The sequence below is a fragment of the Dyadobacter sp. 3J3 genome, assembly GCF_009801115.1.
GTDB lineage: Bacteria > Bacteroidota > Bacteroidia > Cytophagales > Spirosomataceae > Dyadobacter.
Map to the genome: position 1 here is coordinate 173014 of NZ_VTOL01000012.1, position 57671 is coordinate 230684.

Annotated in this window: 43 protein-coding genes (2 of these 43 only partly in view); 25 read left to right on the forward strand and 18 right to left on the reverse strand. The window is 39.0% G+C overall.

Translation table 11 applies throughout. From position 1 onward, the window contains the following. The 4 genes from FZF08_RS23970 to ahcY form a co-directional block, all read left to right on the forward strand. Nucleotides 1–427, forward strand: the 3' portion of a protein-coding gene (locus FZF08_RS23970) for a carboxymuconolactone decarboxylase family protein (protein ID WP_159474595.1). The gene continues 164 nt to the left of window position 1, outside the view; the window shows 427 of its 591 coding nt (coding positions 165–591); the start codon falls outside the window, past its left edge; the stop codon is at nucleotides 425–427. A 196-nt stretch (nucleotides 428–623) separates the two neighbouring features. Further along, nucleotides 624–1568, forward strand: a complete 945-nt coding sequence (locus FZF08_RS23975; RefSeq protein WP_159474598.1) for a hypothetical protein — start codon at nucleotides 624–626, stop codon at nucleotides 1566–1568. 26 nt (nucleotides 1569–1594) lie between these two features. Then, nucleotides 1595–3058, forward strand: a complete 1464-nt coding sequence (locus tag FZF08_RS23980) for an MBOAT family protein (RefSeq protein ID WP_159474602.1) — start codon at nucleotides 1595–1597, stop codon at nucleotides 3056–3058. Between the two features lie 265 nt (nucleotides 3059–3323). Continuing rightward, nucleotides 3324–4643: an adenosylhomocysteinase gene (gene ahcY, locus FZF08_RS23985; protein WP_159474606.1), complete on the forward strand. Its 1320-nt coding sequence runs from the start codon at nucleotides 3324–3326 to the stop codon at nucleotides 4641–4643. 396 nt (nucleotides 4644–5039) lie between these two features. Here the strand turns inward: ahcY and FZF08_RS23990 are convergent, their stop codons facing one another. From FZF08_RS23990 to FZF08_RS24040, 11 genes are all read right to left on the reverse strand, one after another. Next, nucleotides 5040–5873 (reverse strand): mechanosensitive ion channel family protein, encoded by an 834-nt coding sequence (locus FZF08_RS23990; protein WP_229216667.1) that lies wholly within the window; start codon nucleotides 5871–5873, stop codon nucleotides 5040–5042. 239 nt (nucleotides 5874–6112) lie between these two features. Further along, the gene (locus FZF08_RS23995; RefSeq protein ID WP_159474612.1) at nucleotides 6113–6763 is read right to left on the reverse strand and encodes an outer membrane lipoprotein carrier protein LolA; all 651 of its coding nucleotides are present in this window, start codon (nucleotides 6761–6763) and stop codon (nucleotides 6113–6115) included. Nucleotides 6764–6937: 174 nt separating this feature from the next. After that, complete coding sequence (locus FZF08_RS24000; RefSeq protein WP_159474615.1) at nucleotides 6938–7837, reverse strand: ROK family protein; 900 nt, start codon at nucleotides 7835–7837, stop codon at nucleotides 6938–6940. A 6-nt stretch (nucleotides 7838–7843) separates the two neighbouring features. After that, a complete protein-coding gene (gene fucP / locus FZF08_RS24005; protein ID WP_159474618.1) occupies nucleotides 7844–9094 on the reverse strand; it encodes an L-fucose:H+ symporter permease in 1251 nt (416 codons plus the stop codon). 35 nt (nucleotides 9095–9129) lie between these two features. Further along, nucleotides 9130–10374 carry a S9 family peptidase gene (locus tag FZF08_RS24010; RefSeq protein ID WP_159474621.1) on the reverse strand — a complete coding sequence of 415 codons (1245 nt, stop codon included), beginning with the start codon at nucleotides 10372–10374 and terminating at the stop codon, nucleotides 9130–9132. A 192-nt stretch (nucleotides 10375–10566) separates the two neighbouring features. Then, entirely contained in the window at nucleotides 10567–13143 is a 2577-nt protein-coding gene (locus tag FZF08_RS24015) for a DNA translocase FtsK (protein WP_159474624.1), read from the reverse strand. A gap of 65 nt (nucleotides 13144–13208) precedes the next feature. Further along, the gene (locus FZF08_RS24020) at nucleotides 13209–14240 is read right to left on the reverse strand and encodes a quinone-dependent dihydroorotate dehydrogenase (RefSeq protein ID WP_159474627.1); all 1032 of its coding nucleotides are present in this window, start codon (nucleotides 14238–14240) and stop codon (nucleotides 13209–13211) included. Nucleotides 14241–14334: 94 nt separating this feature from the next. Continuing rightward, nucleotides 14335–14535 (reverse strand): hypothetical protein, encoded by a 201-nt coding sequence (locus tag FZF08_RS24025; protein ID WP_159474630.1) that lies wholly within the window; start codon nucleotides 14533–14535, stop codon nucleotides 14335–14337. 241 nt (nucleotides 14536–14776) lie between these two features. Next, nucleotides 14777–15259, reverse strand: a complete 483-nt coding sequence (locus FZF08_RS24030) for a DUF6036 family nucleotidyltransferase (RefSeq protein WP_159474633.1) — start codon at nucleotides 15257–15259, stop codon at nucleotides 14777–14779. Continuing rightward, nucleotides 15250–15453, reverse strand: coding sequence for a hypothetical protein (locus FZF08_RS24035; RefSeq protein ID WP_229216668.1), 204 nt, complete (start codon nucleotides 15451–15453; stop codon nucleotides 15250–15252). The genes FZF08_RS24030 and FZF08_RS24035 overlap by 10 nt, the downstream gene beginning before the upstream one ends. Before the next feature lie 87 nt (nucleotides 15454–15540). Next, nucleotides 15541–17169, reverse strand: a complete 1629-nt coding sequence (locus FZF08_RS24040; RefSeq protein ID WP_159474638.1) for a beta-N-acetylhexosaminidase — start codon at nucleotides 17167–17169, stop codon at nucleotides 15541–15543. 239 nt (nucleotides 17170–17408) lie between these two features. Here FZF08_RS24040 and FZF08_RS24045 point away from each other — a divergent pair, with 239 nt between their 5' ends. The 4 genes from FZF08_RS24045 to FZF08_RS24060 all read left to right on the forward strand — a co-directional run bounded on the left by FZF08_RS24045 (nucleotide 17409) and on the right by FZF08_RS24060 (nucleotide 28410). Then, the gene (locus FZF08_RS24045; RefSeq protein ID WP_229216669.1) at nucleotides 17409–19835 is read left to right on the forward strand and encodes an outer membrane beta-barrel family protein; all 2427 of its coding nucleotides are present in this window, start codon (nucleotides 17409–17411) and stop codon (nucleotides 19833–19835) included. A 340-nt stretch (nucleotides 19836–20175) separates the two neighbouring features. Continuing rightward, nucleotides 20176–20892: a hypothetical protein gene (locus tag FZF08_RS24050; protein WP_159474641.1), complete on the forward strand. Its 717-nt coding sequence runs from the start codon at nucleotides 20176–20178 to the stop codon at nucleotides 20890–20892. A gap of 149 nt (nucleotides 20893–21041) precedes the next feature. Beyond that, complete coding sequence (locus FZF08_RS24055; RefSeq protein ID WP_159474644.1) at nucleotides 21042–25973, forward strand: translocation/assembly module TamB; 4932 nt, start codon at nucleotides 21042–21044, stop codon at nucleotides 25971–25973. Then, nucleotides 25963–28410: a BamA/TamA family outer membrane protein gene (locus FZF08_RS24060; RefSeq protein WP_159474647.1), complete on the forward strand. Its 2448-nt coding sequence runs from the start codon at nucleotides 25963–25965 to the stop codon at nucleotides 28408–28410. The genes FZF08_RS24055 and FZF08_RS24060 overlap by 11 nt, the downstream gene beginning before the upstream one ends. 36 nt (nucleotides 28411–28446) lie before the next feature. Here the strand turns inward: FZF08_RS24060 and mce are convergent, their stop codons facing one another. Beyond that, the gene (mce, locus tag FZF08_RS24065; protein WP_159474651.1) at nucleotides 28447–28860 is read right to left on the reverse strand and encodes a methylmalonyl-CoA epimerase; all 414 of its coding nucleotides are present in this window, start codon (nucleotides 28858–28860) and stop codon (nucleotides 28447–28449) included. Between the two features lie 19 nt (nucleotides 28861–28879). Continuing rightward, on the reverse strand, nucleotides 28880–29815 hold the full coding sequence (gene rsgA, locus FZF08_RS24070) for a ribosome small subunit-dependent GTPase A (protein WP_159474654.1): 936 nt from the start codon (nucleotides 29813–29815) through the stop codon (nucleotides 28880–28882). Nucleotides 29816–30105: 290 nt separating this feature from the next. Here rsgA and FZF08_RS24075 point away from each other — a divergent pair, with 290 nt between their 5' ends. Then, entirely contained in the window at nucleotides 30106–31329 is a 1224-nt protein-coding gene (locus tag FZF08_RS24075; RefSeq protein ID WP_159474657.1) for an ROK family transcriptional regulator, read from the forward strand. Between the two features lie 57 nt (nucleotides 31330–31386). Here the strand turns inward: FZF08_RS24075 and FZF08_RS24080 are convergent, their stop codons facing one another. Further along, nucleotides 31387–32634, reverse strand: coding sequence for a 3-deoxy-D-manno-octulosonic acid transferase (locus FZF08_RS24080; RefSeq protein WP_200837159.1), 1248 nt, complete (start codon nucleotides 32632–32634; stop codon nucleotides 31387–31389). Nucleotides 32635–32900: 266 nt separating this feature from the next. On the opposite strand from FZF08_RS24080, the gene FZF08_RS24085 reads away from it, so the two are divergent. The 6 genes from FZF08_RS24085 (at nucleotide 32901) to FZF08_RS24110 (ending at nucleotide 38144) form a co-directional block, all read left to right on the forward strand. Continuing rightward, complete coding sequence (locus tag FZF08_RS24085) at nucleotides 32901–33665, forward strand: hypothetical protein (RefSeq protein ID WP_159474663.1); 765 nt, start codon at nucleotides 32901–32903, stop codon at nucleotides 33663–33665. Nucleotides 33666–33737: 72 nt separating this feature from the next. Then, nucleotides 33738–34616: a lipoyl synthase gene (lipA, locus tag FZF08_RS24090; RefSeq protein WP_159474666.1), complete on the forward strand. Its 879-nt coding sequence runs from the start codon at nucleotides 33738–33740 to the stop codon at nucleotides 34614–34616. 237 nt (nucleotides 34617–34853) lie between these two features. Then, entirely contained in the window at nucleotides 34854–36134 is a 1281-nt protein-coding gene (gene metK, locus FZF08_RS24095) for a methionine adenosyltransferase (RefSeq protein WP_159474669.1), read from the forward strand. Nucleotides 36135–36362: 228 nt separating this feature from the next. Continuing rightward, the gene (locus tag FZF08_RS24100; RefSeq protein WP_159474672.1) at nucleotides 36363–37466 is read left to right on the forward strand and encodes an acyl-CoA desaturase; all 1104 of its coding nucleotides are present in this window, start codon (nucleotides 36363–36365) and stop codon (nucleotides 37464–37466) included. Nucleotides 37467–37515: 49 nt separating this feature from the next. Continuing rightward, entirely contained in the window at nucleotides 37516–37749 is a 234-nt protein-coding gene (locus tag FZF08_RS24105) for a hypothetical protein (RefSeq protein WP_159474675.1), read from the forward strand. 8 nt (nucleotides 37750–37757) lie between these two features. Beyond that, nucleotides 37758–38144 (forward strand): putative toxin-antitoxin system toxin component, PIN family, encoded by a 387-nt coding sequence (locus tag FZF08_RS24110; RefSeq protein WP_229216677.1) that lies wholly within the window; start codon nucleotides 37758–37760, stop codon nucleotides 38142–38144. Nucleotides 38145–38151: 7 nt separating this feature from the next. Here the strand turns inward: FZF08_RS24110 and FZF08_RS24115 are convergent, their stop codons facing one another. Both FZF08_RS24115 and FZF08_RS24120 read right to left on the reverse strand, forming a co-directional pair. Then, complete coding sequence (locus FZF08_RS24115) at nucleotides 38152–41265, reverse strand: efflux RND transporter permease subunit (protein WP_159474681.1); 3114 nt, start codon at nucleotides 41263–41265, stop codon at nucleotides 38152–38154. Between the two features lie 55 nt (nucleotides 41266–41320). Next, a complete protein-coding gene (locus FZF08_RS24120) occupies nucleotides 41321–42391 on the reverse strand; it encodes an efflux RND transporter periplasmic adaptor subunit (RefSeq protein ID WP_159474684.1) in 1071 nt (356 codons plus the stop codon). A gap of 273 nt (nucleotides 42392–42664) precedes the next feature. On the opposite strand from FZF08_RS24120, the gene FZF08_RS24125 reads away from it, so the two are divergent. From FZF08_RS24125 to FZF08_RS24135, 3 genes are read left to right on the forward strand one after another with little or no spacing between them, the layout of a single operon-like run. Beyond that, nucleotides 42665–48712 (forward strand): alpha-2-macroglobulin, encoded by a 6048-nt coding sequence (locus FZF08_RS24125; RefSeq protein ID WP_159474687.1) that lies wholly within the window; start codon nucleotides 42665–42667, stop codon nucleotides 48710–48712. A 40-nt stretch (nucleotides 48713–48752) separates the two neighbouring features. Continuing rightward, nucleotides 48753–49550: a hypothetical protein gene (locus FZF08_RS24130; RefSeq protein ID WP_229216670.1), complete on the forward strand. Its 798-nt coding sequence runs from the start codon at nucleotides 48753–48755 to the stop codon at nucleotides 49548–49550. Continuing rightward, nucleotides 49540–50022 carry a PIN domain-containing protein gene (locus tag FZF08_RS24135; RefSeq protein ID WP_229216671.1) on the forward strand — a complete coding sequence of 161 codons (483 nt, stop codon included), beginning with the start codon at nucleotides 49540–49542 and terminating at the stop codon, nucleotides 50020–50022. The genes FZF08_RS24130 and FZF08_RS24135 overlap by 11 nt, the downstream gene beginning before the upstream one ends. A gap of 8 nt (nucleotides 50023–50030) precedes the next feature. Here the strand turns inward: FZF08_RS24135 and FZF08_RS24140 are convergent, their stop codons facing one another. Beyond that, nucleotides 50031–51245 (reverse strand): DegT/DnrJ/EryC1/StrS aminotransferase family protein, encoded by a 1215-nt coding sequence (locus FZF08_RS24140; protein WP_159474690.1) that lies wholly within the window; start codon nucleotides 51243–51245, stop codon nucleotides 50031–50033. Nucleotides 51246–51400: 155 nt separating this feature from the next. On the opposite strand from FZF08_RS24140, the gene FZF08_RS24145 reads away from it, so the two are divergent. From FZF08_RS24145 to FZF08_RS24175, 7 genes are all read left to right on the forward strand, one after another. Next, complete coding sequence (locus tag FZF08_RS24145; RefSeq protein WP_159474693.1) at nucleotides 51401–52687, forward strand: hypothetical protein; 1287 nt, start codon at nucleotides 51401–51403, stop codon at nucleotides 52685–52687. A gap of 130 nt (nucleotides 52688–52817) precedes the next feature. Continuing rightward, a complete protein-coding gene (locus tag FZF08_RS24150; RefSeq protein WP_159474696.1) occupies nucleotides 52818–53264 on the forward strand; it encodes a hypothetical protein in 447 nt (148 codons plus the stop codon). A 12-nt stretch (nucleotides 53265–53276) separates the two neighbouring features. Then, nucleotides 53277–53723, forward strand: a complete 447-nt coding sequence (locus FZF08_RS24155; protein ID WP_159474699.1) for a GNAT family N-acetyltransferase — start codon at nucleotides 53277–53279, stop codon at nucleotides 53721–53723. 126 nt (nucleotides 53724–53849) lie between these two features. Beyond that, complete coding sequence (locus tag FZF08_RS24160) at nucleotides 53850–54077, forward strand: hypothetical protein (protein WP_159474702.1); 228 nt, start codon at nucleotides 53850–53852, stop codon at nucleotides 54075–54077. Then, on the forward strand, nucleotides 54062–54451 hold the full coding sequence (locus tag FZF08_RS24165) for a type II toxin-antitoxin system VapC family toxin (protein WP_159474705.1): 390 nt from the start codon (nucleotides 54062–54064) through the stop codon (nucleotides 54449–54451). The genes FZF08_RS24160 and FZF08_RS24165 overlap by 16 nt, the downstream gene beginning before the upstream one ends. Before the next feature lie 97 nt (nucleotides 54452–54548). Then, nucleotides 54549–55109: an isoprenylcysteine carboxylmethyltransferase family protein gene (locus FZF08_RS24170; RefSeq protein WP_159474708.1), complete on the forward strand. Its 561-nt coding sequence runs from the start codon at nucleotides 54549–54551 to the stop codon at nucleotides 55107–55109. A 45-nt stretch (nucleotides 55110–55154) separates the two neighbouring features. Continuing rightward, on the forward strand, nucleotides 55155–55943 hold the full coding sequence (locus FZF08_RS24175; protein ID WP_159474711.1) for a peptidase: 789 nt from the start codon (nucleotides 55155–55157) through the stop codon (nucleotides 55941–55943). A 14-nt stretch (nucleotides 55944–55957) separates the two neighbouring features. On the opposite strand, the gene FZF08_RS24180 is transcribed toward FZF08_RS24175, so the two are convergent. After that, on the reverse strand, nucleotides 55958–57671 hold the 3' portion of the coding sequence (locus tag FZF08_RS24180) for a metallophosphoesterase family protein (RefSeq protein WP_159474714.1). Its footprint extends 74 nt past the window's final position; only the last 1714 of its 1788 coding nucleotides appear in the window; its start codon lies off the right edge, out of view — the gene reads right to left on this strand; the stop codon is at nucleotides 55958–55960.

The following is a 57671-nucleotide window of genomic DNA, read 5'->3' on the forward strand; positions in this document are numbered from 1 at the left end:
TATCAATCGTAAAGAAGCTTTATTGATCGCTCTTTCCGTTGCTATTAACGAGAAAAACACAGCACTTATTTCTGCTATTGAAGAACTTGCGATTGCAGAAAACGCTGACGAAAAAGAACTTGCGGAAGTTACAGCCTGTGTGTCTTTGATGAATGCAAATAATGTATTCTATCGTTTCAGACATTTTATGGATAAAGAATTTTACAACAACGCTCCTGCCGGAATCAAAATGAGCATTATGGTAAATCCTGTGCTTGGCAAAGAGTTTTTTGAGTTGTTAAGCCTTGTTGTTTCAGCACTTAATGGTTGCGAAATGTGTGTAACGTCTCACGAACAATCTGTACTAAACCACGGCGGTACACAGGCCCGTATTTTTGACGCAGTTCGTATCGGAGCGATTTTCAAAAGTTTTTCGGTTTTAATTTAAATATAAAGTTGCCTGATTTACCCTTAAAGGCTGTTTAGGTAATACTGCTTGTAATTTGAAAAAAGAAAGCGCGGTCGTTTCGGCTGTGCTTTTTATTTTTGCATCCATTCGAAAAAAATACGCTACTCAATAGAATAAATACTACCAAGCCATTGTTTCCGTTTTCGAATTTAAAACATGCACTTTCTAAGTTCAAATGAAATTAAGCAACACACAAAATTTCGTATTCAAAATAATTCTGTTAATTCTGCTTGTCTTTGGCTTTATCGAAGTCGTTTATAGAGTCATTACGACCAGATATGCTAAAAACGCATTTACTGCCGCCCTGGTTGACAAACATGCTTACGCGAAATCAATCTCATCTCCTAAAATTATTTTGATTGGCGGCTCGAATGTTGCTTTTGGCTTAAACTCAGAAATTCTCAGTACAAAAACGAATCTTCCTGTTGTCAACATGGCGTTGCTTGCTCCTCTCGGAATTCGCTTTATTTTATCGGACGCCGCTAATTATATCAACAAAGGAGATATCGTTATTATGTCATTTGAATATGATATTTCGACTGAAGGCGATATTGAATCTCAGTTATCCGTCGTCGATTTCATTCCGGAAGACAGACCCTTTGTTACTGACACCTCAACTCTGATGGAAAACTGGAAAGCCAGTCTTTTACACCGGTTGCAGGCACCTTCCAAGATTGAAAATATTTTCGAAAAACCGACGGTTGAAGATCCCTACTCTATTTATTTCAGAAAGGCATTCTCCAAACAGGGTGATATAAAAAGCCATCTCAACAACTATGTTCATGAGGTTCACTATGATGGCGGTATTATGGAATCATTTTTTAATCAAAAACAAATCGAATGTCTGAATACATTTATTGACTTATTTAGAAAAAAAGGTGCCAAAGTTTATTTTCAATACCCAACGGCTGCGGAAAGTTTTTACCAAAATTCAAGGAGTGCAATTGCTGACTTAGACAGAAATTTAAAAATGAATCTGCATGCACCTCTATTATCAACTCCCGAACAATCCGTATACCCCGACAGTTTATTTTTCGATACCGTGTTTCATTTAAAAGGACCAGCAAGAGATATCCGTACCGAAAAAGTTGCAAACGCCCTGGTAAATGCTGGAATTTAATTCGTTAACTCATTTTCTTCTCAGTTATGTTATTTAATTCAATTGAATTCCTGATTTTTTTCCCTGTCGTAACGGTATTGTATTTTTTATTAAACCATAAGTATCGCTGGATGCTGCTTTTGGCTGCGAGCTGTTATTTCTACATGGCATTCATGCCGATCTATATACTAATCCTGGCGTTCACAATCGTCATCGATTATTATGCAGGTATACTCATAGAACAGGCAGAATTTAAACAAAAAAAGCCGTTTCTAATCATGAGTATTTTTGCCAATATTGGCGTATTGGCTGTTTTTAAATATTATAACTTTTTCGCGACGACCCTTAATACACATTTTGATACCCACTCACCGCTATTGAATATTTTGCTTCCCGTCGGACTTTCATTTCACACTTTCCAGGCGATGAGTTATACGTTTGAGGTGTACCGTGGAAACCAAAAAGCAGAACGACATTTTGGTATTTATGCACTTTATGTGATGTTTTATCCGCAACTAGTGGCCGGCCCGATTGAAAGACCTCAGAACATTCTGCATCAGTTTTATATCAAACACGATTTTAATTATCAAAACGCAAAAAGTGGTCTTTTGCTGATGGCCTGGGGTATGTTCAAAAAAGTCGTTATTGCGGACCGGCTTGCCTTGTTCGTCAATGAAGTTTTTGATCATCCGTCCGTTTACTCGGGTCCGTCCGTAATCACCGCTGCCGTATTTTTCTCCTTTCAAATCTTCTGTGACTTTTCAGGTTATTCTGATATTGCTATCGGTTCTGCACGGGTTATGGGTTTTGATTTGATGAAAAATTTTGACCGGCCATATGCGTCCACCAGTATTTCAGAATTTTGGAGAAGATGGCATATTTCACTTTCAACCTGGTTTCGGGATTATTTATATATTCCACTAGGCGGAAACCGGGTTGGTAAATCCCGTGCTTATTTAAACCTTTTTATCGTTTTTCTTGTCAGCGGTTTATGGCATGGAGCCAATTGGAATTATATAATCTGGGGCGCGTTGCACGGTTTTTTCCTGATATTCGCATTGTTCACAGCCAAACCTCGCGCATCTCTTCAATCATTTAGCCGTATTTCGATTTTCCCAAAAATCAATACTTTCATACAAACCCTTTTGACATTCGCATTAGTCACATTTGCCTGGATATTTTTCCGAGCCGATTATCACAATACAGATGTAATGTGGAGTGTCGTAAAAAGTCTGGGTAACGGCTGGCCGACGGTTCATGAATTTTTCAGTACCGAATATTTCATGAAAAATATTTGTCTGGGTCAAAGAAGAAGAGTTTTTTTTACGGCAATAGGTCTGATCGTATTCATGGAAAGTATTCATTATTTGCAAAAAAACGGAGCAATCACAAGAATATTTTCGCAAGGACCTTTTTGGGTTAGATGGAGCTTATATACTGCCTTTATAGCAAGTATTTTGTATTTGGGTATTTTCAACAACACACCTCAGTTTATTTATTTTCAATTTTAATAACGCTGATTTTCAATGTTTAGCTGAAACTTATCGGACTTATAATTATAAAGTTTGGGAATAACAAAAATTGCCAGTAGACAAAATATCTAGGCTTCATGTATCAAGAGGCTCCAATTGCTTGAAAATCGTCATTTATATTGGCAACATAGATAAAATATCCAAATTTTAAATCGAAACCCCAATAAACATCTACAAATATTAATCCTGATGGTTTTTCTACTTAATTTTGTATCATTCAAAAGATAACAAATCCAAATAGAAAATGGCTACGTCAACAGAAACAACGTACATTCCTTACAAGGTTAAAGACATAACGCTGGCCGAATGGGGTCGCAAAGAAATTACATTGGCAGAGGCAGAAATGCCAGGTCTTATGGCAATCCGCGCTGAATACGGTCTATCACAGCCTTTGAAAGGTGCACGTGTTGCTGGTTGTCTTCATATGACAATCCAGACTGCTGTTTTGATCGAAACACTTACAGCTTTGGGTGCAGATGTTACCTGGTCTTCATGTAACATTTTCTCAACGCAGGATCACGCAGCAGCGGCAATCGCAGCAGCGGGTATCCCTGTATATGCCTGGAAAGGTATGAACGAGGAAGAATTCAACTGGTGTATCGAACAAACTCTTTTCTTCGGTGAAGATCGTCAGCCATTGAATATGATCCTTGATGATGGTGGTGACCTTACCAACATGGTATTTGACCAATTCCCTGAATTGATCGAAGGCATCAAAGGTCTTTCAGAAGAAACTACAACGGGTGTTCTTCGTCTATACGACCGCCTTAAAAATGGTACGCTTCATTTGCCTGCAATCAACGTAAATGACTCAGTTACTAAATCTAAATTTGACAACAAATACGGTTGCCGAGAATCTCTTGTAGATTCAATCCGTCGTGCAACGGATTTGATGCTTGCGGGTAAAGTTGCCGTTGTAGCAGGTTATGGTGATGTTGGAAAAGGTTCTGCTGAATCTCTTCGTGGTGCTGGATGCCGTGTTTTAGTTACTGAAATCGATCCGATTTGTGCGCTTCAGGCTGCAATGGATGGTTTCGAAGTGGTAACTATGGACGAAGCTGTTACACGTGCTAACATTATTGTTACCGCAACTGGAAACTTCCGTATCATCACTGAAAAGCATTTCCTTAATATGCGTGATAAAGCAGTAGTTTGTAACATCGGTCACTTCGATAATGAAATCGATATGGCTTGGTTGAACGCTGCTTATGGTTCTACAAAATCTCAGATTAAACCACAGGTTGATATCTATTCAGTAGAAGGAAAAGATATTATCATTCTTGCAGAAGGCCGTTTGGTTAACCTGGGTTGTGCAATGGGTCACCCATCTTTCGTGATGTCATGCTCGTTCTCTAACCAGACTTTGGCTCAGATCGAACTTTGGACTAACACAGCTGCTTACGAGAAAAAAGTTTACGTTCTTCCAAAATGTCTGGATGAAAAAGTAGCTGCTTTCCACCTGGCTCACGTTGGTGCAAAACTTGAAATTCTTTCTGACGAACAGGCTGCTTACATCGGCGTTCCAACGGAAGGTCCTTTCAAAGCAGATACTTACCGTTATTAGTAATTAGCTTTTAGCCATTTGCTTTTAGCTTTAAATCCCGGCCCGGAAAATTTCCGGGCCGGGATTTTTGATTTTTTGGAACCTTGGTGGTTAATCTGGCCAATGACGCCCTTTCAGGGCTAAGACGTAATGCATTAGATCCTTTTTGCTATAATAATATCATCCCGTCGGGATTTTAGTCAGAAGGAATTATTAGAGGAAAATAAAGACTCTGATAGCAATTATTTTGTAACCCACTAATCACGAAGGGAAGGGATCAGCGTTGAAAGAAATTCAAAAATCTGCCCAAATTAATCCCGAAGGGATGTTATTATTATAGAAAATTGGCTTAGGGAAATGTTTTAACCCCGAAGGGGTGACAGAGGAAATATTCACAAAACTCTAATTAAACAACCACTACTCTTTCTTCACTTCACCCACAACTTCCGCCGCACGTACAGGAATTGAAATCCCGTGAATATCAAAAGCAGTTTTCAACGCCTTAATCGCCTCACTTTTCGCTGATCCCGGGCCTATTTTCACCTGATCAATCCAGAATTGTACCTGAAAATCAATCGTGCTTGTTCCAAATTTGGTATAACTAAAATCAACCTGACGCGTGGAGCTTAGGAAACCTAAGGATTGAATCGCCTGTAGACTTATTTTTTCAATCAGACCAAGATCTTCGGTAAATGAAATCCCGCATTCAATTTGCACTCTTCTTTCACCGGAATAGGTAAAATTTGTGATTGGTTTTTGGAAGATATCCTTGCTCGGAATTTCTATTTGCTGCCCGGCTAGATTATCTATGATCACGGAACGGAGGTTAATAGACTTTACTTTTCCGGTAAAACCATTGGTCTCAATAATATCACCTACCTTAATCGGCCGTTGAATTGCTATAAATGCACCTGATATAAAATTGGTTGTCAAATCCTGAAAGGCAAAGCCAATCGCCAACGCCAAAACACCTGCACCAGCCACAAGTGACGTGACTGTTTTATCCAGTCCCAGTATTCCCAAGGCAAAAAACAGACCTGTTGTGAAGATAATAATGCGCGTCAAAGAGGAAACAAGGCTTACCAAAGCTTCATTATGTGAAGCCCGGCTTAAACCTTTTGACATAATCCGGCCTCCATATCCGGCCATATACCGGAATATTACCAACAATAAAATAGCAATGATTATGTTCGGCACGAATCCTATACCGAGGTCAAACCATTTGTCCAATTTTGAAAAAATCGGGTTCACTATTTTCGAAATTTGAAGAAACAACATGTACTGTACTCAAAAATTTATGGATTCAAAGGAAAATTTCCCGTCATCCGCACTACTAACTTAAAACAAAGTTAGGCTGTAAATGTTGCATGATTTTTTCTGAATCTGATAAATTAATTAATTGTATCCTTCACTAAAGGCACAAAAAAAGAGAATAGAACTATTCGGTTCTATTCTCTTTTTAAAATCTATCTGATATTCTCAGCCAGGAATTATCTTAAATCTACTACTTCAACTCCCGGGAATTGTTTTGAATTAAAAATAAAATAAGCATCAGCAACCGTTACATCCGGTTGAAACTGCTCTACTTTGTACGTTACTTTTTGTCCGTTCTTTTGGAATATTTTCCAGCTGTTAATTGAGTTATCAGCTTTACTTACCTCAATCTGAACTTTATCAACCTGACTATTTTTACCGGTCGACGTCAATTCAACCACATCGAAAGTCTTGGAACCTTCTTTTTTCTCCTGCAAATAGGCATATTTGAAACCCTTTTTATATGCAGAATAAATTCGGGTAGGATCAAGATCACCACCCGCAGATGGATCGAAGTCCTGAAGGTTCACCTCATTCGTTTCCTTGATGTAAGTCGCCATCAACTTCCCGTCATTGAAAATTTCCTGTCCGGCCATTTTCAAACGAAACTTCGTTCCTTTTACCGTCGCATCACCTTTCAATGGTTTTCCACCGTCTGGCGTGTAAGTAAAAACCGCTTTGAAAGATTTTATTTTCTGATATTTATTACTCATCGCATCCAAAATCGCAGTTGATTTTTTATCTCCCTGAGCTTGTGCAGAAGTTAACAACGCACCTGAAAATAAAATAACTGAAAGTACAAATGAGACGATTCTTAATCTTTTCATAATTAATAATTTAATTCTAAACTAGTTCTTTAAAAAGTATGCCAGGTTTTTACGATACGCAAATTTAGACAAAGATGTGGGAGAATGGTTTAAAATAACAAGCAAAATCCTGACTGTATTGTTTGGCCTCGCGGCTTTCAACAATACAGTCAGGACTTTTATTCCTACAAATATTTACAACAAGGCAGCGCCAAAAACGCCGGCACTATCTCCCAGACTTGGTTTCAGGATAGGCGTTGTGATTACACCGTTGTTAAAAATGTATTTTTTGATTCTTTCGTAACCTTCGTTATAAAGCAGATCAATGTTTCCAACGCCACCGCCAATCACGATCAGACCTGGATCCAGAACGTTGACTAATGTAGAAATCGCACGGCCATAATATTCCAGCAAACGATCAATAGTCGCTGCGGCATGAACGTCTGTACCTGCCTGGTATCTTTCCAGAATCGTTTTCAAAGATAATTTTTCGCCGCTTTGCTGCTGGTAAAATCTTTCAAGGGCCGGGCCAGAAATAACCTGTTCAACACATCCTTTTTTTCCACAATAACAATCATTACCATTTTCTTCCAGAATGTTATGCCCCCATTCACCGCCGATGCCGTGATGACCACCAATGATCTTTTTATTGACAACCAATCCTCCGCCTACACCTGTTCCCATGATCACTCCAAAAACAACTTCTGCTTCCGGGTAGTCTTTTCCAGCACCCATCAAAGTTTCTGCAAGCGCAAAAGAGTTGGCATCGTTGGCAAGTTTTACAGGAATTCCAAGAATTTCTTCCAGGTCTTTCTGCATCGGTTTTCCATTCAGACAGGTTGTGTTTGAATTTTTCATCAGATTAGTATCCGGTTCAGAAACACCCGGAGTTGCAAAACCGATTTTGGTCGGGCGCTCTCCTATTTCTTCGGCTACTAAATCGATCAGTTTTTTTATTTGGGACAGAATATGCTCATATCCCTTATCCGATTCTGTTGGCAGCCTTTTACGGATAACAACCGCTAAATCATTTTCTGAATCCAATACGGCACATTCAATCTTTGTGCCACCTAAATCTATTCCCCAGAGTTTCATTAAATACTATTGAACTTTGTAAAACTTATAACCAAACAAAAATATCACGAAATAGCAGATTATCGGCAAATAATATGCCGCAGCGACGTCATGTTCAGCTACTGCACCCATTGCAAATGGAAACAGCGCTCCACCTACAACACCCATTGAAATGAATGATGAAGCTTGTTGTGTGTGCGCTCCCAGGTTTTTTAACCCCAAACTGAAAATCGTTGGAAACATGATACTGAAAAAGAAGTTCAGCATCAGTAACGCGATAAATGAAGGCCAGCCAAAGCTTTGGCTGATCACCAAACACATTACGATGTTGCAGGCTGCAAAAATTGCCAGCAATTTAGGCGGGGCAATGAATTTCATCAGGAAAGTACCTACAAAACGACCAGTGAGCATCAGCACAAAAAAGAGTATCATCCATTTACTTGCAACCGCATCCGTGAATCCCATTTTCTCGTGACCATAATTGATGAAAAATGCCCAGGTTCCGGCCTGCGCCGCCACATTAAAAAATTGTGCAACCACGGCCCATTTAAAATGCCTGTGCTGAAAAAGGCCCTTTTCAGGATGCGTGTCCACATTAGTGCCATCAGGGTTTGCCACTGCCCCGTGCGGATCGATCAATGCCGGTACTTTTACGAAAGAAAACAGCACAGCAATTGTAGCAATAACAGTTCCGATAGCGATATATAACATCTTAACCGAAGTAAGATCTGTGCTCCCCTGAACATGGTTTCCAAAAAGAAAATAAGACCCCATCCACGGTCCGATGATTGTACCCAGAGCGTTGAAAGCCTGTGCAAAATTGATACGCATATCACTGGTACGCTGGTCGCCCAAAGACGCAACAAACGGATGTGCCACCGTTTCCAGCGTTGAAATTCCGCAACCCAATACAAACAAGGCAATGCCGAAAAACGGGAATGAAGCAGCCGCAGCGGCAGGAACAAATAAGAACGCACCACCAGCAAAAAGTGAAAGCCCGAAAAGAACGCCGTTTTTATAACCAAAGCGCTTCATAAAGAGTCCGGCAGGAATACCCATTACACCATAGGCACCAAAAATCGCAAATTGTACAAAAGCCGACTGTGTTTTGGTAAGACTTAATACTGTCTGAAAATGTTTATTTAAGATATCACCCATCGTAATGGCAATACCCCAGAACATGAAAAGGGAGGTGACAAAAATGAGAGTGACCAGGTACCTGTCTTCTGTAAATCGGGCCTTGGTAATTTCCTTACCAGACGAGGAAGTTGTTTGCATTGAGATATATTGTAAGATTAGTTGTTTAGATGTTTTTATTTTTGGAGACGTAAGTTAGAGAAAATTAGAAACTGATGCCAATCAAAACTTGTAACATCATGCCCGCCGGACCGGATATGATAACCTATTTGTCCCATAACAGACTTATTTAACGCAGGAATTTCCTTCACAGGCAGGCCATCTGTTTTCAGGAAACGATAGATCTTATCCGCCTCCAGTGTTGATGCAAATTCTCCTTCCGGATCAGAACCTTTGTCTCCTTCTGCACTGGCGATGTATACGGGACGAGGCGCTACTAAATCAATGATAAGATGCTGATCGAACGGCAGTAAGGTATCCTTATCCATGTATTTTCTAAAACTTTTCGCATACCAATGTGGAAAGACGGTATTCAATCTTCTAATATTTTCACCTATGCCGCGATGGAATAATTTCGCTCCGCCAGCACCGGATTCGTTACTGATTACCATGGCAAAACGGGTATCATTTGCTCCCGCCCACAACGCCGCTTTTCCTAATCTTGAAAAACCAAAAACCGCAACTTTTTTTGCATTAATTTCTTTATCGGTTTCAAGATAATCCATTCCCCGGCTCAAAGCCCAGGCCCAGGCAGCGACCGTTCCGAAATTATCTTCCCGATTTTGAAGTTCCGGATATAAAACATGGACACCTGTTTGAAAAGATTCTTCTTTCCGATCCGAAGCAATTTCTTCCCTGTAAATCGTGGCCAGCGCAAATCCGGCATCCAGAATACTATCAACAGGCCATTGACTTGCATTTTTGCCACGGCATGCGTCCGTAGCTTTTCCATTCACTGCACACGGTGAATTTTTACTACTTTCTACCCAGGCTTCGCTCAATTTTATTTTAGGATCCGAAATGACTGCTTGGTTTCCTATAAAATTAATTCCAATGATCGCAGGAACCGGATGTTTGGCTTTGTTTGGAATGTAAATGAGGATATCAAATTTGGCTTCTTTTCCATTTTCCCGAATATGGACCGTCACCTGTTTTCTGGTCGCTTTTCCTCCTAATGCATTTTTGTCATTATCAAAAACCTCAAAACGCATGTCTTTCGGCCGACCTGGAGAAGTGCCATACATTTCGTTGCGAAAAGTTTGAAGTAATTCTTCTCTTCTCGCATTCCACTGTTTCACAGAGGTAACTTTGGAGCCATTATTAAAAGTCAGGGCATCAGGGAGATTTGATTCTTTATTCTGACCGTAAGACAAAAAACTTATAGAAAATAAAAAAAGCGGCAACCAAAGTTTATTTTTCATTAAGTATTTATTGGTTTAAAATACGGTATGAAGCTACACGTAGAAAAGTGTACTATGAGGATTGTTTACTGATATTACACCATCGCCCTCTAAAATTTAATATTTACTGTTATTATAAACAAAAATGACTTTTGATATAAGCGTTTTTTACCTCCATATATCAAAAGCCATTTATCTATTTTGTAAATGAAATTATCCGCTGATACCCATGGATCTCATGTGATCATCGAGCTGACTTAAATCGTGGAACATGACGTCCCTGGCTTTACTGCCGGTAAACGGCCCAACAACACCGATCAACTCCAGCTGATCCATAATTCTGCCTGCACGGTTATAGCCCAGTTTCATTTTTCGCTGAATCAAGGACGTACTTCCTTGCTGGTGCGTAATAATCAGCCGTGCCGCTTCCGGGAGCAGTTGGTCAAAATCATCGGTATTTACTTCACTTCTGGATTCAGAGCTTTCGTCACCTTCATATTCTGGTAAGGCATAGGCCTCATCATAGCCGCGTTGTCCGCCAATAAATTCGCAGACATCTTCAATTTCTCTTGTATCAATAAACGGACATTGTAAACGGATCACCTCTGAATTAATCGCAAGAAGCATATCTCCTTGTCCAACCAATTGTTCGGCACCACCCATGTCAAGAATCGTTCTTGAATCGATACTGGACGTAACCCGGAAAGATAAACGCGCCGGAAAGTTGGCTTTTATCAAACCCGTAATAACCTTTACAGATGGCCTCTGCGTAGCCACAACCAGGTGAATTCCTACCGCACGGGCAAGCTGAGCCAGACGGGCAATCGGTGTTTCCACTTCTTTACCAGCCGTCATCATCAAATCCGCAAGCTCATCAATTACCAACACAATATATGGCAGGAATTTATGGCCCTTTTCAGGACTAAGCCGCCTCTGTGCAAACTTGGTATTATATTCTTTCAGGTTTCTTACCGATGCTTCTTTCAAAAGATCATAACGTGAATCCATTTCAATACACAATGAATTCAGGGTAAAAATTACCTTTTTCGTATCCGTAATAATCGCTTCGTCCGCGTTAGGTAATTTTGCCAAAAAGTGCCTTTCCAGTTTATTGAAAAGCGTTAATTCTACTTTTTTCGGATCGACAAGAACAAACTTTAATTCTGCCGGATGTTTTTTGTAGATTAAAGAAGCAAGGATAACATTTAACCCAACCGATTTTCCTTGTCCGGTGGCTCCGGCCATAAGCAAGTGGGGCATTTTGGCCAGATCTGCGATATGGATCTCATTAGAAATCGTTTTCCCTAAAACAATCGGCAAATCATAAGTCGACTTTTGAAAACGCTCGTTCATCAAAACCGAACGGATAAAAACGGTTTCACGATTTTTGTTCGGCACCTCAATACCAATTGTTCCACGGCCCGGCATAGGCGCAATAATACGAATTCCCAATGCTGCCAAACTTAGCGCGATATCACCTTCCAGATTTTTGATTTTGGAAATCCTGACACCCGCTTCCGGGATAATTTCATATAGCGTAACCGTTGGCCCGATCGTCGCCTTGATTTTTGAAATATTGATCCCGTAACTCCCAAGCGTTTCTACAATCTTGGTTTTGTTACTTTCAAGTTCTTCCTGTGTTACCTTTTCATGCTGATTGTCAATTACATCACTCAGCAAATTGTAAGTTGGGAATTGATAGGAAGGCAAATCCAGCATCGGATCATACTGACCGAATTCACGCAGAATAGATGCGTTAACATCTTCATCATCCACAACTTCACGTACTTCTTTCGGCAAAATTGTTTCACTCGAAACTTCCAGTTCCAGTTCAAGATCCGTCGCAACAGCAGCTCCTGGCGCCACTACCGGACTTAGAATTACATTGGGTTTTACAAACTCATCCTTATTCAAAACTTCCAGCACGTGAACCCCATTCTGTTGTTTTTCCTCTTTTTCAGGTTCTGCAACAAAGGGAGGAATTATGACATCATCATCATAAGTATCATTGACAACTGAAACATATTCAGGTTCTTTAACAGGTTGTTTTTCAACTTCCATTTCAACCTCCGGAATATCTGAATTGACCTGATTATTGAAAATTTCTGGTTCTTCAACAACCGTTTCCTCCTCTTTTTCAGGTTTCCGCTGCCAGTTTTCAATTAATGTTTTGGCATCATAGAAGTACACGGCAAAAACAAATAGTGCAAAGAAAATCGGGATGATACTCCCCCATTTGAGCCAGTCAAAAAGCCAGACATTGACCATATAGCCAAAACCGCCCGAAGCAAAACTCATCGTATTTTCCGTATTACTCATGAGCACAATATAGCCCATCAGCAAACTTACCCAAAGCGTGTAAAAAATAACCTCCTGTGTAGCACGTGTGAGTGGCAATAATTCTTTTCCAAAAGCAATTTTCCACCCGGCTAGAATTGGAACGAAAGGAAGCAATAATGCGCCCACTCCAAACCAGCGGTAAACAAAAATATGTGAAAATGTAGCGCCTAATACGCCTAAAAAATTACGTGTCTGGCGGCCCGCATCACGAATAGATTCCTGTCCAAGCGTATCCACAATACTTTGGTCGGCCAACCCGGTGACGATATAGGATATGAAAGATATTTCTAAGATTATTCCTGACAAAAGGAAAAAGATACCCCAGGCCAATGTACTCTTCGGGCTGGAAAATATACTATCCCAATCCAGCGATAATCTGAACCGGGGCCTTACACTTTCTTCTTCTGTCCTCGTTCGTTGTGTATTTCCTCTAAGCTTATTTACAGACATTTATCCCGGTGCTTATTTTTTATGAATGTATGAAGTGCTTTCTGTTTTTTCAATCAGGCAGGCTTTTATTTTGCCACCATAGCCTTGCAAATTTTCTTAACTACACCAGGACCTTCATAAATGAAGCTGGTGTAAATTTGCAGCAGACTTGCTCCGGCGTTCAGTTTTTCCAAAGCATCTGCGGGAGAAGCAATTCCTCCAACGCCGATAACCGGAAACGCATTTCCCGACCTGTCGCAAAGATAACGAATTACCTCAGTAGCCCGGTATTTCAATGGTTGTCCGCTTAATCCACCAGCGCCAATACTATCCAGCGTTTGTTTTGATGTTTTCAAATCTGCACGGCTTATCGTCGTATTTGTAGCAATAACGCCCGCAATTCCGGTTTCTTTCACAATATCGATAATATCATCCAACTGACTGAATGTCAAATCCGGAGCTATTTTTAAAAATATCGGTTTAGGATTTGGCCTTTGTTTATTACGAATTTGAAGTTCACGAAGAATTTCTGTCAACGGTCCTTTTTCCTGTAAATCACGCAATCCCGGCGTATTGGGTGAACTTACATTGACTACAAAATAATCTACAACTTCAAATAATTCATTGAAACAAATGATGTAATCACTAAGCGCCTGTTCGTTTGGAGTATCCTTATTTTTACCAATATTTCCTCCAACCAGGATTTTTGATTTGCGGTAACGCAATTTTGCTGCGGCAACAGCTGCACCTTTATTATTAAAACCCATCCGGTTAATAAGTCCTTTATCTTCTTTCACACGAAACAGACGAGGTTTGTCATTTCCCGGCTGAGGCCGCGGCGTAACCGTTCCAATTTCAATATAACCAAAACCCAAAGCTTCGAGCTGATCGACCATTTCTGCATTTTTATCAAAACCTGCGGCCAGACCAATCGGGTTACGAAAGCGCAAACCTGCTACTTCCTGCACCAGATCAGGATGTTCAAACGTGTACAAACTTCTCAACAAAGCCGGAACACCAGGGATTTTAAAGGCGAATTGCAGCATTTCACAAACGAAGTAATGAATACGCTCGGCATCGAACCGGAAGAAGATCGGTAAAAGAATATATTTATACATTCTGCAAAAATAGAATGTTTGGAGGGAAGGGAAGGAAGGTGTGGGTTTTTTATTTTTTGATTACTTATAACTAGGTAGGGGAGTCAGAATTTTCTTAAAGCTCATTTAAAAACTGTTGAAGAGTTTTTGCTTCGATTTCTCCATTTTCTATTTGCTCCATTTCTCTAAAACCAGCCTTTATATTTGCCGCCAAATTAAAAGCTTCAAGCTTTTTTTCAACCTCTTTCCAATCCTTTAATGGTAACTGAACCGCGGTAATTTTACCCTTGGAATTTGAAACAAACTGGACATTCATATTTTTCAAATTTAATTTAGATAACAATATTCAAAACCAATAAGCCTTTTTTATCACAATCGTCTTCTTAGCATTAGGGTCTTTCTTTATACCCATGAACTCATTAAACTTTCTTCTATTCTCGAAAAACTTTATGTAACGCTCCTCCGGAGTATCTATCTTCCCTTCTCGTAATGATTCAAAGTACGGGTCATTTTTATACTTATATATAATAATCTGTTTTCTCTTTTCCATAATCAGGTTAATTATCAGTATTTCCGGATAACCTTCTCAAAAGATCGTCTATCATCAAAATGTCATTCAAATCTTTTGGGCGCCTCGCCAATATTTTACTTTCCCTCAAATCATTAATGTGAAAAAAATAAATTTTAAATCCCGTTGTTGAAATAAATTCTCTTGCTCTTTCGCGGCATTCAGTATACTCCATCCTGAAATGAACCGATGTTAAAATATCAATCGGCCCCTCCAAACGAACTATCTGGGCTTGTGTAAAGTCTAAATCTTCAATCTCTTGAATTTCCTCCTCATCATACCCAAGAGAAACCAAAGTACTAATAAGTTTTCCCTTATTGTCGTTTGTTGGCTTAATCCAGAAATCTGCATCACGTGTGTAGCGATGAATTCCATGCATGGAAAGCGCTAACCCTCCGATAAGCAAATAATCCAGATCATTTTCACCTGCGGCTTTAACAAATTTCAAAAATTCATTGTCTTCTAAATCCATTCAGGTTTTGAAATTATGATGCGCTTTTTAGTTGAGTGTGTTTTTTCGGAAGGAAAAAGCTGTTGATGAAATATTATCATTTTTAGAAAAGTATCGAATCGCTCCTGAAGAGACATCTCAATATTAATCTGAAATTGATCATCTTCAAGCTCTTCAAAAGTTTTAAAAACTTTAATCTGTTTCTTCTTTTCCATAATTACCTTAACTGATTGACTACGTAAATATAACAAAAAAGGTATCCCGACAAGCAGGATACCTTTTTCAATATAAACCATCAAACCTTACTTTTTAACAGGCCAAACGTATTTGAATTTATCATTAATCGGAGCGCCGAAATAGTTAACGCCCAAATAATCAAGACGTTTTTTGTGCACTTCCAAACGCTTGCTAAAATCAGCAAAATCCTTTTTATCAGCCGGAGTCCAGCCTGTTTCAGCTAATGCAATTCCGCGTGGGAAAACCATATATTCAACATAATCCGATGTCGGCATATATTCCGTCCACACATTTCCCTGAACACCTAAAATATGTTTTGCCTGTTCAGCAGTCAGTTCTTTTGGCGTTGGATCGTAAGAATATGATTCTGCCAGATCCGTAAAGCCTCCGATTGCGATTGGCTGCGTTTTGGCATCCGCCTGGTAGTGATCCAGATATACAAAATTATTTGGTGTCATGATCACATCATGATCTTCTTTGGCAGCAGCAATTCCACCCTCGGTTCCTCTCCAGCTCATTACGGTTGCATTAGGCGAAAGTCCGCCTTCCAGAATTTCATCCCACCCAATGATACGACGGCCTTTTGAAGTCACAAACTTGTCGATGCGTTTGATCACATAACTTTGTAAACCATGTTCGTCTTTCAAATTTTCCTTTTCGATCAGATCCTGAGCAAAACGACTTTCTTTCCATTGCGTTTTCGGACATTCGTCCCCGCCAATGTGGATATATTTACTTGGAAAAAGATCAATAACTTCTGTCAAAACATCTTCCAAAAATTTAAAAGTTTCTTCACGAGGCATGAAAACATCGTCATAAACACCCCACTTCGTACCAACTTCATAGATTTTGTCCGGGTTATTTCCCAGTTTAGGATAAGCACTCAGCGCAGCCAAAGCATGACCAGGAAGCTCAATTTCAGGAATTACATTGACAAAGCGATCCTCGGCATATTTCAAAACATCCTTAATTTCTTCTTGTGTGTAAAAACCACCATAAGGCGTTCCGTCGTATTTCTGATCGGTATAATGACCTTTCATCGTTTCCTTACGTTTCGAGCCGATCGTAGTCAGTTCAGGATATTTTTTGATCTCAATTCTCCATCCCTGATCATCCGTTAAATGCCAATGAAATTGGTTTTGTTTGTGCAAAGCAATCATATCAATATACTTTTTTACAAATTCAGCCGGCATAAAATGACGACCCACATCCAGCATCAATCCGCGGTATGAATAACGCGGAACATCTTTGATCGTGACATAAGGGACAACCCATTTGACATTACCAACCACTTTTGGACTGAAAACTTCAACAGGTAAAAGCTGCAACAAAGACTGCATACCGTAAAAAGCTCCTTTGGCAGTTTGAGCCTGAATTGTCACACCCTTTGGTGTAGACAACAAACGATATCCTTCTTCACCCAAACTCGCATCCGATGAAAGAACCAATGAAATATCACCTTTTCCTTTTACTGTTTTCAAAGTATATCCGCTGGCCTTATTAATTTGTCCGGCAAGCATTTCCGCCACCTTTGTCCATTTGGCATCAGCCGGTGCACCGATTTTGGCTTTTGATCCAAGTACCCATTCTCCTTTTGCAACAAGCATCTGGGTTGGTTTTGGAATGATATTAGGCTGTGCCCAAGTAGTACAGAACCACAAGGAGCAGAGTACTGTCAAGAGAAAACGTTTCATTTTGTCAGATTTAAGAATTCTTTATTAAAATAATTTAAAAACTATGCAAGATAATTCAACTACCAATTAAAATACTAGTAATCTTACTTTTTTTATAATTTTGTACAATTAAAATCAAAAAAGTACCGTTCATAATTTTAGCCTGTCATTCACTTTAACGAGTATATTTCAGGCACTTAATGCCTTTTAACAATTTAGTATCCTAATAATTCCTACCCCTGATAACTTTAAAAAATATAATGTTTAAAAATTTATCCCCCACTCAACGACTTCCAGCCCTTTTATTCATGACGCTGGTTTTCACAAATATTTCCTTTCAAACCTTCGCTTCAAATCGGTTAAAATATGGGCCGGATGGTGGAAAACTTATTGGAAAAGTAGTTGAAGCTCCAAAACATGAAGTTGTAAGTTTTGCCACCGTCGCTGTTTTACTAGCCAAAGATTCCAGTGTGACCAGCGGAGCGATTACAGATGAAAAAGGTGTTTTTACCATCCCTGATGTAAAGCCAGGAAATTACATTCTTCGGATAACAAACATGGGTTACGAAACGCTTTTTGTCCCGAACATCAGCGTGGCGACAGAATCTAATATTACAGATTTGGGAACGCTTACCATTGTTGTTTCTTCTCAAAAACTGAATGAAGTTGTGATCATGGGCGAGAAGGCGATGATTGTTGAAGATATTGATAAAAAGATGATCACGATTGGAAAGGATATGCTTGCCAGCAGTAATAATGTGAGTGATCTTTTGACAAAATTACCTTCTGTATCCCTTGACGAAAATGGAAATCCGCAGGTACGGGGAAAAGGAAATGTGATTGTTTTGATCGATGGAAAACCGTCCACACTTTATGGCAGTGACCTTCCAACGGTTTTACAATCTTTCCCCGCGGAATTAATTGAACGTATCGACGTTTCTACCACACCTTCCGCAAAATATGAAGGCGACGGCGCTTCGGGAGTTATTGATATTATTACCAAAAAGAATAAAATACGCGGACTGAATGGCGGTGCGCGGACAAGTCTGGGTTTGAAAAACAATAATAATGCATCCGGAAATATTAATTACCGAGCAGGAAAATTAGGTTTAAATGCTTCACTTAACGCTCAAAACCGGAACATGTTCTGGAAGCGGAGATTAAACCGGGATAACTTTCTGGGTGATGAGCCGTCCCGACTGGAACAGCGCGGAACCGGAAATAACAAGAATAAAAATCTCTTCGGCCGTTTCGGTGCCAATTACGACATCAATGATAAAAACAGCGTTGAGCTTAGTGTAAATTATTCCCGCGACCAAAGCAATACCAAAAGTGATCTGGTTAATAATTCTACACTTCTAACCGGCCAGGTTCTGGATCATTTTGACAGAATTAATCAGAGTAAAGGCAACGGAAATAACCTGAGCACAAGCTTTGACTATCGTCGGAAATTCAATAAAAAAGATGAGCTCCTTACTTTTACAGCTAATTATTCAGAAGGAGAATCTAAAAATAATTCGATGTATGATCAGGTTGATGATGTAGACAGTTTATCAAAATATCAGCAAAACAGGAGGACGGGCAAAAGCAAATCACTTTTTCTGAATACAGACTTTACCTTACCTATCACCACCAAAGCTACATTTGAAGTCGGATTTCGTACCCGTTTCAACACCAACGATAACACCAATAATTTTTACCTGCTGAATGCTGAGTCGGGCAATTTTGAATTCGATAATAACATCAGTAACATCTTCGGATATAAAAATTCTGTTTACACTGGCTACATGAATTTTTCCCAAAAAACCGATCTCTGGGGTTTCCGCGCAGGTATGAGATTAACGGATTCGGATCAGGAAATAGATCAGATCAGTGCCGGAAGAGATTTTTCTGTTAATTTCCTCACACTTTCGCCATCATTGGCAATAAGCAGAAAACTGGATGATAATTCGTTGATTAAATTAAATTATAGCCGTCGCGTGCAGCGTCCGGAGGCGGATTGGCTCAACCCTTACACCGACGTTTCAGATCCGAGAAATATCCAGACCGGCAATCCAAATCTTCGTCCGGAATTCACGCACAAGGCAGAAATGACTTATTCTAATTATGAAGAAAATGGTGGATGGGGCCCTTCACTTTTTATGGATTATTCTAACAATGCCATCACACGTTTAAGAACAATCAATGCAGAAGGAATTTCGCTGACACAATATGATAATATTGGAAAAGAGCTCAATTATGGATTTGAAACTGACTTTTCTCAAAAATTTGGCGATATTTTAAAGATCAACGGAAGCGGCAGATTTTTTAGAAGTGAAGTTGTTTCAGCATTGGCTAATATTGATAACCGCACGTGGAGTTATTCAGGAAACCTGAACGCATTTGTGTCGCTGCCGCTTGATTTCAAGGCTTCGGCTTACGTTAATTATGAAGGCCCGAGAGCGATTGCACAGGGTACACGTCAAGGTGTTTTTGTGGCAAACATGGGACTACGAAAAGATTTACTGGAAAAAAAAGCAACACTTTCCTTCAACATTCAGGATATTTTTCTTTCCAGGGCATATAAAAGTCAGCTTGCAACCGATACCTATCTGCAAAATTCGTTGTGGCAGCAAACAAACCGTTTGGTTAACCTGACATTTCAATACAGGTTTGGAAAAATATCCGCGAGCGGAGACGAATCTTGATTTCTAAAACATAAGTATCTAAAAATAAGGGAGGAAAAAGAAAAATCTGTTTCCTCCCTTATTTTTATCCCTGCCTTACCTGTTAGATCTCAAATCCGTTTAAATCTTGTATTGCTAATGAAACGGGCTGGTAATTTAATTTCAGATAATGGGTTATGAAACAACGGCTACTGAGAAATTCAGAGCTGGAACAGTTTTTGCGGGTAGCTAGGATAAATGTGGTATTTTTACTTTTGACCGGTTAGACAAGATATACCAGAGTAAATAATAATAAAAATTTATGGTTACTTGTTTTAACAATGGTCGTATCATATTTGTACATTTAACACAACCCAATCACATGAAAAGATTCATCGGAATTTCGCTCGCTATACTTTTAGCTTCAGTATCGGTTTTTGCACAAACAAGAATTCCTGCTGATACTATTTTTAACAATTATTACAAGGCAACTGGCGGAAAATCACTTTGGCAAAATATAAAAACATATAGTCTTAAACGCAGTTATACTTCTGCTTCTTCAACACCATATACATCCAGTATAGCAGTTTCTATCCCGGACAATTCAGTTTACAAATCTAAAACCATCATGAACCGTGCTTTCGTTTACACCATGAAAGGTGCTGATGCATGGGTTAAAGTGCCACTTGGTAACAAAACAGATGTAAAAGACCTGAGCCAGGCAGAGAAGGATGCTATGAAATACGAAATGTATGATAATCTTGTTCCTTTTATTGACTACCAAAATCGTGGTTTTATCGCTTCTACCGTAGGAACAGAAACCATCAACGGAGTAGCGACAAATCAGGTTGAACTACAAGGAAAAGGAGTAAAATACAATTTGTATTTTGATGCAACAACAGGTTTGCTTACACGCCAAAGAGAAAATATCGGAGGTGTGGAAACAGTTACCGATTTTTCAAACTACACAAAATCTGCATCCGGACTACTATATCCGGCCAAACTTGTACAAGTTAACAGTATTGACAAAAAGCCTCTGAACGTTACATCTTCGATATCAATCAACGACGCTGTAAGTCCTGATTTATTCAAACGCTAGTTCAGATTTAAATCAAATATCTATTTGGTGAGTAGTATATGAGCCTGGATAATCCGGACGGTATGCTACTCACTCGGTTGTAAAATCAGTCACATTAAGAAAACTTCACCCGTCCGGCAAAAATGAAAAGGATGGAATAACTTTAAAGAATGAAGAAAGCACTAAAAGTACTGGCGATAATATTACTGACAGTTTTAATTCTGATTGGTGTGTTAATATGGGGTATACAAACTCCTGCCGGTCAAAACTTTCTGACCACACAAGCAAATGATTATTTGCGTAAGAAACTTAAAACCAAACTTAATGTAGAAAAAATACGATTTGATATTCCCGATTGGATTGTCTTGGAAGGGGTCTATTTTGCTGATCAACAAGGCGATACTTTGGTTTCCGGAAAAATGCTGCGTGTCGATTTGGACATGTATTCACTGATTAAAGGAAATGTTGGAATCAATCAAATTGAGCTGGATGGCGCCGTGGCCAACATTCACCGGACCTTGCCTGACACCGTTTTTAATTTTCAATTTATTGTTGATGCATTCGCCAGCACCGATCCCGCTACTTCGGTTGACACTACGTCAAAACCAATGGAAATGCGTCTGGATAAAATATTGTTGAAACAAGTAAGGCTTTCGTACAAAGATGCGGTTATAGGGACGGATGCTTATGCAAACATCGATTCTGCTTACGTTTCTTTTGATAAATTCAATCCCACACTTTCTCAATATCACCCGACCAAAATTGCACTTTACAACAGCGGAGCAAAACTTCGTATGTACAAAGCATTGGTAATTGATACACTGGACACACCATCAAATCCAGCTGATTCTCTGGATTTGAAATTAGGCGATATTGATATATCAAAGTTCAACTGGGTTTTCACGGATGAAACTTCCGGTTTGAATAATGGTATTACGGTTGGTTCTTTAAAAGGAAAAATCAACAGCATATACATGGGCAGCCAGCGCGTCAATGTAGAAAGTGTTCTTATTGAAAACATGACGGCTTATGCGGAGTTTGCCAAAAAGGCAACTTCTAAAACAAGTCCTCCCGATACTAAAACGGATACAACTACTACGCCCGGCTGGTTTGCAATTGTAAAAGATATTAAGGTAGTGAACACAGGTTTGCGCTATGATGATTTTAATTCAAAACCAATAGCAAAAGGCCTTGACTATGCACATTTAGATGTTAAGAAATTAAATGTTGATTTAAAGGATTTCCTTTTTTCAACGGATAACATCACCGGAAAATTAACAAAAAGTTCTTTTCAAGATAAAAGCGGATTTAAAGTACTGGCGTTACGAACGGATTTTGGCTATGGTGCCAAACAAACCTATCTGCGTAAACTTTACTTCCAAACACCTAATACACTTCTTCGCGATGAATTGACATTACGTTACAACAATATAGATGATCTTACCAAAAACTTAAACAAGGTAAAAATCCGCCTGAACCTGACGGATACGCATCTTGCCTTCTCGGATATTTTATTGCTGGCACCTGACCTGGCGAAAACTCCGCCTTTTGATAAAGAGCCAAACGGTGTGGTAAAAGTTGGTGGACTTATTACAGGATCAGTTGATGATATGTTGATCTCAAAAGCACGTTTCAGTATGCTTGATGGGACTGTGCTGAGTTTGGATGGACGAATTCGTGGATTACCTGATGCGGATAAATTGTCGGCAGATATGACGATTAATGAGTTGTCTTCTACAAAAGCTGACCTGATGAAAATGCTTCCGGATAGTGCACTACCTTCCAGTATTGAGCTTCCTGAAACAATCAAAATTACCGGAAAAGTGAACGGTTCAATGGCGAATCTAACGCTTTCGACCAATATAAATACTTCTTTTGGTAACGGTACTTTTACCGGAAATCTTCAAAATATTACAGACAGCATTAAAGCCAAATATGACGGAATGTTGAGTTTTACCGATTTTGATATGGGTAAAATGTTAAAACAGCCACCGGAGCAATTGGGTAAACTAACGCTATCAACACAGCTTGCTGGAATTGGCTATACACCATCAAGAATGCAGGCACGACTGAACGGAACAATCCAAAGTGCTGATATACAAGGCTACGTTTATAATAATCTTACGCTTAAAGGAGATGTAGATCATGGATTGGCCAATGTTGAAGCCAATATGAAGGATGAAAATATAGGTGTTGCCTTAAAAGGACAAGCTGATCTTTCGAAGGAATTTCCAAGTGTGAAAGGCGAAGCGCAAATTGACCATATGGATTTGACCGCACTACATCTTTACCAAGATTCTTTGCAGGTGAAGGGAAATATCAAAATCGATATGCCTTCAACAAATCCTGAAAATCCAATTGGCACGATTGCAGTTAATAATCTCTTATTGACCCATCATAAAAGACCTGTTAGCATTTCTGATATGACCGTTCAATTGGCTGATACTGCTGGCAATAAAAGAGCGACGATCAAATCACCCTTTTTAAATGCAAAACTGGAAGGAAAATTTGTTTATACTGAGATTGCAGATGCAATTTTAACAGAGACAAGCAAACATTTTGCAGTGCCGGGACTGACCTATAAACCTGTCACAAAACCAACCAATTTTACGATCGATGCAGCCGTAATGGATCATCCCCTCTTCAAAATATTTGCTACTCAATTAACAGAACTAAAACCAGTCGTTCTTCATGCGGAATTAAACAATCAGCAGGATTCGACAATCATAGCTAATCTTAGCATTCCTTTGGTTGAATATGATAGCATTCACACGGAAAAGGTTTTGGTGAATATGAGCAGTGTGAAAGAAAAAGCGGTTATGAATGCCTATCTGGGCAGTGTCCAAACGGGCAGTTTCAGAATGCAGAATGCATCCTTGAAAACGGATATAGCGAAGAATGACGTGAAGTTCAATTTTATGGTGAAGGATTCTGCAAATACGGATCGTCATGGAATTAATGGAGATCTTGCACTGGTTGATAACCGATATCAGTTACGTCTGCGCGAAGGTTTGCTGATCGACTATAAGAAATGGGCTACGGATGGTGAGGGGTATGTACAATATGCACCAGACAGTGTTTTGGTCAAAAATTTTGTAATCCGCAACGATTACCAGTCGTTAACTATCAACTCCGCAACGGATGCTCCAAATAGCCCGCTGGACATTACTGCGGATAGTATTTCCATTGGGCAGTTTGTAGCACTCGCAACCCGCGATTCTACCATGGCCACTGGTACGTTAAGCGGGAAAATCAAGTTGAGTAATTATATGGTTTCACCGGTTTACACGGGTCAGTTAGCAATAAACAATCTTGCGCTAATGAAAATCCCTGTTGGCAATCTGGCCATTCGTTCAACCAACGAAACAGAAGATAGAATCAGAGTCGGGATGTCATTGACAAGTGATAAAAACGACATGAGACTTTATGGTGCCTATCGTTTGAAAGATGAAAATCCTTTGAATTTCACCTTGGATTTGAAAAAATTCGGGGCAGAAACAGTGGAGGCTTTCAGTTTTGGACAATTGAAACGTGCAACCGGAAATCTTTCAGGACAAACCAAGATTACAGGATCAACGGATAGTCCGCAATTAAATGGGTCAATCAATTTTGACGATGTTGCTTTTAATGTTACCCAACTTGGCGCGCGTTATTCTTTGACCAATCAAAAAATCAATTTTAACGGTCAGGATATCAATTTCAATAATTTCGTTGTTGCAGATTCACTTAAACAACAGCTGAAAGTAAACGGAAATGTAAATATTGCCACGATACCTGATGTCAGGTATAATCTTAAAATTGACGCAAAAAACTTCACCGTTTTAAGTTCAACACAAAAAGAAAACGACCTTTTCTACGGAAAAGCGATCGTGGATGCAAATTTGACGGTTAAAGGGAAAGGAAGCAGTTCCATTGTGGATGGAAACGTAAAACTTGATCCTGAAAGTAATGTTACCGTAGTAATGTCAAACAGTGCTACTGAATCGGGTGATGCCAGTAAAGGCATTATTGAATTTGTGGATATGAGCCAGTTGGCCCAGGTCTCAAAGTCAGATTCCCTTGAAGCAGCCAAACAGATCGTTGTTGATTTTGCATCACAAATCTCCCTGGATATTGACGTTGACGACAAATCGCAATTCACGGTTGTTATTGATGAGCTCAATGGTGACAATATCAAACTGAAAGGAAATGCAAAACTGAATACAGGTATTGCGCCAAATGGTCAGCTTTATTTAATCGGAGCATACGATCTTACGCAAGGTTCATATGACCTGACCCTCCAGATTCTTAAAAGAAATTTTGAAATCCGCAAAGGAAGCAGCCTGATCTGGACAGGTGACCCACTGAAAGCGGACCTGAATATAACGGCCGTTTATCCGGTGATGGTTGACCCAGGTTCGATTGACAATAATTACAAAGGCGATCGTAAAATTCCTATTGAAGTTCAGATTATCATTACCGGAAACCTTTCCTCTCCAAATATTACTTTCAATGTTGAGCCAGGCACTGAGGCACCTGAAAGTTTTAAAAATGATCTAACTAATCTGACATTCTGGGCGGACATGAAACAAAGTCCTTCCGAGATGAATAAACAGGCCTTTGCACTTTTGATTACGAATAAATTTATAACAGATCAAACATCTTCGGGCTTCAATATTGGGTCAAGTGCCGAGCAAATTGCACGCCAAAGTGTAAGTCAGTTACTTAGCGACCAGTTAAATAATTTGGCCGGAGATTTGGTAAAGGGCGTAAATCTTGATTTGAACTTAAATTCTTCAACGGATCAGACAGCCGGATCGAGAACCGATTTGAATGTTGGTTTAAGCAAAGCCTTTTTGGGTGACAGGCTGAAAATATCGGTTGGGAAAAACTTTGAGCTGGAAAGTAAATCACAAACGCCAAGTTCGTCGGAAGTATTTGATAACATCGCGCTGGATTACTCGCTTAGCAAGGATGGAAGATATTTATTCAGAGGATATAGAAAAAATCAATATCAGTCCATTCTGGAAGGATTTATTATTGAAACAGGTGTGAGTTTTATCATAACGGCCGACTACGATTTGTTCCGTGAAATTTTTCAAAAACAAAAAAATGAGAATTAATACTTTAGCCATCTTTGTGATATGTATTTTGCTGGGCAGCTGCTCCGTAAGAAAGTACGTCCCGGCTGGCCAAAGCCTGTATGTGGGAAATAGTGTACATGTAACTCCTGACACGCTCAGTAAGCCAAAAGTGGCTGATCTGGCTACGAGTTTGGAAGCGATTGTTAAGCCGCCACCCAATAAAACCATTTTTGGATTTCCCTGGAAAGTTTGGTTTTATTATTGGATCGGTCAACCAAAAGATGAAGGAGGTATACGCAGCTGGTTCCGAAAAAAACTGGGACAACCGCCTGTATATGCGAATCAAAGAATTGTAGATATAAATGCCAAAAATATGATTGGCTTTATGGACAATGAGGGATATTATAAATCTTCTGCTGCTGGTAAACTTGAATATAATCTCAAAAAGAGAACGGCCACAGCACATTACGAAGCCTATGTAATGCCTCGTTACTTTATTAATGAAGTGAATTTTGTCGTTCCGGACAGTGCGCAGTTTAACAAGGATCTTGTCAGATCGAAAAAGGATACATATTTAAGAAAAGGTGATCCTATACGGCTTGATGTCATAACGTCAGAACGTTCGCGGATTGAACAACTTCTGAAAGGAAAAGGATATTATTATTTCAATCCGGATTATCTTATTGTTAGAGTCGATTCCACTATCGGGAGACAAGATTCCACTATGGGTCCGCAACAGGTAAATCTATATTTGGAAGTAAAAAAAGAAACCGCACAAACGGCTTTGAAACAATATTATATCAATCAGATATATGTCAATACCGGAACGAACCAGGATAAAAGTGCTGACAGCGCGACAAATAAAGGACCTTTAAGAAGGGGAATTAATATTAATGATCCAGGGAAACTTTATAAAAGACGGATTTTCTACGACGCCATTGCATTTCGGAAAGGCAACCTGTATACGAATACGCAACAGGATATTTCCGTCCAGAGACTGGTTAATTTTCAGAATTTCAAGTTTGTTAAAAACAGCTTTGAGTTGGTACCACGATCCGATTCAGCCATGCTGAATGTGTACTACAATCTGGCGCCGTTGAAGAAAAAGTCGCTGCAAACGGTACTCAGTGCAAGTACAAAGTCGAATAACCTAGGAGGCTCTCAATTAACGGTCAATTTAAAAAACAGGAATTTTTTACGTGGTGGCGAGATTTTTACATTAAGTCCTTACTTTGGATTTGACGTTCAATTAGGAGGAAACAAAGTGGAAAATCCAGGAAAAGTTGGCAATGAATACATACGTTATGGTGCAGTTGCCAGCTTATCTTTCCCAAGATTTGTTATTCCATTTGTAAAAATACGTCCTGAAAGAAGTCAGGTATTGCCAAAGACAATTCTGGCTTTAACCTATGAAAATAGAATTCAGAGAAATTTCTATACTACAAGGTCTATTCGTTTTGACTACTCCTTTGTCTGGAGCAAAAATTCGCGGCTTGAACATACTCTAACGCCGATTGCATTAAACTTTGTTGAACCCAGAAATATCAACATAGAAAAATATGCAGACATTATTTTTAGTCAGTTGATTACTCCACTTGAAAAGAGAAGATATAGAGATCTTTTTGAAACTAAATATTTCATCATGGGCTCAAATTATTCAGTTTCTTATCGTCCCGCGCCTAAACCTTTCAGCAAGAATCAATTTGTGATGATTGGTGGTATCGATTATGGAGGAAATCTACTTAGCTTGTTGGGTAAGAAAAATTCTGTTGATAGTATCATCCCAAAAGAAATTTTTGGTATACCCATTTTACAGTTTGTGAAACTAGACGGCGATATACGTTATTACCGTACAATTAATTCAAGAATAAAATGGGCAAACAGATTTCTAGCCGGTGTTGGCATACCGTTTGGCAATTCCAGGACGATGCAATTACCGCAGTTCAAGCAATATTTTGCAGGTGGAAGTACAGGTCTTCGTGCCTTTAGAGCAAGGGCACTTGGACCGGGAGCTTATAACCAGGATACTACATCAATAAGACTTTTTGGATATCAATCCTTTGGTGATATAAGGCTTGAAGCCAACTCAGAAGTCAGGGTGAAATTCACAGACATTATCGGCGGAGCCGTTTTTGTTGATGCAGGTAACATCTGGTCTTACCGCGGTAATGCCTCAGAAGGTTATGGTGCAGAATCCGTTTTCAAAAAGAACTTCCTGAATCAGATAGCTGTTGGTGGCGGGATTGGTTTGCGGCTTGATTTCTCCTTCCTCGTGTTCCGTCTGGATCTGGCAACCCCATTTAGAAAACCATGGTATACAGTAACACCGGTTGACACAGATCCAAATGCGCCGTTGGATCCAAGTGCGCCGGTCAAGTATAAAAATCCATGGGTATTTAACGAGATTAATTTTGGAAGTAAAACGTGGCGGAAGGAAAATCTGGTATTGAATATAGCGGTCGGATTACCATTCTAACAACAAAGATATTTATAAATCAAAAAGCCGGTTTTTTTATAAATCCGGCTTTTTGATTTCCTGACAGAGCTCTATCAAAACTCCGTTTGTTCCTTTTGGGTGAAGAAAGCATACCAGTTTATTATCTGCTCCGTTTTTTGGTTTATCATTTAATAAAACAAAACCCTCCCCCTTCAGTCGTTCCATTTCTGATAAAATATCCTCAACTTCAAAAGCGATGTGATGAAATCCTTCTCCCTTTTTCTCTATGAATTTAGCAATTGCGCTTTCCGGATCAGTAGCTTCCAGTAATTCTATTTTTGTTTGATTAATCTTAAAAAAAGAAGTTTCAACAAACTCTGATGTTACCATCTCTCTTTTGTAAGGATGTATATTGAACAAAGTACCAAACAACTTTTCAGCCGCTTCAAGATCTCTGACAGCAATTCCGATATGTTCAACGTTCTTCATGCTTTCAGAAATTTCAGTTTTAACGTCGGTTATCTCCTCCCCCAACCATACTTAAATAGCTCTCATAACGACTGAAAGCAATTTCTCCACCACTTACTGCATCTTTAATTGCGCAACCTGGTTCGTTGATATGCTGACAATTATTAAACCGGCATTCATTTAATCGCGTACGCATTTCAGGAAAATAATGGCTGATTTCCTCGGGTTTCATATCGGCAAGCCCAAGTTCTTTGATACCTGGTGAATCTATAATAAATGTCCCCGGCTCTAATTCAAACATTTCTGCAAAAGTGGTGGTGTGAACTCCTTTGTTTGCAAAAGTCGAAACTTCCTGTGTTTTGATATCAAGTGTTGGTGCAATGGTATTGACCAGTGTTGATTTTCCAACACCGGAATGCCCGGACAAAAGCGAAACTTTTCCACGCAAAAGCTGACTAAAATCTTCCAGACCTTCACCGGTAACCGCTGTTGTAGCCAGGCAGGTATACCCCAGACTGGTATACAAATCCATAAGCTCTGTTTGAAATTCCTTGATTTCATCATTTAACAAATCCTGTTTGTTAAAAATGATAACACCCGGAATCCGGAAAGACTCGATCGCTACCAAAAATCTGTCCATGAATCCAAGAGAAGTTCTTGGAAAAACCAATGTGGCGATCAAAATGGCCTGATCAACATTTGCCGCAATTAAATGCGAATGTGCCGTCTTATGAACCGAGGCACGAACTACATAATTAACCCTTGGGAGAATTTCATATATAATGCCTGAATTTTCATTTTCATCTTCAATTTCAAAACGCACAAAATCCCCTACTGCAATGGGATTTGTAACTTTTAACCCCATCGTTTTAAATTTCCCTTTCAACCGGCATTGCCAAATATGTCCGTCACGATCATCCCTGACTTCATACCAGGATCCTGTCGAGCGAATCACCAATCCTTTTTCAAACTCCATTCCAACTATTTAATATAAATGCAATAACGAATATAACAGAACTTTCAGGCTTGTTTGATGCAAAAAATAAATAATTCCAAAAGAGAAGCATTTAACCAAGTAGTTTTTCAACTTCAATCGTCTTTCCTCTACAATAGTGGTATAGTATTAAAATATATGCCGAATGATATATTAAGTTTTTTTAATAAAATTCGGCTTTTTCGTATATTTTTTTATATATTAGTCCGCCACTTTGCCATTACTGGCTGGTGATCGTCTTTGAACCTTACTACCACAATTCAAAATATGCTATGAATCCCCCTGTTGAAGAGCCAAGCTCCGTTATTGATATAAGAAAAAACCGCCTCAGAAGTAACCTTTTGCTGGAACTTTACCAATCGGGTGATACATCCATTAACAAAATGGCCCGTTTGTTTCACGCCAGTATACCTTCCGCCACTGGTATTGTTAATGAACTGATGCGTGAAGGTTGGATCACAGAAACCGGCACCGGCCCGGCAAGAGCTGGCCGTCCTCCTGTTTTATATGGCTTAAACAGCAAAAAATATTTGAACCTTATCATGGACATTAACCGCCATGATACACATCTTGTTATTTTCGATCTTCATAACCAGATCATCGTGAAGCGCAAGGTGGATATAAAACTGGATGATTCTTCTACTTTTCTTGAAGAACTTTTTAAGGAAACCGATACATTTTTAAAATTCCATGATATCCCGTATTCTAAATTATGGGGAATCGGCGTTTCAATGCCTGGTTTAATAAACTCAACGCAGGGTGTAAACCTTACTTATTTAAATTTGACACCTCCCGGGGTACCGTTGGTTTCCTATTTAAAAAAGCATTTCAATTTACCGGTTTGTCTTTTTAACGATACTAAAGCGACTACAATTGGCGAGCACCGTTTTGGCTATGCTATAAATAAGTCACAGGTGTTAACGATTAATATTGACTGGGGCGTTGGTCTTGGTATTCTGCTAAATGGTGAAGTTTTTAATGGTGCTTCAGGCTTTGCAGGAGAATTAGGCCATATCCAGGTCAAACCTGACGGACTACTTTGTCATTGCGGAAAAATTGGGTGCCTTGACACTATCACATCTGCCCTTGCCTTAATACGACAGGCGAAAGAAGGTATTAAAAATGGCCGGGCCACTATTTTATCACAAATGGTAGATGGCAATCTGGATAACCTCGATACTAGCCACATTATTGAAGCGGTTCACTCAGGTGATGAATTTTCGATCGATTTGCTCAGCACCGTGGGAACAGAATTAGGAAAGGGGCTGGCAACTGCTGTTCATTTGTTTAATCCGGAAGTAATTATTGTCGGCGGATTGCTGGCAGAAGCCGGGCCGTTTATTTCCAATCCGATTGAGCAGGCTATCAATAAATATTGTTTATCAGACTTTAAAAATACCTTATCGCTGCACATTTCCAAATTGGGCCCAAAGGCGAGGTTGCTTGGTACACAAGCTCATTTGTTTGAGCATTTAATTGTGAAGGAATTTTCCTGACGATCCTAAAATAAAGGAGTTAAGAAGTTGAATTTAATTCACCGCTTAACTCCTTTTCTATTTTTTCAACAAAAGTTCTCCTACCTTTTGCATAACAAGTGCTGTGGCACCCGTTCGCGATTCAACATATTTTTCGCTGATTTCTCCCAATTCTTTACGCTTTGAAGGTTCTCTAAGCCATTCAGTCAAATAAAGTTTTATTTCGTTGGTATCGGCTATTGCTTTCGCACTTCCTTCTTCGATCAAATCCAGAGCCTCCTGAAATTTTTGGTATTTTTTGTTACCAAAAAGAATTGGAACAGCAAAAGTGGCGGCTTCGAGAATATTATGTAACCCGGACCCGAAGGAACCACCTATATAAGCGATATTACTATACCGATACAAAGATGATAACATCCCGATATTGTCAATGATCAGATAATCAAATGGTTCAATTTCAGCAGAATTGTCATACGATTTTTTATATTCCGAATACAGCATGGATTTTCCACTCAGTGCTTTCCGCCAGTTTTCCATTTGATTTTTTTCAATTTCATGCGGTGCTATAATCGCTTTTAATGGTTCTTCAAGCTGATTTAATGCAGGAATTAGTTCCATCATATCTGCTTCCCAGACCGAACCAGCAACCAGGCAAGGAGAATCTTGTAAAAATGCTTCAATTTCAGGCAATTGCCGAACACCCGCTACAATACTTCTCACACGGTCAAAGCGCGTATCTCCGGCAAGCGAACAGGCGGAAATATTAATTTGATGCATCAATTTCAGAGATTCCTCATTTTGAACAAACAAGTGATCAAAATAGCACAGCATTTTTCTGTAAAAACCTCCGTAGGATTTAAAGAAAACCTGATCAGCACGGAAAATAGTGGAAAATGAAAGTATGTAAGAACCGCTTTTTTTTAAAGCAACAAGATGATTATACCAGAATTCGTATTTGATAAAAAACGTGATTTCCGGTTTTACAATGTCAACAAAATCCTCCGCATTTTTTGCAGTGTCAAGCGGCATATAACACACATAATCAGCACCCGCATAGTTTTTGCGTATCTCGTATCCGGATGGAGAAAAGAAAGTCAGAATAATAAAATAATCCGCAAATTCCTTGCGAAATTCTTCCATAACAGGCCTTCCCTGTTCAAATTCCCCCAAGGAAGCAGCATGAAACCATACAACAGGACGGTTACCAATTAATCCCGGCAAAACAGCTTTCAGCTTATCAATCAATCCTTTCCGGCCTTCAACGCCCAGTTTAATTTTGGGACTAAACAAAGCTGCCATTTTCATGGCACCGGAAAAGGCGTTCATTGCCTGTTGATATAAGAATTCGGACAAAATAAGCGGGATATCTGAAATGGAAATTTGTTATTTTAACTTACAATTCTGAAACGAAAGTTTCGCAAATAAATAGCTATCGAAACAGCCGTTTTTTATTCTTTTTTCGTTTTAAGAACATAAATGTACAAAAAACCGTTAATGTGAAATCCGGATACAGGTGGATATACTTATATTTCGTAATTTCACTTTCCATTCGCACATTAAATACTATCATCAAGAGATATATTCGCGTAAATATGATTCGTGTAAAAATTTTACTTTCGATCTGTATTCTGGTTACTTTATCCACGGATATATACGCCCAGCGCAAGGCTAAGGCTGATGATACCGAAGAAGTTTATAAATCTTTTACTTCTTTTGGTTTGACAACAAATACCAATTCCGGGATTTTGGGCGGAGCTGTTTTCAGAAAATCAAATCTGATGTCTTCCACTCTTTTTGGAAAAACCCAGTACCGATATCTGGCTGTGGAGCTGGTGAATGTAAAACATCCAAAAGAACAAGCACAAAGTTTTAATACAGGTGCACGGTTTACTTTTGGAAAGGAAAATTATCTTTTTGTTTTAAGACCAGAATATGGCCGCGAACTGGCACTTTTCAACAGACATGAGGACGAAGGAATTTCCATAAGTGCCATTGGCGCGTTCGGCCCTTCCATTGGTTTTGAAAAACCTTATATGATCCAGAAACAAATTTCAGGAGGAAGGGTACAAACGGTTCCTGTTAAAATCGATCCAAACTCTACGGTGGATCCTTATGAAAATTTTGTTGGCGTAGGCAGTTTCTTTTCAGGTTTTGGGCAAAGTAAAGTGGTACCTGGTTTGCATGTGAAAGCTGCGTTAAGTTTTGAACTTAGTGCATTCAGAGAAAATGTGACAGGCGTCGAAATTGGATTTTTAGCAGAAGGTTTTACCCGAAAGATTGAAATTATGGGTTATGCTGATAATAAAAGCGTCTATACTTCTGGCTACATCACACTCTATTTTGGCAGCAAGAAATAAGTCGCTAAATTTATATACTATTTACATCAGTCACTGACACCTGCTGATGATTATTGACTTTGATTAGAACTCATGATTGAACTTCCAGTGATACCTTCCGAACGCAAAAAACGTCCGGATTGGCTAAGAGTAAAACTTCCGGCAGGACCTGAATTTCGTAAGGTTCGCCAGTTGGTTGACAATTATAAATTACATACAATTTGTGAGAGCGGAAGCTGCCCGAATATGGGTGAATGCTGGGGAGCAGGTACTGCTACTTTTATGATTTTGGGAAATGTTTGTACGCGTAGTTGCAGTTTTTGTGCAGTAGCAACAGGCCGTCCAAATGAATATGATGTCGATGAACCACGTCGTGTAGCCGAAGCGATTAAATTAATGGGTGTAAAACATGCCGTTCTTACGTCTGTGAACCGGGATGAATTGAAAGATCGTGGGGCCGAAATATGGTATCAAACCGTACGTATGGTAAAAGAAAACACTCCTGAAACGACGATTGAAACCTTGATTCCTGATGTTAAAAACAACTGGGATGCACTGATCCATATGATTGAAGCAGGCCAGGAAGTTGTTTCCCACAACATGGAAACGGTTGAACGTTTATATCGTTCAGTAAGACCACAAGCAAAATACCAACGCAGCCTTGAACAAATCAAAAGAACGAAGGAATTCGGTCAGCGTACCAAATCCGGTATCATGCTTGGTTTGGGCGAAACACAGGATGAGGTTTACAAAGCAATGGATGATCTTGTTGAAAACGGACTTGATATTTTAACATTAGGCCAATATTTGCAGCCGACAAAAATGCATCATGAAGTGATTGAATGGATCACACCTGCGATGTTTGACAATTATAGAGAAGAAGGATTAAAACGCGGCTTGAAATATGTTGAATCGGGTCCGTTGGTGCGTTCAAGTTATCATGCTGAACGTCACGTTAATGTCCCTATTTGATTTTTGAAATAATGTTTAAATAATGAAGCCTGGTTTCGCCTCGTGTGAAATCAGGCTTCATTATTTAGTAACGTTTCAAAACTATCTTCTTAAAATTGGTTTAATATGGATAACTTATTGATTTTTCCATGCGTAATATTTGGTTAATGTCTTAAAAAAATTCAATTTTGTTGCTCAAATCGGAGTACGGTTATTATCATTATAAATTAAAGAAGTACATAAAACCTAGTACATACTATGCCATATCTATTTACCTCGGAGTCCGTATCTGAAGGACATCCCGATAAAGTAGCTGACCAGATTTCAGATGCATTGATTGATAACTTTTTAGCCTGGGATACAAACAGTAAAGTTGCCTGTGAAACTTTGGTTACAACGGGACAAGTAATATTGGCAGGAGAAGTAAAAACGAATACTTATCTTGATGTACAAAAAATCACTCGTGAAGTAATCCGCAAAATAGGATATACCAAAAGTGAGTATATGTTTGAAGCCAATTCATGTGGAATTTTATCTGCAATTCACGATCAGAGTGCTGATATTAACCAGGGAATTGACCGTGCTGTTGCAAATGAAACTTTTGAAGAAAAAGCCAACGCGCAGGGAGCAGGTGACCAGGGAATGATGTTCGGTTACGCAACACGTGAAACTGACAACTACATGCCGCTTGCTTTGGATCTTGCGCACAAGATTCTTCAGGAAATGTCATACATCCGCAACAACGAACCTGAGCTTATTCCATATCTTCGCCCTGATGCTAAATCTCAGGTAACGATTGAATATAGTGATGAAAACGTTCCTTTGCGCATCGATACTATTGTTGTTTCAACACAACATGATGATTTTGATGAAGAAGCTACAATGCTTGCCAAAATCAAACAGGATATCATCAATATCGTAATACCTCGTGTTAAGGCGAAACTTACAGAATCATTGCAATTATTGTTCACTGATCACATTACTTTCCATATCAACCCGACTGGAAAATTTGTAATCGGTGGTCCTCACGGTGATACTGGTCTTACTGGCCGTAAAATTATCGTGGATACCTATGGTGGAAAAGGTGCTCACGGTGGTGGTGCTTTTTCAGGAAAAGATCCCTCCAAAGTTGACCGTTCTGCGGCATACGCAACACGCCATATTGCAAAAAACATGGTAGCTGCAGGACTTTGTGACGAAGTACTTGTTCAGGTTTCTTATGCCATCGGTGTAGCTCAGCCTTGTGGTTTGTACATCAATACGTACGGAACTTCGAAAGTTGCTGGTCATGACGGAGAAATCGCTTCAAAAATCGAAAAAATCTTTGACTTGCGTCCTTATGCAATCGAGCAACGTTTGAAACTTCGCAACCCGATTTATTCAGAAACGGCTGCGTATGGTCATATGGGTCGTAAAAACGAAATCGTTAAAAAGACTTTCAGAAGCGCTAATGGAGAAGAAAAAGAAGTTGAGGTTGAACTGTTTACATGGGAAAAACTTGATTTTGTAGATAAGATTAAAGAAGCTTTTGCTCTTTAACTAAAACATTATCTAATATAGAGAAGAGGCCGACAGTCAAGTCGGCCTCTTTTGTTTTTGCAAGTTCAATCCCCATGTTACTTTACTATTAATTATCCGAATTAATCAGAACAATTCTTTTGAATGCAGATTAATTACGTATTTTTGACCAATAATCAGACCTTCCATTCGTTGTTATAAAGCCGGATAAAAATTATTCTTCTTTATGGCCTGACCAATTAATACTTTATGCAGCATCAGAAAATCAAATTTGTTAACAAAGAAAAATCCACTTTCTTTCCCACGTTAAGACAAAGAGTTGATCTTTATTTTTCTGAAAACGAGTTGTCTAAAACAGGAGGTCATAAAATTATTTACAAGGCTTTATTTATGCTAAGCCTCTATATCATTCCTTATATATTAATCCTTTCCGGTGCTTTCAATGACCTTGCCATGTTGGGCCTGTCCGTTGTTATGGGCGTAGGAATCGCAGGTGTGGGTATGTCGGTGATGCATGATGCGATTCATGGTTCCCTGGCAAATTCCAATATTTTAAATAAAATCTTTGGCGGTTCTATCTACCTCCTTGGTGGAAATGCTTACAATTGGGAAGTTCAGCATAACAGGCTTCATCATACGTATACCAATATTCATGAAGTTGACGAAGATATTACCGGAAAATTTTTGCTGCGTTTATCCTATCAGGAAAAACAAAAATATATTCACCGTTTTCAGCATATTTATGCTTTCTTCTTGTACAGTCTGATGACGATTTCATTTCTGTGGAAGGATTTCAAAGAGATTTCGTTGTTCAATGAAATGTCAAAATCAGGAATGACAAAACCTTATCCCAAAAAAGAATTGGTCCGTTTGGTCATAAGCAAACTGGCTTATGTTCTTTTCATTTGCGTCCTACCGCTAGCATTTACTTCTATAACTTTTGGAGAATGGGCCATTGGTTTTATGGCCATGCATTGCACGGCAGGACTGATTCTGAGTACTGTTTTCCAAATGGCTCATGTTGTTGAGGGAACGGATCAGCCTGTTCCGGATAATGCCGGAAGTATTGAAAATGCATGGGCAGTTCATCAGCTACAAACTACCTCGAATTTCGCAGGTAAAAACAGATTTCTTTCCTGGTACATAGGCGGGCTGGACTACCAGATCGAACACCATTTATTTCCTTCCATTTCACACATTCATTACCACGCACTCTCACCAATTGTTCGCCAGACTGCAACGGAATTTGGATTGGATTATAATGCAAAATCTGATTTCATCAACGCGCTTGGATCACATGTCAGGATGTTGAGACAAATGGGAACGAGGACTTCCGGGTTTGAATTGGTATAATATCTGATTATTAGTAACTTTAAGTGCTGTTCCGTTAAAACACACTTTTATGGCTCATTCACAAAAACTTTCCGATATACAGTTACACTTGCTTCGATTTTTTAGCGAGCGAGACATTTCAAATGATGAAACGATAGAAATTCAACGTTTGATTGCACGTTTCTATGCTGAAAAGGCGGATAAACTTATGGAGGAAATATGGGAACAAAAGGATTTTAGCCGAGAGAAAATGCAGCATATTCTTAATCTTCCGCTACCTTCTTCTGACTCTCTTAATTCATGAGAGTTGTGATGGATACAAATTGTTTATTAGTAGTTGTACCCAAAAAATCACCATTTCGTTGGATCTATGATGCCCTTTTGGAAGGTAAAATAGAATGGGTAGTTACAACTGAAATACTGGCAGAATACGAGGAATTATTAGCTCGTTTCTACTCTGACGATTATGCAGACTTAATTCTTAAAGTTCTTATTAATCTCCCAAATGTAGTCAAAATAAACCCTATTTCTTTTAATTGGTTATTGATCGATAGGGATCCTGATGACAATAAGTTCGTTGACGCTTATGTTGCCTCCAATTCAGACGCTATTATTACAAACGACCATCATTTTCAAATCTTAAAGTCCATACCTTTTCCTATCGTGAACTGTATAAAATTAGCAGACTTCAAAATCTGAAGGCCATCTACACATGCGCCTGCTCATCTATTTCACTTTCTCTCGCAATCTTTTCAATCATCTTCATTTTATCAAAATCCTTTTCTCTTGAAAGGAAAGTATACATCGCAGGAATAACGTAAAGCGTCAGAACCAGCGAGAAAAGTAATCCACCCATAATCACAATTCCCATAGACATCCGGCTTCTACCAGCGGAGCCCAGGGCCATAGCAATTGGTAATGCCCCCAGAATTGTTGCCAAACTGGTCATCAAAATCGGCCTGAAACGAAGTGTTGCTGCTTCCAGAGCGGCTTCTTTTATTCCAAGTCCGGTTTCTCTTAACTGGTTGGCAAATTCTACTATCAGGATACCATTTTTGGTTACCAATCCAATCAACATAATCATACCGATCTGGCTGAAAATATTCAGTGTCTGATTGAAATACCAAAGGGAAAATACTGCTCCGCCGATCGCTAACGGTACTGTGATCATGATAATAAATGGATCGATAAAACTTTCGAATTGTGCTGCCAGAATAAAATAAATCAACACCAGAGCGAGGAAAAACGAGAACATGGTATTCGAAGAACTTTCAGCATAATCCCTTGAAGAACCACTCAGAGAAGTTTGAATCGCTTCATCTTTTAGTTTATCGCGAATCCTGTCCATGGCAGCGATTCCGTCACCAATGGTTTTACCCGGAGCAAGGGAAGCCTGAACGGTCGCACTCATATACCGGTTAAAGTGGAAAAGTTGGGGCGGACTGCTTTCTTCTACCGTTTTCACGATATTGTCAAGCTGAATCAAACTCCCGTTGCTACTCCGCACAAACATACTTTTCAAATCCAGCGGCTCATCACGGTTGGCCCTGTCGTACTGGCCAATAACCTGATACTGGCGGCCATTCATTGTAAAATATCCAAAACGCTGCCCGGCAAAAGCAAACTGCATCGTCTGTGCTACATCCTGAACGGATATTCCAAGCGATTTTGCTTTTTCCCGATCAATCACAATTTGCAATTCCGGTTTACTGAATTTCAGGTTAACATCCGTAATAGCAAAAGTTGGATCGTTAGAAGCCTCTTCCATAAACTTCGGAAGATATTCCCGCAATTTTTCAAAATCAGGAGCCTGTATCACATATTGAACCGGAAGCCCGCCTTTTGAATCAACGGCAATGGTTTGCTGCTGAACAATGAAGGATTTGGCGTCTGGGTAACGTTTAAATTGTTTGGTAATGTAATCTGCTATTTCCTGCTGTGTTTCCTTTCGCTCCATTCTATCGGTAAGCGCAATTCTGCCGCTACCTGTGTTAGCAGCTCCCAATCCGGAATTTCCGGGTGAAGTGATCAGCATCAAACCTTTTCTGCCGGGCATGGAGTCCATCAACATCTGACCTATATTTTGAACATAATTATCTGTAAATTCAAAAGAAGAACCTTCCGGTGCTGTCACTTGTAAACGGAACCAGTTACGGTCATCCAACGGCGCCAGCTCTGATTTAAGGTCTTTACCAAAAAACCAGATCATTCCCAAAGTCAGACAAATAAGTGGAATAGCAACCCATCTCACTTTCAAAAACGAATTTAAAGCCTGCCCATAATTATTGGTCAGACTTTCAAAGAAAGGCTCCGTTTTTTCATAGAACCAGCTCTTTTTATGTGTTTTACGTACCAGATAGGCATTAAGCATCGGCGTCAACGTGAGCGATACAAAAGCGGAAATTAGTACCGCAGCTGAAATCACAATCCCGAATTCCCGGAAAAGCTTCCCGACAAACCCCTGCATGAAAATCACCGGAAGAAATACAGCAGCCAAGGTAATTGACGTAGAAAGTACCGCAAAAATAATTTCGTTAGATCCTTTAATAGCCGCTTCAATTGGCGGCATACCCTCCTCTATCTTCTTGAAAATATTCTCTGTGACGACAATCCCGTCATCCACAACCAAGCCGGTTGCCAAAACAATAGCTAGCAACGTGAGTACATTGATCGAAAATCCCATGATATACATCACGAAAAACGTACCGATCAGAGAAACAGGAATATCGATCAAAGGCCGGAATGCAATAAGCCAGTCACGGAAAAAAAGGTAAATAATAATCACTACAAGAACAATCGCTATCGCCAAAGTTTCTCCAACCTCCTCAATCGATCGCTCAACAAATATTGTATTGTCGATCAGCGTTCCCAGTTCATAATCTTTCGGAAGTTCCCTCTTGATATCAATCAGTCGTTTGTTTACTTCTTCTGAAATATTGATATAGTTTGCACCTGGCATCGGAGAAATGGCAAGGCCGATCATAGGCACATTGTCCAGCCGCAAAATGGTCTCTTCATTTTCGGGACCAAGCTGTGCGTATCCAATATCTTTTAAATGTATTGTTTGTGTCGTCGTATTTTTTACGATCATTTCGTTAAAATCGTCCTCCGTTTTAAAACGACCGACCGTTTTCACCGTCAATTCCGTATTATCACCCGCCAGTTTTCCGCTTGGTAATTCTATATTTTCTTTGTCCAAAGCAGATTTCACATCTTGTGTTGTTACACCTAAGGAAGCCATTTTCACAGGATCCATCCAGATTCGCATGGCGTATCGTTTCTGGCCAAATATCCGGATTTCACTCACGCCTTCAATCGTTTGCAGGCGTTGGGCAATTACGTTTTCAGCATAATCACTAACCTCCAGATGCGAGCGGGTGTTGCTTTTAAAAGTAAGTACGATAATTGGCTCTGAATTCGCATCTGCCTTTGCAACAACCGGAGGGCCATCAATATCCAGTGGCAAGGTGCGTGAGGCAGATCCAACTTTATCGCGAACATCATTTGCAGCACGTTCCATATCCACACCAATGTCAAACTCAACGGTGATCTGACTGGCCCCCTGGCTACTGGTAGAGTTAATCGACTTAATCCCTTCAATACTATTCAGCTGTTTTTCCAGCGGTTCTGTAATCTGGGATTCAATGATATCGGCATTGGCACCGGTATAACTTGTCCGGATGGAAACCACTGGCGGATCAATGGATGGAAATTCCCGCATACCCAAAAAAGTATAACCCAGGCAACCAAATAAAATGATGAGAAGGTTCATCACAATAGCCAAAACAGGCCGTTTGATGGAGAGCGTTGAAATACTCATAGAAAATAAATATTAGGAGCGGCTTACACCGCAGTAAGTCTTCAAATGCTGAAATTCAATTTATCTTTACAGCGGAATTTGCCTTGATGGCCATAATTCCCGAAGTGATCAGAGAATCTCCCTGCTGCAATCCATCCAAAATCTGGATTTTCTTTTCCGTCCGTAATCCCGTTGTTACCATTGCTTCGCTAGCTTTTCCATTTTTTACGATAAAAACTTTTTTACCCTTCAGAACCGGTACGATGGCTTCTGTCGGGATCATCACTGCTTTGTTATTGGCAGCAAGTGATGCTTTCACTTTGACAAACATCCCGGGCACAAATTTGCCGGATGGATTTTGAGCAATAGCACGAATACGCAGCGTTCTGAGGTTTTCATCCACTTTGGGTTCCAACGCAACCACTTTTGCCGAATAATTGGCAGCATCGCCATCCAGATTAAATGTGATAGCACTGCCGACATGAATATTGGAAGTATATTTTTCAGGCACTGTAAAATCAATCTTGATCGGATTACTTTGTATGATGGTAACGATGGGCGTACCCGGAGCCATATATGCGCCTTCGCTAATGTTTTTCAATCCAATTCTGCCATTGAAAGGAGCACGAATTTCCGTTTTTTCAAGCTGTGCTTCAATGACTTCCTTATCAGCATCCAGCGTCCTTATATTATTGGAAGTAATGTCATATTCTTCAAGATTAATCGCCTCAACTTTCAAAAGTTTTTGTTGGCGAAGTTCTATTTTACGGGCAAGATCCTGATTAAATTCAACCTTTTGCAGCTGCGCTTTAAGCTCGCGGTCGTTTATTTTGGCTATTAATTGTCCCTTTGTAACATAAGAACCTTCCTTAATATTCAGCTTAACAAGACGGCCTGAAATTTCCGCCATCAGATTTACTTCTTCATTGGGTAATACCGTTCCTGATGCGAATATTTGATTATCGATTGTTTCCATTCCAACCACATATACGTTAACAGGAATTGCCCCTGATATTGCGGATTTACCTTCTCCCTTTCCACCACTTCCGGAACCTCCGGATTTCTCACTTTCCGACTTTGGAAAAACATAAATTTTTCCAAGAACCAGGACGATAATAATTGCACCAATTAAAATTACTGTACGCATAGAGGATAAAACTAAATTCCGTTCAATTTGTATATATTAAAATTATATTTCTTTAAATCAATAAAATAAAGATACTTCATATTGTACAAAGGGACAATGACTTCCTTTTTTACTTCCCTAACAAATTAATATATGTGACCGTTATTTATTAAAAATGATTTCGTCCAAATAATTACTGTTAAAACTGATTTTACTTTTTGCTACATTTCATAACCTACCCGAATTGTAACAAAAATCGTTGAAGAAGAAATTATCAAATTCATCACACAAATTATGAAAATATCGGCCTTCCCTCTCGTATTCAGTTTTATCATTCTTTTATGTTTTTTAAGTGGAAGCGTCAGCAGTCAAAACCTCAATAAAATGTATGCTGCTCAATGGAAAAATGTGAAGGATTATGCTGATAAGGGTTTGTCAAAATCCGCTTTGGCCGAATTAAAAAAGATATATCTGCTCGCAAAAAAAGAAAAACAGGACGCGCAGGTTATCAAGGCCGTGGTTTATATGATTGATCTGCAAAGTGAGAATCTTGAAGACGCAGACGTTATTTCAATTCAGGAACTTGAAAAGGAAATCAATGTCAATAAAGAACCGGCAAAATCAATTCTGACGAGTTTTCTGGCAAAAAAATATTATCAATATTATCAGCAAATCCGTTGGCAACTTTATGACCGGACGGCTACCAAAGAATTCAAAAAAGAAGATATCGGCACCTGGACAACTGAGGATTTTCACGAAAAGATTTCAACCTTATATCTGCATTCCATTCGTCAGGAAAAATTACTAAAACAAACTTCCCTGGAAGGATTCAACGCCATTATCACAAAGGGAAATGTCCGCAAATTACGGCCGACTCTATTCGATTTATTAGCACAGGAAGCTTTGGTGTATTTTTCTTCGGATGAAAGAAATATTAAAACGCCGACTTATTCTTTCGAAATAAACAGTGCTGCTGCTTATGATCCCGCAGCGGATTTCATACACCGGAAATTTGAAACAAAAGATACTACTTCGCTGGAATTTTATGCATTGAAATTGTATCAGAAGTTACTAGCCTTTCATATTGACGACAAAACCGCTGACGCGCTGATCGATGTAGATTTACAGCGATTGCAATATGTGAAGCAAAAATCCGTGCACCCGGATAGTGACGAATTGTATTTCATGTCGGTTAATCATCTTGCAGATCAATACCAAAATACTCCCGCTGCTGCACAGGCCTGGTATTTGACTGCTGTTTGGTATAACGACAGAAGTTACGACTTCATAGCAAACAGAGATACAACTCACCGATTTGATAAAGCAAAAGCAGCAGAGATCTGTGAGAAAATTATCAAACAAAATCCCGAAACTGAAGGAGGTATAAATGCTTATAATTTATTACAATCCATCAAACAAAAAAGTCTGCAATACATCACGGAAACGGTAAATATTCCTGCAAAACCTTTTCTTGTACAGGTGGAATATAAAAATATATCCAGGCTTTATCTCAGGCTTATTCCAGCTACCGAAGATTTAAGAATTAAAATTCAAAAAGGGCTTACACCAGAAAATCTGCATTTATTAAGCAGCACTTCGCCGGTACGGTCATGGGAGCAGAATTTAATCGATACAAAAGATTATCAACAGCATAGCGTTGAAATAAAAGTTGATGCTTTGCCCGTTGGCGAATATTTTCTCGTAGCAGCTGATAATTCTGATTTTGAAAATATAAAAACCATCATCGGTACCCGCTTATTTTATGTTTCTAATATAAGTTATGTTCAAAAGGGTGACCACTTTTTTGTACTGAATCGTGAGACCGGACAGCCACTTTCCCAAGCCAAAGTCAGAATTTGGGCGGCTCGCTATGATCGATCCATTGAAGGTTATTTAAAGCTGAATAGTACGTTATTCTTAACAGACTTTTATGGCTATTTTACCAGAAAAAAGAATATCGAACCCGATAATCATGTTACAGAATTACTTGAAATAACTTACGGAAAAGATAAACTTTTCCAACAATCTCAGGCGTATACTTATTATCGCAGACAGAATTTCAATGATCCGATTAAAAGACAAACTTACCTTTTTACAGACCGCAGTATTTACCGACCCGGACAAGTAGTTTATTACAAAGGAATTGTTGCAAAAGGTGATTCAATCATGAGTCCTTTGGATGAAGATTCCGGAATTTCGGTTGTTTTGAAAAATACCAATGGAGAAGAAGTTGAAAAAATAATTGCGCATGTTAATGATTATGGAAGTTTTTCAGGAAAATTCCAGTTACCTCAGAATTCGTTAAATGGCGAATTTTTCATTTACGTGGACGACCGCATGAATTTATCTTTTCATGTAGAAGAGTATAAAAGACCGAAATTCTCTGTGGCATACGATACGCTCAAATCTACATATCAATTAAATGATTCAATTCGGATAACTGGAACAGCGATTGCTTATGCCGGAAATGTCATTGATGGAGCCACAGTTTCATACCGCGTCGTCAGAAATGCCCGATTTATTTATCCATGGTTATCCAAACGCTGGTTTGAACCCACTCAACCCATGGAAATTACGCATGGGGATACAAAAACAGATCAATCAGGAAAGTTTGCGCTTTCTTTTCAGGCGATTCCGGATTTAAAAATCAACAAAAAATCTGAGCCTGTTTTTGACTATACAGTTTACGCGGATATTACGGATAGTAACGGTGAAACAAGAAGCGGCGAAAAAACTGTTTCGGTCGGTTATAAGTCGATCATTTTAAAAACTGACATTCCGGAAAAAATTCAGGCAGACAGTTTGAAAAGCTTGTCTATTCAAACTGAAAATATGAATGGAGAATTTAGCACATCGAATGTAAAAGTAAAAATAACCCGGCTGAAACCCGAAACACGTTTAATCAAAGAACGGTTGTGGAAGCGGCCGGATTTATTTGTTATACCCAAAACAGAATTCATTTCATTTTTCCCGAATGATGAATATGACAATGAAACTGAGCAGGAAAACTGGCCGGAAGAAAGTGTGGTTTTTGAAAAAACGGCAAAACTAACCAAAGACAAAGATTTCGAACTTTCTCCCACTCCAATCTTGCCTGGTTTTTATAAAATTGAAATCAGCACAACTGATAAATCCGGTCAAGAAGTGAAGGATTTGAAATATACAGAATTAACAGATCATGACAAGAATAAAACAAACCGACCTGAATACTTGTGGACGAAAGCCAGCGAATCTATTGAGCCAGATGAAAAAACTACTGTTGAAATCGGCTCTTCGGCAGAAAACATTTTTGTAATCAGCAGTTCAAACCGAAAGGAAAAGAATGTAAAACCATTCACATTTTTTCCATTAAATAATGAAAAACGAATCTTCGATTTTTCCGCCACGGAAAATGATCGCGGCGGTTTTGGGGTTGATTTTCTATTTATAAAACAAAATCGAATTTATAGTTTTAGTGACGTTATTCAGGTGCCCTGGACCAACAAAGAATTGAAAATTGAATACGTTTCTTTCCGGGACAATACCTTACCAGGCAATCAGGAAAAATGGAAGGTTAAACTTACCGGTTTGAAAAAGGAAAAAGTAGCTGCTGAAATGCTGGCTAGTATGTACGACGCTTCACTTGATCAATTTTATCCTCACAAATGGAACAAACCTGCTATTTGGAAAATCTTTACTGGCTTACAAACCTGGAACAGTTATCAAAATTTTTCCTTTAAAAATGCGAATGTCAGGTATGATTATTCTTCCCCGTCCAAAGCATCTGACAAAAGATATGATGCCTTTATTTGGGGAAATTTTTATGGTAGAGAAAATACTCGCAGTAATGGTTCAGTAGTGGAATTGAAAGAGGCAGTTATTGCAGGCAAAACGATGGTCGGAGGAAAGTCATTGAATTTCTCAGTGACAAGAATGTTACAAGATCAAAATGCGCCGATGCAAGCAAGCCCCGCAACATCACTTAAACCCGTAAGCAAGCAAGAAATTAATTCTGTCCGCAAAAACTTCAACGAAACAGCCTTCTTCTTTCCGGATTTACTAACCAATGAAAAAGGAGAAATCGAATTTTCATTCACGATGCCGGAAGCACTTACCCGTTGGAAATTCCAGGCGCTGGCACATACTAAAGAACTTGCATTAGGATACAGTTCGAAGGAAATTATTACCCTGAAAGATCTGATGGTTCAACCAAATGCGCCACGCTTTTTGCGGGAGGGAGATAAAATCTCGTTCAGTTCAAAAGTTGTAAATCTTACAGAAAGAGAGCTTACCGGAACAGTTACTTTTCAGCTGTTTGATATAGAAACGAATAAACAAGTGGATGATATTTTTAGGAATACTTCATTTACACAATCCTTTATTTTGAAAGGCAAAGAAAGTAAAGCGATACAATTCCCGATTGAAGTCCCTGAAAATTTCGCGAAAACCGTGACCTGGCGAATTCTTGCAAAATCCGGTGCTTACTCGGATGGGGAAGAAAACTTTTTGCCGGTACTTAGCAACAGAATTTTGGTTACGGAAACGCTTCCTATATCGATTAGAGGAAATGGAAGTAAGGATTATAAATTTGAAAAACTGATCAATTCGGGGAATTCCAGAACGCTCACCAACCAATCACTTACCGCAGAATTTACCACAAATCCAGCCTGGTATGCGGTACAGGCTTTACCCTATCTGGCCGAAAGTCGTTTTGATTGTGCGGAACAAATTTGGAACCGGTATTATGCCAATGCGCTGGCAGCGAATATCGTCAGTTTGTCGCCACGTATTTCCAAAGTTTTTGATACCTGGCGTACAGCAGATACAACAGTGCTGCTTAGCAATTTGCAAAAAAATCAGGAATTGAAATCCATCTTATTGGAGGAAACGCCCTGGGTACTTGCGGCAAAAACGGAAAGTCAGCAGAAGAAAAATATTGCTTTGTTATTTGACCTGAACAAGATTAGCGACGAGTTGCAATCCAGTTTTGCAAAACTTGAACAAATGCAAAATCCGAATGGTGCATTCAGCTGGTTTAAAGGCGGACCGGATGATCGGTACATGACGCAATATATTTTATCCGGGATAGGTCATTTGAGAAAAATAAGTCCACAAAATAAAAATTGGAATGAAAAAACAGAAGCACTTACACGCAAAAGTATTCAGTTTCTTGATCAAAAGATAAAGGAAGATTACGATTATTTAGTTAAAGAGAAAACTGACTTGAACAAAGTTTCTGCGAGTCCAAATGCTATTCTGTATTTGTATATGCGTAGCTTTTTTCCTGAAATTGAAATACCAAAAACAGCTCAAAAAGCATGGAGTTATTTCCGTGAACGGGCAAAACTTTCCTGGCTTTCGCAATCCAGATACGAACAGGGACTTACGGCTTTGGCGCTATTCAGAACGAATGAAAAGGGAATTCCAAAAGCTATATTGAAATCTTTAAAAGAAACAGCTATTAATAATGAGGAAATGGGGATGTACTGGAAAAATAATCAGCCTGGCTGGTGGTGGTACGAAGCTCCTATTGAAAGACAAGCGTTATTGATTGAAGCTTTTCAGGAAATAGCCGGGGATACCAAAACTGTAAACGACCTAAAAACCTGGTTATTGAAAAACAAACAAACCAATAATTGGGAAAGTACCAAAGCAACTGCCGAAGCCTGCTACGCTCTGCTTTTACAAGGATCGGATATTTTGAACGAGCAGTCTGAGGTTACTTTGAAACTGGGGGAATTGAATCTAAAATCGTCCGATCAGAAACAGGAAGCGGGAACGGGCTACTTTAAAACCATTATTGAAGGAACAAAAGTTAAACCTGAAATGGGAAATATTAAGGTTGATGTAAGTACAAATTCATCATCCGATCTTCCCGGCTGGGGTTCCGTTTACTGGCAATATTTTGAAAATATTGATAAAATAACTTCCTCAGAAACCTCGTTAAAATTATCCAAAAAGCTTTTCGTAGAAAGTAATTCAGATAAAGGTCCTATACTTACGCTTGTAAAAGAAGGCGACAAACTTCATGTTGGAGATAAAATAAATGTCCGCATTGAACTTCGCGCTGACCGTGACATGGAATATATTCATATGAAAGATCTGCGTGCGGCTGCTTTTGAACCCGTAAATGTGCTGAGCGGATATCATTGGCAAGGTGGGTTAGGTTTCTACGAAAGCACACGAGATGCCAGTACCGATTTCTTTTTTGATCATTTAATAAAAGGTACTTACGTTTTTGAATACAAGCTTTTCGTGACCCATGACGGGAATTTCGCCAATGGAATTACAAATATTGAATGTATGTATGCGCCGGAATTTTCAGGGCATAGTGACGGGGTGAGGGTTGAGGTTGGGCGGTGATTTGCACAATATTCATCAATAGTTAAAACATGACGCCAAATTGTTATCTTTACTAGTGGACAAAATCGGATATTTAGAAATACGAATTACAGGATCAAAGGGAAATCTTGACCTCTCTCCTGACAATTACGACATTAGGGAAATCATTTCAATTCTCGAAAATGCCGAAGGTTTGCTATATCCGGGAGAAAAAAAAGACAGGCCAACAATCAGTTATAAGATTGAAGAAGGCTCTGTAAAACATATTCTGAGAACATCTATTCAGTATATTATCGGTTTTAATGCGGTAATCGGTCAGATTAATCAAATCAAGAATATTGATTTTCTGGATCTGTCAACGGCAACGGCTTTTGAAAACATACAAAATATAGCTGCTAAACGGGATTACACATTCACAATAAAAACATCGGTTGAGAAATCAAATTTTGTAAAAATTGACCGTACTACAAAATATTACCGGACTGAGGCTGTTTGGGCCGATGCTGAATTTTATTTCTATGGAAAAGTGACCAACGCTGGTGGAAAGGAAAAAGCAAATATCCATGTTTCAACAGAAGATTTGGGCACGATCAGAATCCAAACTCCTATCAGTTTTTTAGAAAATTATGACGATAATCTGCTGTATAAAAGCTTTGGTGTAAGAGCGACAGGAAAACAGCATTCAGAAACAGGGGAAATTGATACATCCAGCCTCAAATTTGTTGAAATGGTAGATTATCATCCAAAATACGATGAGCAATATTTAAATAACCTTATTGATAAAGCGTCAGGTAATTGGTCACAAGTTTCAGACAAAGATTCCTGGCTTAGAGAAATCAGAGGTAGCTATGAAGATTAGAGAAAGTGTTTTTTGTGATACAAGTTTTTTTATTCGCCTTTTGGATAAAAATGACCCTCACCATGGGAATGCCAAAGGTTATTTCAGGTACTTTACGGAAAATGGTTTTCCATTAATGATAAGTACCATTGCGATTGCCGAATACTGTGTCCGTGGAAAAATTACAGATCTTCCGTTAAGAAACTTACAAATTGTCCCTTTCAATTTGGATCATGCGTTAAGAACGAGTGAATTCGCAAAGCTGATTTTTGAAAATAAAAGCAGCCTTGATTTAAAACAACGAAAAATTATTCCAAATGATACAAAACTTTTTGCCCAGGCTGATATAGAAAAAAGTGTACTGTATTATCTGTCATCAGATACAGAAAGTTCTAAAATTTTCAATCTTCTTAGAAATGAATCGGATCCTAAATTCCAATTTATAAATTTGAGTACTCCCTATGATCTCCAATTTGGGATACTTGATTTGTAACAAATTATTTAGCCACAACTCCCCTGAATCTTCAAAACCGCATGCACAAACCCATCCATATCTTCACTTTCACCCAACATCCCATTTTGTAAAATCCATACCGCGTCAGTACTGCATGCCGCCTCGGCAACCGGGCAAAAAACATCGGTGTAATTTGCCGTTTCGGGAATTGCGTAACACATAAAATTCCTGTTTTGGAAAAGAGGCTGTTTATATAACGGATGTGGATAACCTTTGAAACACGGAACGCCTTCCGCAGCCAGCATTTCTACGAATTTATCTTTCGGAATATCGCCAAATTTAGATGCATCGTATTTAAAAATATAAATGTGATAGCAATGCATCGTGATATCTTCACTTCTCACCAGGGGTAAAATCCCATCTATATTTTTAAATAATTCAGTCAGATACAGCCCGTTTTGATTTCTTTTTTCTGTTTGACTTTGTAATCTTTTTAATTGTTGGGAAAGTAAAACCGCCTGCATTTGTGTGATCCGATAATTGCAACCCGGATTATAATGGTCATACCATTGCCCACCTTCGATGCGCCCTACATTGCGCAGGGAATTCATCATGGCATATAAATCATCATCATCCGTCACCACAATTCCACCTTCCCCAGCCGTCAGGTTTTTGGAGGATTGAAAACTAAAACTGCCTGCATCCCCTATCGATCCCAGCTTTTTTCCTTTATATTCAGCGCCATGTGCGTGAGCAGCATCTTCGATCACACGTAAATTATGCCGTTTGGCAATATCCAGTATCGCTTCCATATCACAGGATAATCCGCCAAAATGAACTGGAATAATTGCTTTGGTACGTGAAGTTATTGCAGCCTCAATTTTAGTGTGATCAAGATTATAAGTATCCGGATGGATATCAACAAAAACAGGAACACAATTGCACTCAATCACTGTGGAGGCCGTTGCAATAAACGTATAGGGTGGTACGATCACCTCGTCACCTGGTTTTACGCCACAAGCAATTAAAGCCAACCGAAGCGAAACGGAGCCATTTACACAACTCACAGCATATTTACTTCCACAAAAAGCTGCAAATTCTTTCTCAAATTTTTCAACCTCGTCACCGCAATCAGGATTTCCCCACTTGCCGCTGGAAATAACTTCCGATACGGCATTAACTTCCTGTTCATCAAAAATTGGCCAGGGAAAATTACGCTTTAATGATTTTTCTCCTCCGTCAATGGCTAATAGCTGGTTCATTCCTGATTTGGTATAATTTCTAAATTGATATCTCTCTATCACATACTTTGAAAAATGCAATTAAGACTATTTGCTCCAAATCTTCAAAAACATTATAGCCTGTTTTCAATATCATACAGTACTATTTCTATAACCCTAAACTCTTTATTTCGCTCATGAATAATCAAAAACTCTTCCCGGGAATCGTTATTGCTGCCATGTCGTTGGCTACCGCCTGGGCCATTCGTGGCCAATTTGGACATGAACAGGGAGCGGCGTGGGCGGGAAGTTTTGGCGCACTAAGTATTGTTTTACTTGCCAAAAGAAACGATTGGTACGCCAGGATTTTTCAACTTGCTCTGGCGTCCGCTACGGGCTGGGGCATCACAGGAATAATAAGTTACGGCATAGTAGTGGGTTATGGACGAAGTACAGAATTTGGCAATGCCTATTACGGCCTGGTTATGCTTTTTATCATTGGTGGATTATTTGGTTTACTGGGAGGCGGGCTTTTTGGTATTGCCCTTAGCGACAGTACCGAAAAACCTGTAAAATGGTATAATCTGATCGTTGAAATGACTATTGGCGGTATCATTTTTTACTATCTGCTGATAGAAGAATTTGGATGGCTCATGACGCCTCCTCGCGGTGAATACTGGGCAACTTGTCTCGGAATGACTATCGCCATGTTTTGGTATATGATTCGTCAAAAACAACATTCCGCGATCCGGGTAGCCATTTTTGCTGGATTTGGCGCTGGATTCGGATTTGCTTTTGGTAATTTTTTACAAGTCATGGGACACGTTTCAGAGATTAAATTCAACTTCTGGAATGTGATGGAATATTCCATTGGATTTTTCGGAGGTTTGGGAATGGCTTACGGGACTTTTACATCCGAATGGCCTGTTACTGAAATAAAAACGAACCGGAATAAACTTCTTGCTCCTCTTTTAATATTAATACTCATCATTCCCTTCTTCGTTTGGGACCAATCTTTTGAAACGAAGCGGCTGGTTGAAACAATCCAAAGTTTTGACCCCATAGCAGATGCTGCAGGAATTACAAAATCTGTTCAGTGGGTAGCGTTGCTATTGATCTTAATAACTTCCGGCTACTGGCTTTATCTTTTTTATTTCAAAAACAAAGAAAATACGATCACGATTAATGAACAGGATACCAACCGGTTTTTTCTTGGATATCTTGGATTATATACTCTTTACAGCATCCTGATCACCTGCGCTTTCCTAAGCTTGTATAGGATCGAGCAATATCTTTACATTGTTAATCTGCTAATTATAGGATTTTTTATAGGGAAATTTCAACCAGGATTTACTAACCGGGGTTTAAATTATAGCCGCTGGATTATTAATTTAATTTTTGCCTTAGCTTTCATTGCACTGATCGTAGTGGTTGCAATCAGCTCTCACGGAGAATTGAAAGGCGCACACAACCGGTTTGAATGAAACATTCTGCACCAGATTCATCATTCTATAAATTTTTATAAAAAGAACGTTTCATTCCAGTCCAAACAGTCCAACGTTTTGTATAATTTTACTGTCATCTCAATGTGACTAAAAATTATCCTCCAACGTTATGAAAAATTTATTCTTTCTTTTTTTATTCAGTTTACTGTCGGGTTGTACTCAAGAAGAAATCACAGACCTGCCCGACGAAACAGAAACCTCAGGTGAAACGATTAGCTTCAACGGCTTCACGTTAAAAGCACCTGCAAATTGGTACGGTTTCAGGCTTCAGGGAATTGATTCTCAGGTGGGTGGGGTTACCAATACTATCGATACCTTGTATTTCGATTTTGGCTGGTATTCCTATGATTTCTCAGATCTTCAACCCAATTTATATACAAAAACCAGTGCCAGAATAAATGGAAAAGAAGCACTGATTATAAAGCCAAACCAACCCGGTAAGGGGCTGATAGGGATCTATATCAGACTTGAAGGAGACGATCGGTTTAATTTATATGGAGTAAGCAAAAATGAAGAAGAGGTTCTGCACATATGCAAATCGGTTAACTTTTTGTAAATCAGTATTCTTATGATTTTTCGAGAAGCTGTAATTGAAGACATTCCCCAAATCCAGATTGTCAGACATGCTGTGACAGAAAATATTCTGTCTGATCCAAGCCTTGTTACAGATCAGGATTGTGCAGATTATTTAACAGTGAGGGGAAAAGGCTGGGTTTGTGAAGTGGCTAGCGAAATTGTCGGATTTGCTATTGCTGATTTACAGGATAATAACATTTGGGCGCTTTTTTTGAAACCCGAATTTGAAAAACAAGGCATTGGCAAAAAGATGCACGATACGATGCTTGACTGGTACTTTTCAAAAAAAACAGATACGGTTTGGCTAAGTACAACACCCGAAACTAGGGCTGATGGATTTTACCGTCAAAGTGGCTGGGCAGAAACCGGGAAATACGGAACAAACCAGATTCGCTTTGAAATGACTTCTGAGAGCTGGATAAAAATCAGAGCACAATAATCAGGATGGAGCTTGTCTGGTGAGGAGTTGGGAAAATGATAAGGGTACAGACAAATTATCCGTTTAAAATTAAAGCGCTCTTTTTTTAACATTTGTTGCTTAATAAAAACTGTTTAACTTTACTCTATGCAAATACAGGTAGATATAGGCTTCGATCAACTGGTAAAAATAGCCAAAAGGCTTCCTGAAAATCAATGGACAAAATTGAAGGAAGAAGTAGAAAAAGTAGCAATTGATTTTAACGATTCTACTGATCTGGAAGCCCTATTACTTTCTGCACCAACATTTGAAAAAAATCAGCTTAATGAAATTAAAAAAACAAGAAAAGCTATTAATCAATGGCGAAAAAAATAGTTCTTGTTGACACCTCCATTCTAATCGACCTTTTTCGGAAAACGGATAAAAGTAATTCCAAGCTTGTTGCATTAGTAAGGCAGGGTTATTCTTTTCAAATTTCAGCAATTACGGAATATGAAATTTTTTCCGGGGCTACCTCAAATCAGCTGGATTATTGGAATAATTTATTAGAAAAGATTCAGGTTTTACCATTTGACCAATCTGCGGTAAAAGCTGCCGTGGAAATAAATCAATTTTTGAAACTAAAAAGAAAGCAAATCGATATTGCTGACTTGTTTATAGCCGCCACTGCTATTTCCAATAATCTGCCTTTTGCAACTTTGAATAAAAAACATTTTGAAAGAATTGAGGAATTGGTAATTATTGAATAATCTTCAATTTTCACTATCCTATTTAATTCTTAATCTCAATTCTTTACCATAAATTAGGTATCAAAAGCAAGTTACCTTTACTTACCGACCCGCTTATATGAATCCGGTTTTTACTGTTATTTATGTTATCTGGTTTTTATCTGAAACATTGTTGAACCGGTTGCTGCGTTCAAAAAGTACAGACAAACAAAATGCAGATAAAAACTCGCTGCTCATTATTTGGATTACTGTTGTAGCCACTATCATTTTGGCTATGTATATTTCAATCAATTACTATTTCCCTATTTATCCTAATATCATCATTCGATACATCGGATTAGGAATTATTGTCTTGGGAATTGTTTTGAGAATCGCGGCGGTTTTATCGCTTGGCAAATTTTTTACAGTAGATGTGACGATTCGGGAAGATCATAAATTAAAAAAAGACGGAGTTTATAAATATCTCCGCCATCCGTCTTACTTCGCTTCGCTCCTTTCTTTTATCGGCTTTGGACTTTCCATTAATAGCTGGCCAGGATTAATTTTAATTGTGATAGCTGTAATGGCGGTTTTTATTTTTCGTATCAAAATTGAAGAAAAAATATTGATCGGACAGTTTGGAGATGAGTATGTTGATTACAAGAAAAATACGAAGGGAATTATTCCGTTTATTTATTAGCACTTGTATACCCCCACCTTTTATTTAATAGTAAATCAACACATTATGAATCCTAAAAAGCTGGTAAGACTTAGTAATATCATCGGAACCATTGCGATTATACTTCTGATTTACTGGGTCTTTATTTTTATTTCTTATCAGGTTTTTGGATTAAAACTCTATCGGGAGAAAATAACTGAAACATTCTTCACCAGTATTGTTGGGATTTTGGCTTTAATGTTTGGAGCGTTAATCACCAACGTAATGTTCAACCTTACAAGAATTGCCGAAAAACACAATCTTGACGATGTCAATCCTGCAAGCACAACATCACAAAAAATCCGGTGGATTATAATATTTAGCTTTCCAATCATTTTGGGATTACTGTTTTTGGGAGATTATTTAACTTCTGAAAATAAGGAAAAGCTTTTGATACAATCTGCGCAGTCGATCATTAGCGACAATTCGAAAAAAGCGGACAGATTGGTTAACTATTCATTTGATAAAAAATGGATTCTGGAAATTGAGCACATATTGGACCTGTTATCTAAAACCGACAAAAATTTTCCAATTATTACGGTCATTGTTTCAGATTCCATAGATAATTCTAGAGTCTTACTTGGCTTTAGAAATTTCCAAATGGTCAATGACACATTGCCTCCATCCAAAATGACATACATTCAGGCGACTACCAAGGAAGAGCGGGAATATCTTTACAAAGTTTTTGACGAAGGCAATAAGGACATAAGATTTACATCAGAAAACGGTCAATATCAACTTTTCTACCCCTATTTCAGGAACAATAAAAAAATAGTAATTTATTTTTCAGACTATCAACGATATGGTGTAAAGTAGCCAGGAATACATAACTATTTCATAATCTTAAACTCATCCTTCACATTCCCTGCCGGATCAAAACATGTATAAATCAACGTATTTCCCTTCATGGAAATATGCTGATAAAGCGGTCCGTCCTTATAGCGAATTACTGCATAATCCTCGGGGAGCCATATTTCCTGTTTGCCCGGAATACTGATTGACATCGTATAAATAGTACCTTCGGCCGGAGATTTCATTTCTTTCCCGTTGTTCATCGGTTTTGTTCGCAAGTAATAATGCATATGCCCGTTCATGACCATATCCACATGATATTGGTCAAATAATGTACCCCATTCTTTACGGATTTCATCGTATGGCTCGACAAAATTGTAGGGTGGAAAATGGAAGAATACAAACTTCCATTTTGCCTTCGAAGTTTTAAGTTTCTCTTCAACCCATTTTGTTTGGGCCGGTACAGAAAGCGTCGCATCGATCATCAAAAACAACGCATCCTGATAATTGAAAGCATAGGTCATTTCTTTTGGTAAACCTTTCGGACCATTTTCCGGCAAACTGAACATTTGCTGATACATACCAGCCCCCAATCCATCCTGGCTATCATGATTTCCCGGAACCGGCATCAACGGTTTATTCTGGAATACGCCACCGGAATATTGCCATAATTCATCCCATTCATCACGGTTCAAACCTGTGCTGACAAGATCTCCCGCAATGTCAAAAAAGGAAATTTCCGGATGTCTTTTTAAAGCTTTCTGAGCCATATCTCCCCAGATCGGCGATTTGTGCGTATCACCAAACCAGATAAATGAAAAGCCCTCATTCGCAGAAGTTTCGGTTTTAAAACTTGCCGCATCTGACCATTTTCCAGCTTTCGATCCTACGATATAGTGATATGCTGTTCCGGGTTTTAAGCTTGTAAGTTTTGCAGTAAACCGGTTTACCCAGCGGTCGTTTTGCAGAAGTCTGTCTTCCATTTTAAATGCGGAAGCGGTTGCTGTCAATGTATCCACCGACTTATCCTGCCAATATTTTACAATTCCATCTTTTATTTCCATAGCAGTTCTCCACTGAACATTCACCGATGTTTTGGGATCATCGCTCCAAGTTAGCATAATCTGGTCGGGATTGGGGGAAGATGGAAACAGCGTTTTTCTGAACGCACCCACCAGATGTGCTTCCCGCGCTCTGCCACGAACGGTTGTAAAAAGTTGTTGACCAACCAGTGACTCCGGCACCTCAGTCAAAATCAGACTGTCCCAATCGTGGTATGTAAACGCACCTTTTTTCATCGTCATCAACGGATATTCCGATGGCAACACATTGGTTATTTTTAAATCGTCACCCTTTTTCTGCGGACCTACACTAAGGAAATAGACAGGTCGGTTTTTATCAAATCCATTAATTCCCAACCCGACTTTACCCGAATCAAAATTCTTCTGCCAGACTTCATACGTATAATTTTCATTTTTGACCAGCATTCCGGTTTTCTTAAATCCACTTTCTTCAATCCAGAAAGGAATTATTTTTTGTTCAGAATCTCTCATGAGTGAAACTGTCACAGGAACATTTACTTCAAAGGTCCAGAACTTTGTCGCCAGCGTATGAAGTTCATCTTTTGTCAAAAAAGTCATGATGTATTTTTCGGAAATCGTGTCCAGTTGGGCAGGCTTCAGATTTTTGTAAAGTCTGGTAACGGCTTCATCCATTACCGTTTTTACAGTAGCGGATTCATTTTCTTTTTCA

Excerpts from the sequence above, each read along its gene's own strand:
- rsgA (WP_159474654.1), bottom strand. The coding sequence starts at position 29,815 with ATGGAGTTTGAAAAAGGATTGGTGATTCGCTCGACAGGATCCTGGTAT.
- FZF08_RS24175 (WP_159474711.1), top strand. The coding sequence starts at position 55,155 with ATGAATCCTAAAAAGCTGGTAAGACTTAGTAATATCATCGGAACCATT.
- FZF08_RS24040 (WP_159474638.1), bottom strand. The coding sequence starts at position 17,169 with ATGAAACGTTTTCTCTTGACAGTACTCTGCTCCTTGTGGTTCTGTACT.
- FZF08_RS24080 (WP_200837159.1), bottom strand. The coding sequence starts at position 32,634 with ATGAACGCCTTTTCCGGTGCCATGAAAATGGCAGCTTTGTTTAGTCCC.
- FZF08_RS24115 (WP_159474681.1), bottom strand. The coding sequence starts at position 41,265 with ATGAGTATTTCAACGCTCTCCATCAAACGGCCTGTTTTGGCTATTGTG.
- FZF08_RS24100 (WP_159474672.1), top strand. The coding sequence starts at position 36,363 with ATGCAGCATCAGAAAATCAAATTTGTTAACAAAGAAAAATCCACTTTC.
- FZF08_RS24150 (WP_159474696.1), top strand. The coding sequence starts at position 52,818 with ATGAAAAATTTATTCTTTCTTTTTTTATTCAGTTTACTGTCGGGTTGT.
- FZF08_RS24055 (WP_159474644.1), top strand. The coding sequence starts at position 21,042 with ATGAAGAAAGCACTAAAAGTACTGGCGATAATATTACTGACAGTTTTA.
- metK (WP_159474669.1), top strand. The coding sequence starts at position 34,854 with ATGCCATATCTATTTACCTCGGAGTCCGTATCTGAAGGACATCCCGAT.
- FZF08_RS24060 (WP_159474647.1), top strand. The coding sequence starts at position 25,963 with ATGAGAATTAATACTTTAGCCATCTTTGTGATATGTATTTTGCTGGGC.
- lipA (WP_159474666.1), top strand. The coding sequence starts at position 33,738 with ATGATTGAACTTCCAGTGATACCTTCCGAACGCAAAAAACGTCCGGAT.
- FZF08_RS23980 (WP_159474602.1), top strand. The coding sequence starts at position 1,595 with ATGTTATTTAATTCAATTGAATTCCTGATTTTTTTCCCTGTCGTAACG.
- FZF08_RS24030 (WP_159474633.1), bottom strand. The coding sequence starts at position 15,259 with ATGGATTTAGAAGACAATGAATTTTTGAAATTTGTTAAAGCCGCAGGT.
- FZF08_RS24140 (WP_159474690.1), bottom strand. The coding sequence starts at position 51,245 with ATGAACCAGCTATTAGCCATTGACGGAGGAGAAAAATCATTAAAGCGT.
- FZF08_RS23995 (WP_159474612.1), bottom strand. The coding sequence starts at position 6,763 with ATGAAAAGATTAAGAATCGTCTCATTTGTACTTTCAGTTATTTTATTT.
- FZF08_RS24125 (WP_159474687.1), top strand. The coding sequence starts at position 42,665 with ATGAAAATATCGGCCTTCCCTCTCGTATTCAGTTTTATCATTCTTTTA.
- FZF08_RS24010 (WP_159474621.1), bottom strand. The coding sequence starts at position 10,374 with ATGAAAAATAAACTTTGGTTGCCGCTTTTTTTATTTTCTATAAGTTTT.
- ahcY (WP_159474606.1), top strand. The coding sequence starts at position 3,324 with ATGGCTACGTCAACAGAAACAACGTACATTCCTTACAAGGTTAAAGAC.
- FZF08_RS23975 (WP_159474598.1), top strand. The coding sequence starts at position 624 with ATGAAATTAAGCAACACACAAAATTTCGTATTCAAAATAATTCTGTTA.
- FZF08_RS24135 (WP_229216671.1), top strand. The coding sequence starts at position 49,540 with ATGAAGATTAGAGAAAGTGTTTTTTGTGATACAAGTTTTTTTATTCGC.
- FZF08_RS24145 (WP_159474693.1), top strand. The coding sequence starts at position 51,401 with ATGAATAATCAAAAACTCTTCCCGGGAATCGTTATTGCTGCCATGTCG.
- FZF08_RS24085 (WP_159474663.1), top strand. The coding sequence starts at position 32,901 with ATGATTCGTGTAAAAATTTTACTTTCGATCTGTATTCTGGTTACTTTA.
- FZF08_RS24110 (WP_229216677.1), top strand. The coding sequence starts at position 37,758 with ATGGATACAAATTGTTTATTAGTAGTTGTACCCAAAAAATCACCATTT.
- FZF08_RS24160 (WP_159474702.1), top strand. The coding sequence starts at position 53,850 with ATGCAAATACAGGTAGATATAGGCTTCGATCAACTGGTAAAAATAGCC.
- FZF08_RS24155 (WP_159474699.1), top strand. The coding sequence starts at position 53,277 with ATGATTTTTCGAGAAGCTGTAATTGAAGACATTCCCCAAATCCAGATT.
- FZF08_RS24105 (WP_159474675.1), top strand. The coding sequence starts at position 37,516 with ATGGCTCATTCACAAAAACTTTCCGATATACAGTTACACTTGCTTCGA.
- FZF08_RS24170 (WP_159474708.1), top strand. The coding sequence starts at position 54,549 with ATGAATCCGGTTTTTACTGTTATTTATGTTATCTGGTTTTTATCTGAA.
- FZF08_RS24075 (WP_159474657.1), top strand. The coding sequence starts at position 30,106 with ATGAATCCCCCTGTTGAAGAGCCAAGCTCCGTTATTGATATAAGAAAA.
- FZF08_RS24050 (WP_159474641.1), top strand. The coding sequence starts at position 20,176 with ATGAAAAGATTCATCGGAATTTCGCTCGCTATACTTTTAGCTTCAGTA.
- FZF08_RS24020 (WP_159474627.1), bottom strand. The coding sequence starts at position 14,240 with ATGTATAAATATATTCTTTTACCGATCTTCTTCCGGTTCGATGCCGAG.
- FZF08_RS24025 (WP_159474630.1), bottom strand. The coding sequence starts at position 14,535 with ATGAATGTCCAGTTTGTTTCAAATTCCAAGGGTAAAATTACCGCGGTT.
- fucP (WP_159474618.1), bottom strand. The coding sequence starts at position 9,094 with ATGCAAACAACTTCCTCGTCTGGTAAGGAAATTACCAAGGCCCGATTT.
- FZF08_RS24120 (WP_159474684.1), bottom strand. The coding sequence starts at position 42,391 with ATGCGTACAGTAATTTTAATTGGTGCAATTATTATCGTCCTGGTTCTT.
- FZF08_RS24045 (WP_229216669.1), top strand. The coding sequence starts at position 17,409 with ATGTTTAAAAATTTATCCCCCACTCAACGACTTCCAGCCCTTTTATTC.
- FZF08_RS24015 (WP_159474624.1), bottom strand. The coding sequence starts at position 13,143 with ATGTCTGTAAATAAGCTTAGAGGAAATACACAACGAACGAGGACAGAA.
- FZF08_RS24165 (WP_159474705.1), top strand. The coding sequence starts at position 54,062 with ATGGCGAAAAAAATAGTTCTTGTTGACACCTCCATTCTAATCGACCTT.
- FZF08_RS24035 (WP_229216668.1), bottom strand. The coding sequence starts at position 15,453 with ATGGAAAAGAAGAAACAGATTAAAGTTTTTAAAACTTTTGAAGAGCTT.
- mce (WP_159474651.1), bottom strand. The coding sequence starts at position 28,860 with ATGAAGAACGTTGAACATATCGGAATTGCTGTCAGAGATCTTGAAGCG.
- FZF08_RS24000 (WP_159474615.1), bottom strand. The coding sequence starts at position 7,837 with ATGAAACTCTGGGGAATAGATTTAGGTGGCACAAAGATTGAATGTGCC.